General features: G+C 70.6%; 51 protein-coding genes (1 of these 51 running past the window's edge). 34 read left to right on the forward strand and 17 right to left on the reverse strand.

Annotation, left to right across the window (positions count from 1 at the left end; all coding sequences use genetic code 11):
* Positions 1-88: 88 nt before the first annotated feature.
* A complete protein-coding gene (locus tag GB932_RS12725) occupies positions 89-2140 on the forward strand; it encodes an acyltransferase family protein (RefSeq protein ID WP_197517472.1) in 2052 nt (683 codons plus the stop codon).
* 44 nt (positions 2141-2184) lie between these two features.
* On the opposite strand, the gene GB932_RS12730 is transcribed toward GB932_RS12725, so the two are convergent.
* From GB932_RS12730 to GB932_RS12755, 6 genes are all read right to left on the reverse strand, one after another.
* Positions 2185-4227 carry a putative periplasmic lipoprotein gene (locus tag GB932_RS12730; protein WP_156761077.1) on the reverse strand — a complete coding sequence of 681 codons (2043 nt, stop codon included), beginning with the start codon at positions 4225-4227 and terminating at the stop codon, positions 2185-2187.
* Between the two features lie 402 nt (positions 4228-4629).
* Positions 4630-6288, reverse strand: coding sequence for a glucose-6-phosphate isomerase (gene pgi / locus GB932_RS12735; RefSeq protein WP_156761078.1), 1659 nt, complete (start codon positions 6286-6288; stop codon positions 4630-4632).
* 110 nt (positions 6289-6398) lie between these two features.
* Positions 6399-8558 (reverse strand): alpha-galactosidase, encoded by a 2160-nt coding sequence (locus tag GB932_RS12740; protein WP_156761079.1) that lies wholly within the window; start codon positions 8556-8558, stop codon positions 6399-6401.
* 71 nt (positions 8559-8629) lie between these two features.
* Positions 8630-9967: an ABC transporter substrate-binding protein gene (locus GB932_RS12745; protein ID WP_156761080.1), complete on the reverse strand. Its 1338-nt coding sequence runs from the start codon at positions 9965-9967 to the stop codon at positions 8630-8632.
* A gap of 20 nt (positions 9968-9987) precedes the next feature.
* The gene (locus GB932_RS12750) at positions 9988-10908 is read right to left on the reverse strand and encodes a carbohydrate ABC transporter permease (protein ID WP_156761081.1); all 921 of its coding nucleotides are present in this window, start codon (positions 10906-10908) and stop codon (positions 9988-9990) included.
* An 11-nt stretch (positions 10909-10919) separates the two neighbouring features.
* A complete protein-coding gene (locus GB932_RS12755) occupies positions 10920-11855 on the reverse strand; it encodes a carbohydrate ABC transporter permease (protein WP_156761082.1) in 936 nt (311 codons plus the stop codon).
* Positions 11856-12012: 157 nt separating this feature from the next.
* Here GB932_RS12755 and GB932_RS12760 point away from each other — a divergent pair, with 157 nt between their 5' ends.
* From GB932_RS12760 to GB932_RS12775, 4 genes are all read left to right on the forward strand, one after another.
* On the forward strand, positions 12013-13242 hold the full coding sequence (locus tag GB932_RS12760; RefSeq protein WP_156761083.1) for a Gfo/Idh/MocA family protein: 1230 nt from the start codon (positions 12013-12015) through the stop codon (positions 13240-13242).
* 10 nt (positions 13243-13252) lie between these two features.
* Positions 13253-14254, forward strand: a complete 1002-nt coding sequence (locus GB932_RS12765; protein WP_156761084.1) for a LacI family DNA-binding transcriptional regulator — start codon at positions 13253-13255, stop codon at positions 14252-14254.
* 46 nt (positions 14255-14300) lie between these two features.
* On the forward strand, positions 14301-14789 hold the full coding sequence (locus tag GB932_RS12770) for a hypothetical protein (protein WP_156761085.1): 489 nt from the start codon (positions 14301-14303) through the stop codon (positions 14787-14789).
* A 105-nt stretch (positions 14790-14894) separates the two neighbouring features.
* Positions 14895-15338 (forward strand): DUF5684 domain-containing protein, encoded by a 444-nt coding sequence (locus GB932_RS12775; protein WP_231916180.1) that lies wholly within the window; start codon positions 14895-14897, stop codon positions 15336-15338.
* Between the two features lie 13 nt (positions 15339-15351).
* Here the strand turns inward: GB932_RS12775 and GB932_RS12780 are convergent, their stop codons facing one another.
* Positions 15352-15870, reverse strand: a complete 519-nt coding sequence (locus tag GB932_RS12780) for a VOC family protein (RefSeq protein ID WP_156761086.1) — start codon at positions 15868-15870, stop codon at positions 15352-15354.
* Between the two features lie 68 nt (positions 15871-15938).
* Between GB932_RS12780 and GB932_RS12785 the strand changes: the two genes are divergently transcribed.
* Positions 15939-16736, forward strand: a complete 798-nt coding sequence (locus GB932_RS12785; RefSeq protein WP_156761087.1) for a helix-turn-helix domain-containing protein — start codon at positions 15939-15941, stop codon at positions 16734-16736.
* Here GB932_RS12785 and GB932_RS12790 read toward each other — a convergent pair.
* Positions 16726-17163 carry a DUF1761 domain-containing protein gene (locus tag GB932_RS12790; RefSeq protein WP_156761121.1) on the reverse strand — a complete coding sequence of 146 codons (438 nt, stop codon included), beginning with the start codon at positions 17161-17163 and terminating at the stop codon, positions 16726-16728. The genes GB932_RS12785 and GB932_RS12790 overlap by 11 nt on opposite strands.
* A 134-nt stretch (positions 17164-17297) precedes the next feature.
* Between GB932_RS12790 and GB932_RS12795 the strand changes: the two genes are divergently transcribed.
* From GB932_RS12795 to GB932_RS12815, 5 genes are all read left to right on the forward strand, one after another.
* Positions 17298-18050: an ATP-binding cassette domain-containing protein gene (locus GB932_RS12795; protein WP_156761088.1), complete on the forward strand. Its 753-nt coding sequence runs from the start codon at positions 17298-17300 to the stop codon at positions 18048-18050.
* Positions 18047-18718 (forward strand): ABC transporter permease, encoded by a 672-nt coding sequence (locus GB932_RS12800; RefSeq protein WP_156761089.1) that lies wholly within the window; start codon positions 18047-18049, stop codon positions 18716-18718. The genes GB932_RS12795 and GB932_RS12800 overlap by 4 nt, the downstream gene beginning before the upstream one ends.
* Positions 18664-19446 (forward strand): ABC transporter permease, encoded by a 783-nt coding sequence (locus tag GB932_RS12805; protein ID WP_306769959.1) that lies wholly within the window; start codon positions 18664-18666, stop codon positions 19444-19446. The genes GB932_RS12800 and GB932_RS12805 overlap by 55 nt, the downstream gene beginning before the upstream one ends.
* Positions 19443-20369, forward strand: coding sequence for an ABC transporter substrate-binding protein (locus tag GB932_RS12810; RefSeq protein WP_156761090.1), 927 nt, complete (start codon positions 19443-19445; stop codon positions 20367-20369). The genes GB932_RS12805 and GB932_RS12810 overlap by 4 nt, the downstream gene beginning before the upstream one ends.
* Positions 20370-20435: 66 nt before the next feature.
* On the forward strand, positions 20436-21656 hold the full coding sequence (locus GB932_RS12815) for a fatty acid desaturase family protein (protein WP_156761091.1): 1221 nt from the start codon (positions 20436-20438) through the stop codon (positions 21654-21656).
* Positions 21657-21735: 79 nt separating this feature from the next.
* Here the strand turns inward: GB932_RS12815 and GB932_RS12820 are convergent, their stop codons facing one another.
* Together GB932_RS12820 and GB932_RS12825 are read right to left on the reverse strand one after the other, a co-directional pair.
* Positions 21736-22842, reverse strand: coding sequence for a substrate-binding domain-containing protein (locus GB932_RS12820; protein WP_156761092.1), 1107 nt, complete (start codon positions 22840-22842; stop codon positions 21736-21738).
* Positions 22839-24728, reverse strand: a complete 1890-nt coding sequence (locus GB932_RS12825; RefSeq protein WP_156761093.1) for a heparinase II/III family protein — start codon at positions 24726-24728, stop codon at positions 22839-22841. The genes GB932_RS12820 and GB932_RS12825 overlap by 4 nt, the downstream gene beginning before the upstream one ends.
* Positions 24729-24838: 110 nt before the next feature.
* On the opposite strand from GB932_RS12825, the gene GB932_RS12830 reads away from it, so the two are divergent.
* From GB932_RS12830 to GB932_RS12860, 7 genes are read left to right on the forward strand one after another with little or no spacing between them, the layout of a single operon-like run.
* The gene (locus tag GB932_RS12830; protein WP_156761094.1) at positions 24839-25852 is read left to right on the forward strand and encodes a hydroxyacid dehydrogenase; all 1014 of its coding nucleotides are present in this window, start codon (positions 24839-24841) and stop codon (positions 25850-25852) included.
* Entirely contained in the window at positions 25849-27795 is a 1947-nt protein-coding gene (locus GB932_RS12835; RefSeq protein WP_156761095.1) for a DUF2264 domain-containing protein, read from the forward strand. Before GB932_RS12830 ends, GB932_RS12835 begins: the two co-directional genes overlap by 4 nt.
* Before the next feature lie 43 nt (positions 27796-27838).
* Entirely contained in the window at positions 27839-29119 is a 1281-nt protein-coding gene (locus tag GB932_RS12840; protein ID WP_156761096.1) for an extracellular solute-binding protein, read from the forward strand.
* 55 nt (positions 29120-29174) lie between these two features.
* Complete coding sequence (locus GB932_RS12845; RefSeq protein WP_156761097.1) at positions 29175-30095, forward strand: carbohydrate ABC transporter permease; 921 nt, start codon at positions 29175-29177, stop codon at positions 30093-30095.
* Positions 30095-30991: a carbohydrate ABC transporter permease gene (locus GB932_RS12850; RefSeq protein WP_197517473.1), complete on the forward strand. Its 897-nt coding sequence runs from the start codon at positions 30095-30097 to the stop codon at positions 30989-30991. The genes GB932_RS12845 and GB932_RS12850 overlap by 1 nt, the downstream gene beginning before the upstream one ends.
* 4 nt (positions 30992-30995) lie before the next feature.
* Positions 30996-31658, forward strand: a complete 663-nt coding sequence (locus GB932_RS12855) for a ferredoxin-NADPH reductase (protein WP_156761098.1) — start codon at positions 30996-30998, stop codon at positions 31656-31658.
* Between the two features lie 18 nt (positions 31659-31676).
* Positions 31677-32183 (forward strand): flavin reductase family protein, encoded by a 507-nt coding sequence (locus GB932_RS12860; RefSeq protein WP_156761099.1) that lies wholly within the window; start codon positions 31677-31679, stop codon positions 32181-32183.
* Between the two features lie 25 nt (positions 32184-32208).
* Here the strand turns inward: GB932_RS12860 and GB932_RS12865 are convergent, their stop codons facing one another.
* Positions 32209-33801: a cation:proton antiporter domain-containing protein gene (locus tag GB932_RS12865; RefSeq protein ID WP_156761100.1), complete on the reverse strand. Its 1593-nt coding sequence runs from the start codon at positions 33799-33801 to the stop codon at positions 32209-32211.
* A gap of 70 nt (positions 33802-33871) precedes the next feature.
* Between GB932_RS12865 and pepN the strand changes: the two genes are divergently transcribed.
* Positions 33872-36391: an aminopeptidase N gene (gene pepN, locus GB932_RS12870; RefSeq protein WP_156761101.1), complete on the forward strand. Its 2520-nt coding sequence runs from the start codon at positions 33872-33874 to the stop codon at positions 36389-36391.
* A gap of 38 nt (positions 36392-36429) precedes the next feature.
* Here pepN and GB932_RS12875 read toward each other — a convergent pair whose 3' ends face one another.
* Together GB932_RS12875 and GB932_RS12880 are read right to left on the reverse strand one after the other, a co-directional pair.
* On the reverse strand, positions 36430-37440 hold the full coding sequence (locus tag GB932_RS12875; protein ID WP_156761102.1) for an NADP-dependent oxidoreductase: 1011 nt from the start codon (positions 37438-37440) through the stop codon (positions 36430-36432).
* A 38-nt stretch (positions 37441-37478) separates the two neighbouring features.
* Positions 37479-37865: a DUF1304 domain-containing protein gene (locus tag GB932_RS12880; RefSeq protein ID WP_156761103.1), complete on the reverse strand. Its 387-nt coding sequence runs from the start codon at positions 37863-37865 to the stop codon at positions 37479-37481.
* A 63-nt stretch (positions 37866-37928) separates the two neighbouring features.
* Here GB932_RS12880 and GB932_RS12885 point away from each other — a divergent pair, with 63 nt between their 5' ends.
* The 3 genes from GB932_RS12885 to GB932_RS12895 all read left to right on the forward strand — a co-directional run bounded on the left by GB932_RS12885 (position 37929) and on the right by GB932_RS12895 (position 40731).
* The gene (locus GB932_RS12885) at positions 37929-38507 is read left to right on the forward strand and encodes a TetR/AcrR family transcriptional regulator (RefSeq protein WP_156761104.1); all 579 of its coding nucleotides are present in this window, start codon (positions 37929-37931) and stop codon (positions 38505-38507) included.
* Between the two features lie 89 nt (positions 38508-38596).
* A complete protein-coding gene (locus tag GB932_RS12890; RefSeq protein WP_156761105.1) occupies positions 38597-39334 on the forward strand; it encodes an ABC transporter ATP-binding protein in 738 nt (245 codons plus the stop codon).
* Positions 39331-40731 carry a permease gene (locus GB932_RS12895; RefSeq protein WP_231916182.1) on the forward strand — a complete coding sequence of 467 codons (1401 nt, stop codon included), beginning with the start codon at positions 39331-39333 and terminating at the stop codon, positions 40729-40731. Before GB932_RS12890 ends, GB932_RS12895 begins: the two co-directional genes overlap by 4 nt.
* A gap of 3 nt (positions 40732-40734) precedes the next feature.
* Here the strand turns inward: GB932_RS12895 and GB932_RS12900 are convergent, their stop codons facing one another.
* Entirely contained in the window at positions 40735-41334 is a 600-nt protein-coding gene (locus GB932_RS12900) for a TetR/AcrR family transcriptional regulator (protein ID WP_156761106.1), read from the reverse strand.
* Between the two features lie 139 nt (positions 41335-41473).
* Between GB932_RS12900 and ftsE the strand changes: the two genes are divergently transcribed.
* From ftsE to GB932_RS12930, 6 genes are all read left to right on the forward strand, one after another.
* Positions 41474-42517: a cell division ATP-binding protein FtsE gene (ftsE, locus tag GB932_RS12905; RefSeq protein ID WP_156761107.1), complete on the forward strand. Its 1044-nt coding sequence runs from the start codon at positions 41474-41476 to the stop codon at positions 42515-42517.
* The gene (gene ftsX / locus GB932_RS12910) at positions 42514-43425 is read left to right on the forward strand and encodes a permease-like cell division protein FtsX (protein WP_156761108.1); all 912 of its coding nucleotides are present in this window, start codon (positions 42514-42516) and stop codon (positions 43423-43425) included. Before ftsE ends, ftsX begins: the two co-directional genes overlap by 4 nt.
* Positions 43426-43500: 75 nt before the next feature.
* Entirely contained in the window at positions 43501-43977 is a 477-nt protein-coding gene (gene smpB, locus GB932_RS12915) for an SsrA-binding protein SmpB (protein WP_156761109.1), read from the forward strand.
* 64 nt (positions 43978-44041) lie between these two features.
* The gene (locus GB932_RS12920; RefSeq protein ID WP_156761110.1) at positions 44042-44512 is read left to right on the forward strand and encodes a prepilin peptidase; all 471 of its coding nucleotides are present in this window, start codon (positions 44042-44044) and stop codon (positions 44510-44512) included.
* A gap of 36 nt (positions 44513-44548) precedes the next feature.
* The gene (locus GB932_RS12925; protein ID WP_156761111.1) at positions 44549-45598 is read left to right on the forward strand and encodes a YihY/virulence factor BrkB family protein; all 1050 of its coding nucleotides are present in this window, start codon (positions 44549-44551) and stop codon (positions 45596-45598) included.
* A gap of 96 nt (positions 45599-45694) precedes the next feature.
* Positions 45695-46294, forward strand: coding sequence for a CYTH domain-containing protein (locus GB932_RS12930; RefSeq protein ID WP_156761112.1), 600 nt, complete (start codon positions 45695-45697; stop codon positions 46292-46294).
* A 176-nt stretch (positions 46295-46470) separates the two neighbouring features.
* On the opposite strand, the gene lpdA is transcribed toward GB932_RS12930, so the two are convergent.
* Positions 46471-47868: a dihydrolipoyl dehydrogenase gene (gene lpdA / locus GB932_RS12935; protein ID WP_156761113.1), complete on the reverse strand. Its 1398-nt coding sequence runs from the start codon at positions 47866-47868 to the stop codon at positions 46471-46473.
* Between the two features lie 50 nt (positions 47869-47918).
* Positions 47919-48680, reverse strand: coding sequence for a copper resistance CopC family protein (locus tag GB932_RS12940; RefSeq protein WP_197517474.1), 762 nt, complete (start codon positions 48678-48680; stop codon positions 47919-47921).
* A gap of 151 nt (positions 48681-48831) precedes the next feature.
* Here GB932_RS12940 and GB932_RS12945 point away from each other — a divergent pair, with 151 nt between their 5' ends.
* From GB932_RS12945 to GB932_RS12955, 3 genes are all read left to right on the forward strand, one after another.
* Entirely contained in the window at positions 48832-49305 is a 474-nt protein-coding gene (locus GB932_RS12945; protein ID WP_156761125.1) for an FHA domain-containing protein, read from the forward strand.
* Positions 49305-50003: a transcriptional regulator FtsR gene (gene ftsR / locus GB932_RS12950; RefSeq protein ID WP_156761115.1), complete on the forward strand. Its 699-nt coding sequence runs from the start codon at positions 49305-49307 to the stop codon at positions 50001-50003. The genes GB932_RS12945 and ftsR overlap by 1 nt, the downstream gene beginning before the upstream one ends.
* A 124-nt stretch (positions 50004-50127) precedes the next feature.
* A complete protein-coding gene (locus tag GB932_RS12955) occupies positions 50128-50670 on the forward strand; it encodes a MerR family transcriptional regulator (protein WP_156761116.1) in 543 nt (180 codons plus the stop codon).
* A gap of 190 nt (positions 50671-50860) precedes the next feature.
* On the opposite strand, the gene GB932_RS12960 is transcribed toward GB932_RS12955, so the two are convergent.
* The gene (locus tag GB932_RS12960; protein WP_156761117.1) at positions 50861-51676 is read right to left on the reverse strand and encodes a ParA family protein; all 816 of its coding nucleotides are present in this window, start codon (positions 51674-51676) and stop codon (positions 50861-50863) included.
* An 83-nt stretch (positions 51677-51759) separates the two neighbouring features.
* On the opposite strand from GB932_RS12960, the gene GB932_RS12965 reads away from it, so the two are divergent.
* The 3 genes from GB932_RS12965 to def form a co-directional block, all read left to right on the forward strand.
* A complete protein-coding gene (locus tag GB932_RS12965) occupies positions 51760-55167 on the forward strand; it encodes a pyruvate carboxylase (protein ID WP_156761118.1) in 3408 nt (1135 codons plus the stop codon).
* A gap of 62 nt (positions 55168-55229) precedes the next feature.
* Complete coding sequence (locus GB932_RS12970) at positions 55230-57419, forward strand: MinD/ParA family ATP-binding protein (RefSeq protein WP_231916184.1); 2190 nt, start codon at positions 55230-55232, stop codon at positions 57417-57419.
* Positions 57416-57491, forward strand: the 5' end (the start) of a protein-coding gene (def, locus tag GB932_RS12975; protein ID WP_156761119.1) for a peptide deformylase. The gene runs 416 nt beyond the window's last position; 76 of the gene's 492 nt are visible here — the first part of the coding sequence; the start codon lies at positions 57416-57418; the stop codon falls past the right edge of the window. The genes GB932_RS12970 and def overlap by 4 nt, the downstream gene beginning before the upstream one ends.

Below are 57491 nucleotides of genomic sequence, written 5' to 3' on the forward strand. Positions count from 1 at the left end.
GTAGTACGCGAGGAGCGACTGCGTCGACGGGTCCTGCGCCGCGAGCGCCTCCGCGTCGCCCTCTTCCCGAGCCGTTAGGCTGGCGGCCGTGAGCAGGGATTCCCCGAGCCTCCGCCCAACCGCGAGGCGGCTCGACATCCAGGGACTTCGAGCGGTCGCCGTCATCGCCGTCGTCCTCCATCATGTGGACGGGCGCCCGAGCGGTGGCTTCCTCGGCGTCGACGTGTTCTTCGTCATCTCGGGATTCCTCATCACCTCGCTCCTCCTTCGCGAGGTCGACCGCGACGGACGGGTCTCGCTGACCGGGTTCTACCGTCGCCGTATCAAGCGGCTCATGCCTGCGGCGATCATCGTGCTGCTCGTCACGGTGGCAGCTTCCTGGACCCTGTTGGGGTCGGGGCAAGCGCGCTCGGTCAGCGCGGACGCGCTGGCCTCCGTGTTCTTCGTGAGCAACTGGCGATTCGCGGCGAAAGGGGCCGACTACTGGGACGATCTCGGCACGCGGTCGCCGCTGCAGCACTTCTGGTCGCTCGGTGTCGAGGAGCAGTTCTACCTCCTCTGGCCCCTCATCGTGGTCGGGCTCTGCGTTCTCGCGGCGCGGCGCCCGCGGCGCCTTCGACAGGCGGTCATCGCCATCGTCATTCTGCTCTCGGCCGGTTCGATTGCGTGGGGTGCCCTGCAGACTTCGTTCGACTCAGGCTTCGCGTACTTCTCGACGCTCACGCGCGCGTGGGAGCTTGCCGCAGGAGCGCTGCTTGCTGCCACAGCCGGGCCGCTCACGCGCATCCCTTCTTCATGGAGAACGCCACTTCTCTGGGCAGGTATCACCGTTCTCGCGCTTGCGTTGGCACGCACGGATCCTGTCACGATGCCCGTGCCGGGGGCGATCGTCGCTGTCTTGGCGACGTGCGCCATCATCGCGTCAGGGACGGGCGGACAACCGCAGAACGTTTGGCCGCTGACCAATCGCGTCACCACCTACGTCGGCGATATCTCTTACTCGCTATATCTGTGGCACCTGCCTGTGGCGATCTTCCTTCCGGTGGTGTTCCCTGTGCAAGGAGCGATCGGGAAAGTCGCTGCGATCGTGATCTCCGTGGCGTTCGCGTCCGTGAGCTTCCATCTCGTCGAGAATCCGGCACGCCGTGCCGCCTGGTTTACGCGCCGCTTCGTGTCGGCGCGCGGCGCGGTCCCCGTCACGAGCGTCGTAGGGCTCGCGTTGGCGCTCACGCTCACGCTCGGGATCTCACCTCAGGCGGGTACTGCGGCCTCTGCCGCGCCCCGATCTGACGCCGACGTGCGCGCCATGCTCCAGGAGGCACTCGACGCCGACACCTACCCGGCGCTCTCGCCGAAGCTGGGCGACGTGGCGACGCTGGGCGTCCCCGACGAGGATCGGGCTGGATGCAGTGCCACCGTCGTAAGTGATCCGAACTCATGCTATTTTCCCTCAAGCGGCGCGGACAGGACGGCCCTCGTCATCGGGGATTCCACGGCGATCGTGGCGCTCCCGATGATCCGTGCGGCCCTCGGGACGGGCTGGAACCTGCGGGGGCTGACGATGGCGGCGTGCTACCAGACCGACATCACGCGCTGGTACGACGACGCCGCGCACGAGGAGTCGTGTGAGAAGCATCAGGACGACGTGCTCGGCGCAGTCGCCGAGGCGGACGCCGATGCGATCTTTGTCAGCGACCTCTATGCAGGAGTCGAACACATCACTCCCGCGGCCGATCCGATGTCGACTGGCGCGTTCATGTGGGCGACCAAGACGGGTGAGCTCGCCGAGGCGCTCGTCGCCACCGGCGCGGATGTCGTGTTCCTGCAGTCACCGCCACGACGCAGCGAGGGTGACACCGCGGCGAGCTGCGCGACCGCGGGGGTGATCCCCGACGACTGCGTTCACCTCGTCGATGGCGTGTACCGACAGGTCACCGAGGGCGAGCGCGTCGCCGCCGAGAATGCGGGCGCACAGTACGTGACGGTCGAGGAGTGGTTCTGCCTGGACGGACGCTGCCCGATCTTTGTCGGTACGATTCCGACGATGCGAGACGAATTACACATCACCAAGCAGTATGCGTCCCTATTGGCCCCGCTCTTGCGCGCTCGGCTTTCGTTCCTCGACGACACTGAGGAATAGAAGCTCGGCCCGGCGTGCAGCTAGGTGAGTGGAGTTTCTCGCGCTCAGTTGAGGATAGTATTGCCGTTTACTTTCACGGTCGTGTCGCCGTTTGATTGATGGACGCTGACGGACATGTAGTTGTTCGCAACTGTTGCGTAGACTCGGCGTCCCGACGGCCCACCGACGCTGATGGCCGCGCCCGTCCCGCCATCGGGAATCCACACGTAGTTGTTGGCGATGAGGGGGCGCGATCCAGCGCCGCCATTGTTGTTCGTGGCACTCACACGGATTCCCGCAGAGAGCGCCGAATGGCGGCGAACAGTGTTGTCCATGATCCGAATGCGACCGCAACCGTAGGTCTCGATCGCGCCGTTGTATACGGTGTTGCCCTGAATGGTCGACTCGACGCCGCCGCGCATGATGATCCTGCCCTGGTGGATCTTATTGTTCTTGATCGTGCAGATCACGTTGTCGCGGAACGATCCGTCGGTCAGGGCCGCTTCGACGATCGCCATGTCGCTGTTGCCGGAGTTGTTGTAGACCTCGTTGCCCTCGATGACCAGGTTTTCCAGGCGCGTGCTTGTGCGTCCGTTCGCGCTTGGAGTGAAGATAAAGCTAGCACGTGGGCCACTCGAGTATTTCTCAACCGTAGTCGAGGAGGTCTGCACAGAGAGATTGCCGATGAAGGAACACTGTATCGCGCTGAAGAATGTCGTATAGCATCCGTAGTTCGCGTCGATAGCAATATTGTCGGATGCCTTGCAACGCAAGCAGCCCTCGAAATCGATCGACACATCACGAGCATTCTCGACATAGTTGTTGCTCACTACGTAGTCTCGGCAGGATGTGAGGAACACGCCGGTGCTCTTGGCACCTTCGGCGTCAGGCGTGCCGAAGCCAGACGGTGGCAGCTTCGACTTGAAGATGTTGTTCGAGATGATTCCGCGAGCGTTCGCCGTTGACGAGCTCGGATCTATGTAATTGCTCGATTCGGGATTGCTCTCCCCGCCGTGTCCGATGACACCGGCGCGGTACACATCCGCGTAACATCCTTCGACGAGCACATCATCGCAGTGCCAGAGGTCGGCGAAGACGGAGCACCTGAACGCACGACAATTGATAATGCGCCCACGGGCTGGCCCCTTAGGGGATCCGCTGCCGAGCTGGCCGCGGCCGAAGATATACACGAACTCTCCGCCGACAGTGACGATATCGCGGTAGGTGGTGTTGCCGTGATTGTTCTTGAAGATCGCGTACTCGCCCCAATGTGGGTAGGTCGATGCGGCATCAGCGATGATACGTCCACCCGCGCCTTGGAAGGTCTGGCGCCCTTGTGCTGTCGCAAGCGTACCGGTGATGCGGTATTCGCGGTCGATGAGGATCGGCGTAGTTCCCGCGGCGTTGATCGCACGACGGAGCGCACCGGTGTCGTCTGTCGTACCATTTCCGGCTGCTCCGAAGTTCATTGGCGAGATTCCGGCCACGGCGTGCTCGACGGCCATGACACCCTCCGTCGCAGCGTCGATGCGTGCGGCAACGTCGGGGGCGAGCTGCTTCATCGTCGGACGACGAAGTAAGCGGAACTTCGTGATCCACGCATTCCCCGTAGTGGAGCCACCGAGGCGGAGGCTGATACGAACCCTGACAGCGTCTGGGGGAGCGGTAACACCCCACGCGTAGTCTGTCCAGCTCGTGCCCGCGGCGACGTTGCATGCTCTGTAGCCGAGACTCACACCATCTTTGTCCGTCCAGTGGAACCGCATGGTGACGGCCTTGTCGATGTTGTTCTGGACGCGCGCTTGGAAGAGATACTCCTCGCCCACCTTGACCGGAGGGGCAGCCACATTGTAAGTGGGAGTCCATTTGCCGTCGGCCTCGAGCTTCAGGGCGCGACCAGGCCCGCCCGTTGTGTCGACAGTTGTGGCGTTCGATCCGAGCGTCCAGGCTGCCTGCGGGTCACGGAAGTCGGGGTCGACGATGATGTTCGTCGAGTCATGGCGCGTCGGGACAGTCGCCAGAGCGACTTCATTGTCGGCTGTGGCGAGCCGTGAATCGTCGGTGTCAGCTGTGGAGTCCGCTGCTTCGAAATCCGGTGTGGTGCTCAAAAGTGATCCATTCTCGATAGGCCCACCGTATGCGGCCACGGGCAGATCGAGATCGTCCCTGGACTGTACATCTGGCCCGGTTTCCTCGAGTGCATCCCGTTGATTTGCCTCGTGTAACAGGAATCCTTCCACTCTGAGCCGACCCCGGTCAAGGGCCGTCCGCTTGATGCCTACCGATTCTCTGATTTCGCGCGGGCTTTCATCCATCGCTCACAGAAAGCAGTCCAGACGACCTGAGACCAACACTTTGATCGCGTACTCGAAGCCGGGAGGGAGGCACATCGGTATCGCTCCCGTGCCGAATCGAGATGCTCCAGGTCTGCCGCGCCCTGACGCCGAACGCCGGCGCCGTCGCCTCCGTGAGGGGAGGGACGGCGCCGGCGTCGGCGCGAGGGGTTCCGCTCAGCGGCGGTGCGCGGCGTAGTACGCGAGGAGCGACTGCGTCGACGGGTCCTGCGCCGCGAGCGCCTCCGCGTCGCCCTCGATCGCCGGGGCGATCTGCAGAGCGAGCTGCTTGCCGAGCTCGACGCCCCACTGGTCGAACGAGTTGATGCCCCAGATGACGCCCTGCGTGAAGGTGATGTGCTCGTACAGAGCGATGAGCTCGCCGAGCACCTTCGGTGCGAGCGAGTCCGCGAAGATCGACGTCGTCGGCCGGTTGCCCGCGAACGTGCGCGCCGCGACGAGGGATCCCGTCGTGCCCTCGGCCTCGACCTCTGCGGCCGTCTTGCCGAACGCGAGCGCCTTCGTCTGCGCGAGGAAGTTCGCGAGGAACAGGCCGTGCACGTCGCGCCCGCCGTCGGTCAGCGGGTACGCGGGATTCGCGAACGCGATGAAATCGGCGGGGATGAGGCGCGTGCCCTGGTGGATGAGCTGGTAGAAGGCGTGCTGGCCGTTCGTGCCGGGCTCGCCCCAGAACACCTCGCCCGTGTCGGTCGTCACGGGCGAGCCGTCCCACCGCACCGACTTGCCGTTCGACTCCATCGTGAGCTGCTGCAGGTAGGCGGCGAATCGGTGCAGCTGCTGCGCGTAGGGGAGCACGGCGTGCGACTGCGAACCGAGGAAGTTCGTGTACCAGACGTTGAGGAGTCCCATCAGCACGGGCACGTTCCGCTCGAGGGGCGTCGTGCGCACATGCTCGTCGACCGCGTGGAATCCGTCGAGCAGCTCGCGGAAGCGCTCCGGGCCGAGCGTGATGGCGAGCGGGGCGCCGATCGCCGAGTCGACCGAGTAGCGACCGCCCACCCAGTCCCAGAACCCGAACGCGTTGTCGGTGTCGATGCCGAACTCCGCGACCTTGTCGAGCGCCGTCGACAGCGCGATGAAGTGCTTCGAGACGGCGGCCGAGCGCTCCTCGTCGGATTCGAGGCCGAGCCCCGCCCACAGCCAGTCGCGGGCGAGGCGCGCGTTCGTGAGCGTCTCGAGCGTCGTGAACGTCTTCGACGCGACGATGAACAGCGTCGTCTCGGGATCCAGGCCCGCGGTCTTCTGCGCGAGGTCGGTCGGGTCGATGTTCGAGATGAACCGCGCCTCGATGCCGGCATCGGCATATGGCGCGAGCGCCTCGTAGACCATCACGGGGCCGAGGTCGCTGCCGCCGATGCCGATGTTGACGACGTGCGTCACGCGCTTGCCCGTCACACCCGTCCACTCGCCCGAGCGCACGCGGTCTGCGAACGCATCGATGCGGTCGAGCACGCCCTGCACGTCGGCGTCGATGTCCTGCCCGTCGACGACGAGCGGGGATCCGGCGGGCCGGCGCAGCGCCGTGTGCAGCACGGCACGGTCCTCGGTCGTGTTGATGTGCTCGCCGGCGATCATCGCGGAGTAGCGCTCGGCGACGCCGGTCTGCTCGGCGAGCTTCACGAGCGAGGCGAGGATCTCGTCGGTCACGAGGTTCTTCGACAGGTCGACGTGGAGGTCGGCGAGGTCCAGGGTGAGCCGCTCGGCGCGGGCGGGATCGTCCGCGAACCAGGCGCGGAGGTCGGGGGAGAAGCCGTCGCGGTGCGCGGCGAGCTCGGCCCAGGCTGCGGTGGAGGTGGGGTCGACAGGAGCAGTCATGGTGCCAACCTACCGAGACTGGGGATCACGTGCGCGCCGCGCGTCATGTGAGGAGGATCCGCGCGAAGAGGACCCCGGGCGGGGTGTGCGGTCACCCGCCCGGGGCCGGCTCAGATCGCCGCGGCGTGCAGCAGCACGGCCTGCTCGGGCCGCAGGACGGGCAGGGGCACGCCGACCTCGGCGAGGAAGCGCCCCGTCGCCTCGATCCCGACGTCGAACCAGGCGGGGCCGTGGATCTGGACGAACGGGCTCTCGGCGTCGCCCTCCGTCGTGCGCGGGAAGTCCTCGGCCGTCGGCATGAGGGGCGAGAGGCGGTAGGTGCGTTCGGGATCCAGGCCGGGGATCCGCACGCGGCCCGGCATCTCCGCGACGGGCGAGCGCAGCATCACCGCGGCGAGCAGCGCCTCGTCGTCGCCGACGACCCCGTGCAGCGCCAGGGCCGGATCCGGCAGATCGGCGTGCACACGCCGCCCCGAATGCAGGAGCGGGCGGAACCGCTTGTACAGCGCGATGCCGCGTCGCAGGATCTCGCGCTCGCGGTCGGTCGCGTCGCGGACGTCCCACTCGATGCCGAAGTGGCCGAACAGCGCCGTGATGACGCGGAACACGATGTCGTGTGTGCGCCCCGTCGTGTGCGCGTGCGTCGGCCCGACGTGCGAGCCGACGAGCTCGGGCGGCAGCACGGCCCCCGTCCAGCGTTGGATCGTCTGCCGCTCGAGCGCGTCGTTGCAGTCGGACGCCCACACGCGGTCGGTGTGCGCGAGCACCCCCAGATCGACGCGCGCGCCGCCCGACGAGCACGACTCGATCTCGACGTGCGGGTGCGCCTCCTTCAGCGCCGCGAACAGCCGGTAGGCGGCGCGCGTCTGCGCGTGCGTCGACGGGCGCCCGTCATGGCCGTGCTCGGCCAGGTCGCGGTTCTGATCCCACTTCAGGTACGCGATGTCGTTCTCGCGCAGCAGGGCGTCGATGCGGTCGTAGACGTACCGCCACGCCTCCGGGTCGACGAGGTCGATGATGTGCTGGTGTCGCCATTCGAGGGGCAGGCGTCCGCCGGCCGGGGCGGGCCCCACGATCCATTCGGGATGCGCACGCGCCACGTCGGAGTCGAGGTTGATCATCTCGGGCTCGACCCAGAGCCCGAACTCCATCCCGCGCGCGGTGACGGCGTCGATCAGGGGGGTGAGTCCATCCGGCCAGCGCTCCTCATCGACGTACCAGTCGCCGAGCCCCACCTCGTCGTGCGTGCGCCCACGGAACCAGCCGTCGTCGAGCACGAAGCGCTCGACGCCGATGTCGGCCGCCGCCTCGGCGAGTTCGACGAGCGGCTCGAGCCGGTGATCGAAGTACACCGCCTCCCACGTGTTGAGGATGACGGGCCGGGGACGATCGCCGGAGACGCCGACGTGCTGTGGCCGGGCGCGGATCCAGTCGTGGAATCGCGCCGTCACGCCGTCGAGGCCGTCAGCCGAGAACGCCGCGAAGAGCGACGGCGTCTCGTAGGCCTCGCCGGGGGCGAGGACGACCTCGCCGGATCCGAGCAACTCCGCGGCACCCGTCATGTGGCGGCCATCGGCGAGCGCATCGAAGAACTGCTCGTGGTCGCCCGACCACGCGAGGTGCGTCGCCCAGACGCGCCCGCTCCGGTTCGCGAAGCCCGCCCAGCCGGCCGCGACGAGGATCGACGAATCGTGCCCCGTGCGCCCGTGCCTGCCCGATCGCACCCACGTGCCGCGACGGATGTCCTGCCGCTGGGGGTGGTTCTCCCGGCACCAGCGCCCGGTGAGGTCGAGCAGCTCTGCGGCGTCGTTCGGAACGGGCAGCGTGACCGCGAGCTGATCGAGCTGGTAGGGCGCGTCGCCCGTGTTGCGGAGGACGTTTCGGGCCTCGAGCAGCCCCGATGGGTGCATCGTGAGCCGCGAGACGACCTCGACGCCCGCGGCGTCATCGCGCTGGACGATCTCGGCGGATCCTGCGTCGCAGATCGCCGACACGACGCGCAGTGCGGGGGAGAAGTCGCGGCCGGCGCGACCGTCGACGACGCGGCTGCCGCGGAGCCCCGGGCGGCCGAGCCAGCCGGACGAGGCCTGGGGGACGACGCCCGCGGTGACGGGCACGTCGAGGGCGGAGTGAGGGATCGGATCCACGAGGGTCTCGAGCGCGGGCAGATCGTCGCCGAGGTCGGCGCCCCAGTGGACGATCTCGGCCTCGCCCGTGTGGAAGGCGATGACGACACTCACGCCGGCGGCGCGCAGGTGGAGAGGAGGCATGGGTTTCGCTTTCGTGGCGGGGAACGAAGGCGGGCGGCGCGGGGGAGGACCCCGCGCCGCCCGCGGAGGGATCACTCGAAGAGCGCGTTGACCTGGTCGTTGGCGTCGGTGAACGAGCTCGCGGGAGCCCCGCCCGTGAGGACGGCGTCGGAGGCCGGCTTCATGATGCCGACGACCTTCGCGGCGTTCTCCGCGATCGGGAAGAGGAACGTCGTGCCCTCCTCGACGTGCGTCGTGAATGCGGATACGTCGACGCCCTTCTCGGCGAAGGCCTCCGCCGCGAGCTCGCTCGAGCTCGAGATCGCGGGGAACACGACGGCGTGCTCCGCGACGACGTCCTGACACGCGGCCGACGCGAGGTACTCGACCCACGCGAGCGAGCCCTCCGGGTTCTCGGTGCCGGCCCAGATCGAGTCGGCGAGGCCGTTGAACATCGAGGCGCGCTCGCCGGATGGGCCGATCGGCGTCGGCGCGATGCCGAGGTCGATGCCGTCGTAGCCCGCGTACTGGCCGATCATCCACGAGCCGTGCGAGTTGATCGCGGTCTTGGCGGCGCCGAAGTTGTCGGCCGCCGATGCGCCCACCGTCGTCTCGAGGGGCGGCATATAGCCCTTCTCGACGAGCGAGGCCCACCACTCGAACGTCTCGTGGAACTCCGGCTGGTCGTAGTTGTAGTGCTCTCCCCACGGGTTCTCGTCCGTGTGCGTCCAGCCGAGCGTCGCGGTGAGGTACGACCACTCCGTCTGGCCCATGCCCTCTCCGGAGGAGTTCAGCCCCAGGCCGTACACGGCCACGCTGTCCTTGTCGAAGCCGTCCTCGTCGCCGCGCACGCCGTTCTCGTCGACCGTGAGGCGCGCGATCGCATCCTCATAGGATCCGCCGTCATCGGGATTCCAGTCGAGGTTCGCCATATCGTCCTCGGTGAGGCCGGCCTCCTCGGCCATCGCGCTGTTGTAGAAGAGCGCGACGGTGTCCCAGTCCTTCGGGAGGCCGTAGCGGCTGCCGTCCTGGCCGACCCAGAGGTCGGCCAGGCCCTCGTTGTAGATCGAGGTGTCGGCCTCGAGGTCGTCGAGCGACAGCAGCTGATCGGTCGCGACGAAGTCGGGGTACTTGCTGAGGTGATCGGTGAACACGTCCGGCGCCGTGCCGGCGGCCATGCCGTTCGTGATCTTGCTCCAGTAGTCGTCCCAGCCGGTCTGGGTGACCTCGACCGTGACGTCCTCCTGCGAGGCGTTGAACTCCTCCGCGCACTGCTGGTAGGCGGGCAGCTGATTCGCGTCCCAGAGCCAGTAGTCGACGACGCCGTCGCCTCCTGCGCCGCTGCCGCCGCCGCATGCCGTGAGGGCGAGGGCCGATGCGCCGAGGAGCGCCGTCGCTCCGATCGCCCTCGTGCCGAATGCGTTCTTCATGATGGGTGTCCTTTCGGGAATCACTTGGTGCCGTTGAAGCCGATGGAGTTGACGATCCGCTTGCCGAAGATGGCGAAGAGGATGAGGACGGGAAGCGCCGACACGAGCGTCGCGGCCATGAGGCCGGACCAATCGGGCGCGCCCTGGGGGGATTGCGACTTGAAGACGCCGAGGCCGACGGTGAGCACGCGCGTGCTGTCGTCGGAGGCGACGAGGAGCGGCCAGAAGTACTCGTTCCACTGCGTCATGAAGGTGAGCAGGGCGAGCGTCGCGAGCGGGGCGGCGGCATTGGGAAGCACGATCTGGAAGAAGATCCGCCAGTGCCGCGCGCCGTCGAGCATCGCCGCCTCCTCGACCTCGCGCGACATGCTGAGGAAGAACTGCCGCATGAAGAAGATCGCGAACGGCGTCATGAACAGGAACGGCAGCACGAGGCCCGCCATCGTGTTGAGGAGGCCGAGGTTGCGGATGAGGAGGAAGTTCGGCAGCGCCGTGAAGATCGGCGGCACGAGCACGGTCGCGAGGAACAGGCCGAAGACCTTGTCGCGCCCGCGCCACCTGAGGCGCGAGAACGCGTACGCTGCCATGGAGCTGAAGAACACGGCGCCGACGGTCGTCACGGTCGCGAAGACGGCGGAGTTGCGCAGGTAGATCCAGAAGTTGATCGACGCGCCGGATCCGCCTTCGGCGATCGCCTCCGCGGGCGACTGCAGGCCGAAGACCCGCAGGAAGGACCCGATGCTGAAGTCGGCCGGGAGAATGCTCGCGGAGTTCGCCGCGAGTGCGCCGTTCGTCGACAGGGCGGTGCGCAGGACCCAGTAGAAGGGGAGCACGCTGACGGCGACGGCGAGGACGAGCAGGGCCCACGGGATCACCCGGCGCCAGGAGAAGTGCCGCGGGCGGCGGCGCGAGCCGGTCACGAGGGTGCGTGTGTCGGACATCGTGGGGCTCCTTACGCCAGATCCGATTCGTTGCCGCGCAGCACCTTCATCTGGATGAAGGCGACGACGGCGAGGATGAGGAAGAGGACGACGGCGATGGCGGATCCGTACCCGAACTCCTGCTCGGCGAACGCCTTCTGCCAGATGTAGTACTGCAGCACGCGGCTGGCATTGACCGGCCCGCCCTGGGTGGTGACGGCGACCGTGTCGAACACCTGGAACGAGCCGGTGATCGTGAGGATGAGCACGAGCGCGAGCACGGGTCGCAGGAGAGGCAGCGTGATGCGGAAGAACTGCTGAAACGGGTTCGCCCCGTCGAGGTTCGCGGCTTCGTAGACCGTGTTCGGGATCGCCTGCAGGCCGGCGAAGATCAGCAGCGCGACATAACCCATGTGTCGCCACGTGTTGATGATGGCCTGCGTCGGGATCGCCCACTCCTGTGAGCCGAAGAAGGCGACGCGCGGCATCCCGAGCCAGTCGACGACCTGGTTGACGATGCCGAGGTTGTAGTCGAGCATCCAGAACCACAGCAGCGCCGCGATGACGTTCGCCATGAGGTACGGCATGAGCAGCATGCCGCGGATGACGGTCGACTTGGCGACGCGGTGCATGAGGAGGGCGAGGCCGAGCGCGAGCGCCGTCTGTAGCACGATGTTGATGATCACGTACTGCAGCGTGACGACGAGGGCGTTCCAGAAGAGCGGGTCGCCGAACAGTCGTTCGTAGTTCGCCAGGCCGACCCATGCGGGAGAGCCGAGGATGCTGTACTCGGTGAAGCTCAGCCAGAGGCCGCGCAGTGTCGGGAACACGTAGAACGCGATGAGCCCCAGGAACGCGGGGGCGATGAAGGCGAGGGCCACGCGGAGGTCGGTGTGTCCGCGTCTGAGTCGTGCTCCGCCGTCGCGCCGCGCTCGAGCGCGGCCGACGACGATCGTCGTAGTTGCCATCTTCATACTCCGTCGTGATGCGATGGTCAGTGGGTGACGGCGAAGTTACACGAGTCACTATGTCCACACAAGTGGCAGATTCTCCGCCGTGAAATCAGTGAACGGCGCGGGACAACCCGAGGTTGACTCGTGTAACTGGGGCTGGCAGACTCCGCATATGACAACCTCGACCTTCTCCCTCGGCATCGTCGGCGCGGGACAGTTCTCCGGCCAGTTCGCGAAGCTCTTCCGCGCCCACCCCCTCGTGACGAGCGTGCGGGTGACCGATGTCCTCCCGGAACGCGCGCGGGATCTCGTCGAGCGCGAGGGTCTCGACGGCGCAGTCGCGAGCTTCGACGAGATGCTCGCGAGCGATGTCGACGCCGTCGCGATCTTCACGCAGCGGTGGACGCACGGCCCCCTCGTGGTGCGCGCGCTCGAGGCTGGCAAGCACGTCTACTCGGCCGTCCCGATGGCGGTGTCCGAGGAGGAGATCCGAGCGATCATCGATGCGGTGCGCTCGACGGGCCTGACCTACATGATGGGCGAGACGAGCTACTACAACCCCGCGACCGTCTATGCGCGCGAGCGGCGGCGCGCGGGCGCCTTCGGCCGCGTCTTCTATGCCGAGGGTGACTACGTCCACGACATGGATCTCGGCTTCTACGCCGCCTATCAGCACTCCGGCGGCGAGGAGTGGAAGCGCACCGCGAGCTACCCGCCCATGCTCTACCCGACCCACTCCGTCGGGGGCGTGCTCGGCGCGATCGGCGGCCGCGCCACGAGCGTGAGCTGCATCGGCATGCGCGACGACCGGGGCGATGGGGTCTTCGACCGCGACGTGAGCATGTTCGACAACGACTTCTCGAACGCGACGGCGCTGTTCGAGCTCGCGGGCGGCGGCAGCATGCGCATCAACGAGTTCCGCCGCGTCGGCTATCCCTCGCATCTGCGAGAGTCGCGGTTCCGCTACTTCGGCACGGAGGCGAGCTTCGAGCAGCTCGTCCGGGCCGCCGTCTGGCAGGACAAGGAAGGCTACGAGGACGTGAGCGAGCTGCTCGAGACGCGGCCCACGATGTCGCCGGACGATCCGTCACTCGCGGACGTCGATCCCGCGTTGCGGGACGCCTTCATCTCCGGGCTCGCTCCGGTGCACGACGCCGAGCGGCTCCCCGAGGAGCTGCGCCGGCTCCCGAGCGGCCACGAGGGCAGTCATCACTTCCTGGTCGACGACTTCGCCCGGGCCGTCGCGACGGGCGCGCTCCCGCCCGTGCACGCGTGGGAGGCCGCACGCTACACGCTGCCCGGCATCGTCGCCCACCGCTCCGCCCTGCGCGGCGGGGAGCGGCTCGAGATCCCCGATCTGGGGGATGCGCCTGTCGAGGAGTCCCTCCGGTCCGCGCCATAGGATGACGCTCATGACGACTCCCTCGCGCGCGCCGAGCCGCGCGACACGCAGCGACGTCGCGCGGCTCGCGGGCGTGAGCCCCGCGGTCGTCAGCTATGTCGTCAACGGGACGAAGCGCGTGGCTCCGGAGACGGAGGAGCGGGTGCGTTCGGCCGTCGCGCGCCTCGGCTACCGGCCGAACCCGTCGGCCCGCGCACTGCGGCTCGGTTCGACCGAGACCCTCGGCATGATCGTGCCGAGCGCGACGAACCCATACTTCGCGCACCTCGCGCACGAGGTCGAGGTCGCGGCGTCGCGGCGCGGATACGCGCTTCTGACGGCGAATGCGGACGGGTCCCTCGAGACCGAGCGGCGGCACCTCGAGCACCTCTCGGCGCGCCTGGTCGATGGGATCTTCCTGTGCAGTTCGACGCACGACCCCGTTCTGCGGGATGTCGACCTGCAGGGGATCCCGATCGTCCTCCTCAACCACAGCGCGGCCGCACCCTCGCGCGACGCCGTCGGCGTCGATCTCGCGGGCGGCGCGCGCCTCGCCGTCGAGCATCTCGCCGGTCACGGGCACGAGCGGATCGGGCTCATCGTCGGCCGTGCGACGGGAACCGACGAGGACGGGCGCGAGACGGGGTGGCGTCGCAGCCTCGAGGAGCTGGGTCTGGCGCTCGGGCCCATCGGGCGCGGTGAGTTCTCGCCCGACGGCGGATACGCGGCGATGAGACACCTCGTGCGTTCGGACGCCGTGCCGCGGGCGCTGTTCGTCGCCTCGGATCAGATGGCGCGGGGTGTCCTCAAGGTCGCGCACGAGATGGGGATCCGCGTTCCGGAGGATCTCGCGATCGTCTCGTTCGACGGATCCATCGACGCGGCCTACAGCTGGCCGACGCTCACGAGCGTCGCGCAGCCCGTCGCCGCGATGGCGGAGGCGGCCGTCGATGCGCTGCTCAGCGCGTCGGCGGAGCCGAGGAGCCGCATCATGACGACGTCGCTCGTCGTCGGCGGATCCTGCGGCTGCTGAGGTCGCGCCTCGGTGCCGGACCTCCGGCGCCCGCTATCGTGGCGACGTGAGCGACGACGAGGCCACCCTGCGGGATCTCCGACGCGTCGCGCGGCACCTGCGTTGGGGGTACTCACGCCCCGCGCTCGCCGGCGCGGTCGCATGTGTGGCGCTCGTCGGCGCGATGGCGGCTTCGGCCGTGCTTGCGAGCGGCGCGGATGGATTCCTGCAGATCGTCGCGGTGTTCGTGACGTTCGGAGGGGGTGGCGTCTGCGGTGCGGTGGTCGCCACGATGCTCGCGCACCGCACGCGATCGGGAGGCGCCGGGCCCCTCGCGGGCGCGCTCTGGCAGCTCCTCATCTCGGCCGTGCTCGCCGCACTCGTCGTGCTGCCCGCGTTGCTCGGCGTCCTGCGTGGCACGATCGGCCTGATCGTCTTCCTGCCCCTGCTGCCGTTCGTCGCGGTGGTGGCCATGGTGGCGGTGCGGATGGTGTTCGGGGCGGTGCTCGATGCGCTGGCCGCTCGCGCCGGAATCGGCCGCGACGCCGACGGCTGAGTCTCCTCCGGCGCCCGCGCATCCCCGTGGCTTCCTCGAGCGTGCACCAGAGACGGGCCGAACCGCCTCCTGACAGACAGGCTGGACGCTCGCTATGTTGTCCGTATGAACTCACTGGTGCTGGCCCAGCAGACAGGGCTCCTCGCGTCCGCGTCCTCTTATGGAGACTTCGGAGGGACGGGCGCCTTCGGCGGCATCCTCGCCGCCTTCGGCGTGAGCGGCGGCGTCGTCGGCTTCATCGTGTACGTCGCCGTGGCGATCGGCCTCTGGAAGACGTTCAGCAAGGCCGGCCTCCCCGGCATCCTCGGGATCATCCCGATCATCAACATCATCTTTCTGCTGAAGGTCGCGCGCATGAGCTTCTGGTTCGCGCTGCTCTACATCGTCCCGATCGTGAACGTGATCCTGCTGATCGTCGTCGCGATCAAGGTCGGCAGGAACTTCGGCCACGGCGGCGCGTTCTCGTTCTTCATGCTGTGGCTGCTCGCGCCGATCGGCTACCTCATCGTCGGCTTCGGCGGCGACCGCTACCAGCCCGAGACACGCTGAGGTCGGCTGCGCGTCAGGCCGTCGACGCCTGCTGCTCGGCGGCCCACGCGGCGACGCGGCGCGCGCTCTCCTCATCGGAGAGATCCTCGACACGCGTCGTGATCGTCCAGCGCACGCCGAACGGATCCCGCAACGATGCGTATCGGTCGCCCGAGACGAACGTGCTGACGGGTTCGCGCACGGTCGCCCCGGCGCGGACCGCGCGGTCGACCACCGCGTCGACGTCGGCGCAGTACAGGCCGATCGAATAGCAGTCGGCGTCGCCGCCCGGGGCCGGCACCGTGGACCAGTCCGGGCTCGGCTCGCCGAGCTGGAGGCGTCCCGTCCCGAAGTCGAGGTCGGCGTGCGCGACGACGTCGCCGAATCGCGTGACGTCGATCACGCGCGCGCCGAACACGGTGCGGTAGAACTCGAGCGCGTCGCCGGCGCCGGCGATCGCGAGGTACGGGGTGAGAGTGGTCGCGGTGCGGGGGCGGCCGTCGATGGTGTGGGCGCCGGTCGCGCCGTGAGGAGGAGTGCTCTGGTGGGTCATGCGGCCACGGTACGGCGGCGCGCGTCCGTCGCGCTTGGAGATTCGCGACACGTCCGGCGGAGAGCGCGATGACGGACCCGAGCGACCCGCGCGGCATCCTCTATCCGGAGCGGCTGCCGTCGTTCCGCCGGGAGCCGGCGCCCGCCGCGCTCGCCGATCGCGTGCGATGGTTCTGGATCCCACGGTGGAACCTGCCGCCGGGCGCCGTCTCGCGGCAGGACGTGCTGCCGTTTCCTGCCTCGAACATCGTCGTCGAGCCGGGCGGGGTGACGATCGCCGGGCCGACGACGCGCGCGTCGCACCGCGAGCTGCGGGGGAGCGGCTGGGCGGTCGGCGCACTCCTGCGCCCCGCTGGGCTCACGTCCCTCACATCGGATCCATCGGCGATCCGCGACGCAGAGGTGGCGTTCGACGTGCCTGAGCTGGCCGGCGAGGTCGCTCGGACGATGTCCGATTCCGACGACGATGTCGCGCGCGAGGGCGCCGTCCGTGTCTTCTCACGCTGGGCGTCGGCGCACCTCGAGGCGCCCGACGGAGGCGGGCTGCTCGCCAATGCGATGGAGGACGCCATCGCGGGCGACCGCGACATCGTGCGCGTCGACGACCTCGCACGCCGCCTGGGCATCTCGGTGCGCGGAGTGCAGCGCCTCGCGCGTCGATACGTCGGCGTCGCGCCGCTGGCCATCATCCGGCGATACCGGCTGCAGGAGTCCGCCCAGCGCCTGCGCGACGACCCCGCGCTGACGATCGCGCGGATCGCCGCGGAGCTCGGCTACGCCGATCACGCGCACCTCACGGCCGACTTCCGTCGGACCCTCGGCATGACGCCGACCGCCTACCGCCGGTCGGGCGACGTCACGAGATGACGATGCCCGCGGGCGGCCAGACGCCCAGGATGATGCCCATGAGCAGGATCGTCACGAACTCGTGCGAGATGTTCATGATCGTCAGCTGCGCGGGGCGCTTCTCGAACGCATCGTGCGTGATCAGGCGCGCCGCGGTGAAGCCGACCCACAGCAGCGCGGCCGTGACGACGGCCGAGAGCAGGTAGCTGCCCTGATAGAAGTGCCAGGCGATCGTGGTCGCCCCCGCGAGGACCCAGGCCGTCACGAAGCTCACGATCACGGTCAGCATCATCGGGCCGATCGCGTCCTTCGCCTCGCCATCGGTGCGCGTTCCCGTCAGCTCGGCCCAGCGGGCGCCGAACACCTTCGGCGCGTACCAGGTCGATCCGACGACGATCGTCGAGAGCGTCGCGACGATGACGGCCCAGTAGTTGATCTCGGGAATCATGCGTCGACGGTAGCGCGCGCGGCCGATGCGCAGGAAGGGGGCGCGGCCGTCTCGACGAATCGTGCCCCGGCGGTCCCCGATGTCGGTCATTGCCGATAGCGTCGGCGGCAGACGTTTCGTTCGAGGGGGTCCGCATGCAGACGGCAGTCGAGTTCCGGGGTGTGTCGAAGACGTTCCCCGACGGCACGCTCGCGGTCGACTCCCTCGACCTTGTGGTCGCCCGCGGCACGACGACCTGCTTCGTGGGGTCATCGGGCAGCGGCAAGACGACCGCGCTGCGCATGATCAACCGCATGGTCGACCCGACGAGCGGCGCCGTGCTCGTCGGGGGAGACGACGTCGCGACGCGCGAACCGGTCGCGCTGCGGCGATCGATCGGCTACGTCATGCAGCACGCCGGCCTCCTCCCGCACCGCACGGTGCTCGACAACGTCGCGACCGTGCCGGTGCTCGCGGGAGCGAACAGGCGCGAGGCGCGCGAACGCGCCCGCGAGATCATGGGCGCCGTCGGGCTCGACGGCGCCCTCGCCACGCGCTACCCGGCGCAGCTGTCGGGGGGCCAGCAGCAGCGCGTCGGCGTGGCCCGCGCCCTCGCGGCCGACGCCGACCTGCTGCTCATGGACGAGCCGTTCGGCGCCGTCGACCCCGTCGTCCGCGCCGACCTGCAGGAGGAGCTGCGCCGCCTCCGCGACCAGTTCGGCAAGACGATCGTGTTCGTCACACACGACATCGACGAGGCGTTCCTGCTCGGCGACCAGGTCGCGCTGTTCCGTCCCGGCGGCCGGCTCGCCCAGCTCGACTCGCCCCGCCAACTGCTCGACGAGCCCGCCGACGACTTCGTGGCCGCGTTCATCGAGGCCGGACGGCCGAGGAGCATCCTGCGGTGACCTGGCTGTTCGCGAACCTCGATCAGATCCTGCAGTACGCGGGGCAGCACGTCGTTCTCGCGGTCGTGCCGACCGTCATCGGCGCCGTGCTGTCGCTCCCGCTCGGCTGGCTCGCGAATCGCCACCGCATCGGACGCGGAGTGCTGCTCGGCGCCTCCGGGCTGCTCTACGCGATCCCGTCGCTGCCGCTGTTCATCGTGATGCCCGCGCTCATCGGCACGCGGATCCTCGATCCGATCAACGTCGTCGTCGCGCTCAGCTTCTACGCTCTGGCGCTCATGCTGCGCACGAGCGCCGATGCGCTCGCCTCCGTCGACGGCGATCTGCGCCTCGCGGCGACCGCCGTCGGGTATGGGGCGTGGCAGCGCTTCTGGGGCGTCGAACTGCCCGCCGCGGGGCCGGTGCTCCTCGCGGGTCTGCGCGTCGTGTCGGTGAGCACGGTCAGCCTCGTGACCGTCGGATCCCTCATCGGGGTGCAGTCGCTCGGCTACTACTTCGTCGACGGCTACCAGCGCGGCTTCGCGACGGAGATCGCGGTCGGCGTGATCGGCACCGTGCTCATCGCGGTGCTCCTCGACGCGGCGCTCGTGCTGGCCGGCAGGGCGCTCATGCCATGGACGCGACGCGCCGCGCCGCGACGCGCGAGAAGAGCGGCGGTCGCCGCATGAACGTCTTCGCGAGCGCGCTCGCCTGGCTCGGCGACGCCGCGAACTGGGGCGGACCGGCTGGCATCGCCGCGCGCGCGACCGAGCACCTCGCCTATTCAGGTCTCACGCTCGCGATCGCCGTCGCGATCGCGGTGCCCATCGGGGTGTGGGTCGGCCACACGGGGCGCGGGCGGGACGTCGTCGTCCCGCTGACGGGGGCGCTGCGCGCGCTGCCCACGCTCGGCCTCGTCACCCTGCTCGCGCTGCTCATGGGCAGCGGGCTGCTCCCACCCCTCCTCGCCCTCGTGATCCTCGCGATCCCGCCGATCCTCGCGGGCACCTACTCGGGCATCGAGGCGATCGCGCCCGAGACGCGCGGCGCCGCCCGCGCCGTCGGGTTCACGACCGCGCAGACCGTCTGGCAGGTCGAGCTGCCGCTCGCGCTCCCGCTCATCGCGGGCGGCGTGCGATCGGCGGCCCTGCAGGTCATCGCCACGTGGACGGTCGCGGCGTTCCTGCCGCTGGGCGGCCTCGGGCGCTTCCTCATCGACGGGCTCGCGGTGCGCGACTATGCGCAGATGCTCGGCGGCTCGCTCATCGTCATCGCGCTGGCGCTCGTCGCCGACCTCGCCTTCGCGGCCGTCGAACGCGCCCTCACGCCCCGCGGTGTCCGCGGATCCCACTACCGTGGGTCGCGGAGGCGCGCCCGCACGTCCGACACCGAGATACGAAAGGCCCATGCATCATGACGCAGAAGAGGATCCTCACGGCGGTCGCAGGCCTCGCGGCCGCGACGCTCACGCTCACGGCGTGCGGGTCGAGCGACCCGCTCGCGAACGATCCCGGCGACGGGGGCGACGGCGCGGCATCGGGCACGATCGTCGTCGGTTCGGCGGCCTTCCCCGAGTCCGAGATCATCGCCTACATCTACGCGGGCGCGCTCGAGCGCAGCGGCCTCGAGGTCGAGGTGAGCCCCGGCATCGGCGCGCGCGACGTCTACATCGCGGCGCTCGAGGACGGCTCGATCGATCTCGTCCCCGAGTACACGGGAAACCTGCTGCAGCACTTCGACGACACTGCCGACGCACAGGCGAGCGACGAGGTCTACACCGCCCTCCAGGGCGCCGTCCCCGAGGGCTTCGAGGTGCTCGACCAGGCCGAGGCGGCGAACGCCGACTCCTACAACGTCACGCGGGAGTTCAGCGACGAGAACGGCGTCACGAGCCTCGCCGACCTCGCCGCGGTCGACGGCGAGATCACCGTCGCCGCGAACCCCGAGTTCGCCGAGCGCCCCTATGGCATCCCCGGCCTGAAGGACGTCTACGGTGTCGAGGCGACGCTGCTGCCCATCAACGACGGCGGCGGGCCCAACACGCTCAAGGCGCTCCTCGACGGCGAGGCGCAGGTGGCCGACATCTACTCGACGACGCCGTCGATCGCCGAGAACGATCTGGTGACGCTCGACGATCCCGAGAACATGATCCTCGCGCAGAACATCGTGCCGCTCATCTCGTCCGATGCGGCGTCCGACGAGGCGGTGGCGGCCATCGACGCGGTGCAGGGCGCCCTCACGACCGACGACCTCATCGCGCTCAACACGCAGAGCTCGGTCGACAAGCTCGCCTCTCAGGAGATCGCGGAGGGGTGGCTCGACGCGTCCGGCCTGTTCTGATCCGCCTCATCGGACGCGCCCGGACCCTGGGCGCGTCCGATGCCTCCGACATGAGGTGTCGCTCGCATGCCGCGAAGTGCATGGGGGAGGGCCTACCGTAGGAGGAAGCGATCGGCGAACGCCCATGGCTTCCATGCAGACGGAGCTCCGGCCCGTCGCGATCGAAACGGTGCTGACATCTCCTCCAGCCAGACCGCCGCGCCGAGCCGCCTCGGCCCCATCCGTCAGACATACGCCCGCGCGGAGGACTTCCCCCACGTCGCGAAGGCCTATTCGCAGGTCTCGCAGGTCGCCCGCGAGATGGGCCTCCTCCAGCGGGCGCGCTGGTTCTACGCCCTCGTCGGCGCCGCGCTCGTCGTCGCCTTCGGCGGCGCCGTCACGGGCTTCATCCTTCTCGGCGACAGCTGGCTCCAGCTGCTCATCGCGGGCGCGCTCGGCATCATCTTCACGCAGGTCGCGTTCCTCTCACACGAGGCCGCGCACAAGCAGATCCTCTCGACGGGCCCCGCGAACGATCGCCTCGCGGTCATCCTCGCCGGTTCGATGGGCCTCAGCGCCTCGTGGTGGAACCACAAGCACAACCGTCACCACGCGAACCCGAACCGCGTCGACAAGGATCCCGACATCGAGGTCGACACGATCGCGTTCCTCGACGAAGACGCGGGCAAGGCGCGGGGGCTGACCCGCCTCATCAATCGCTATCAGGGTTGGCTGTTCTTCCCGCTCCTCACGCTCGAGGGGCTGAATCTTCACCGCCACAGCATCGTGCACCTGCTCTCGCGCGGACCCGTCAAGGGCCGCTGGACCGAGCTGTCGATCATCGCGGCGCGCTTCGCCCTCTACCTCACGCCGATCTTCATGTTCCTGCCGCTCGGCATGGCCTTCGCCTTCGTCGGCGTGCAGATGGCCGTCTTCGGCGTGTACATGGGGGCCTCGTTCGCGCCGAACCACAAGGGCATGCCCGTGATCGCGCCCGATGCGAAGCTCGACTTCTTCACGAAGCAGGTCCGCACCTCGCGCAACATCCGCGGGGGATGGTGGGCCACGACCCTCATGGGCGGGCTCAACTACCAGGTCGAGCACCACCTGTTCCCGAGCATGGCGCGCCCCCACCTCGCGAAGGCGCGCGAGATCGTGCGCGACTTCTGCGCGAGCCACGAGGTGCCGTACACCGAGACGTCGCTCATCGAGTCGTACGCGATCGTCGTGCAGTACCTCAACCGTGTGGGGCTCGCGGCGCGCGACCCGTTCGACTGCCCCGCCGCGGCGCAGTTCGGCCGCGGCTGACGCGAACGCACAGACCCTGCGCGAGAGCACACGACATGTCGTGTGCTCTCGCGCAGTTCGTGTGCTCTCGCGGCGGCCGTCAGGCGTCGCGGGGCGCGCCCCGGGTCGAGGCCCGCTCGCGCAGCTGTGGGACGATCTGCACGCGCTCGACCGGGCGGCGCGCGCCCTCCGCGAGGCGGGCGGCCATCGTCTCGACGGCGCGACGTCCGACGTGCTCCTTCGCGGGGCGCAGGGCCGTGAGGGGCGGATCCGCGCCCTCGGCGATCTCGTCGTCGTACGCCATGATCGCAAGGTCCTCCGGCAGAGCCCACCCGTGGTCCGCTGCGAACTGCTGCAGCAGGACGGCCTGCGGATCCGAGTGCACCAGGAGGGCGGTGCATTCTCGGGTGCGCACATCGTCGAGGAGCGTTCCGAGCGCATCGCCGCGCGCCGTGCTCGCGAGCCGATCCAGCGACACCGACACGTCGATGGGCGAGTCGACGCCGAGCGCGGACGTCGCGCGGAGCCAGCCGCGGCGCAGCTGCGATGACGTCGGCGACTGCGCCGCGGTCACGATGCCGACGCGCCGATGCCCCCGCGCCGCGAGGTGCCGGAGGGCGAGCTCGCCCCCGAACACATGGTCGGTCGTGACCCACTCGAGCCGCGTGAGCCCCAGCGCAGCGGGCGCCTGCCGTTCGACGAGCACGACAGGCAGCGGCAGCTGGTCGAGCCACTGCAGCATCGCGTGGCCGTCGGGGCCGAGGTTCTCGGGCGCGACGATGAGGCCGTGCACGCCGCCCCCGTCGAGCAGGGAGGCGATCTGGCGGCGCTGGTCGTCGATCGCGTAGCTCGCGCCCCGCAGCACGAGCTGCACACGCTGTTCGGTCGCGGCGGCCCGCGCGCCCACGACGACCTGCGGCCAGTAGTAGTTCAGCGACGGCACGACCATGCCGACGCGGAACCGGGGCGCCGACGAGGTGGCGCGGGTCGGCACGGTCGTGTCGAGCGCGCTGCGGAGGGTCGCCCCGCCGTGCACCCGGGTGACGAGCCCCTCGTCGGCGAGGCGCCCGATGTCGCGGCGGATCGTGAGCTCCGCGACGCCGAGGGCGCGTGCGAGGTCGCTCACCCGCACGGATCCCGTGCGCCGCAGCTCGTCCATGATGTGCTCGCGCCGCGAGAGGCCGAAGGGCCGCGAGGAATCGCTCATGACGCCTCCGCCCGCGCGCGGACCTCGAGCGACGCCGCGCCCGCCGCCGCCTCGAGCACGATGCGGCTCACCTTCTCGCCCCACGAGCGCGCCATCAGCGGATCCGTCACCTCGCGCGTCTCGATCCGGCAGGTCGCGGCGTCGTGCGCGATGCGCAGCCCGCGCCCGCCGTCGGGGGCGGGGACGACGACCTCGTCGCCGTCGGTGCGCGGCACGCCAGCGCAGACGAGCACGACGGCGCCCGCGCCGTCGCCGAGCGCCCACTCGTCGCGCACCCGCACGGATCCGTCGGCGATCTCGGTCCGGCGCACCCACCTCTCGCCGTCCGCGAGCGGGTAGGCGCGGCTGAGGTCGATCGTCCATCCGGTCTCGTCCGCCGTCGCCTGGGCGCGGCTGTCCGCGCCCGGCCGCTGGGTGAGGCCGCGCGGCCAGGGTGCGCTGTGCCAGTCGCTCGAGACGTACCAGAGGTCGTAGCGGCCGTCGGAGAACGTCTGCGCCGTGTAGGTCTCGCGGCCAGGATCGATCACGACGGGCACGCCGTCGACGGCGATCGAGATCGCGCCGAGGTCGTTGTGGTTGTGGGCCTCGTCGTTGTGCCCGGCCTTGGCCACGAGAGTCAGCCCCTCGACGGATCCCGCCCGCTCGCGTGCGATGCCGACGCCGATCGACGGCAGGTCGACACGTGCGGGGAGGGGGGATGCCGCGCCGTCGGCCGCGCGGGCGATGGCCGCGTGCCAGTCGTGGTCGAGCAGCGCGAGCGCCAGCCGCCCGAGCCCGCTCTGGTTCGCGGCTGACCGCGTCGCCGCCTCGATCGGATCCGCGTGCGCCGCGGCGAAGCCCGCGGACGCCTCGGTTCCGCACAGGCGCGCCGCCCGGAAGAGCGAGTGCCACGCGGGGAGCTCCGCCGCCCGCGCATCCGCGTCGGACCAGCTGGCGTACCAGTCGCCGCCGAGGTGCACCCGTTCCGGGAAGCGCACGAGCTCGACGAGCCCAGACAGGGATCCGCCGGCCGCCTCGCGTGAGATCGCGCCGCCCGCGGCGGCGTCGATGAGCCCGAGCGCGTCGAGGGCCCGCGCCGCGCCCTGCCACCAGTATCCGAAGCCCTCGTCGATCGCGCCATCGGCGGGCAGCTGAGCGAGGTAGCGGTCGATGCCGTCGACGCACCTCCCCTCAACGGCGTCTCGCAGCTCGCCGTCGGCGAAGGCATGGGCCGCCACGAGCAGGTTTCCGTAGATCCAGGGCGCCCAGTTGTGCATGCGCTCCTCCGTGCCCTCCCAGTGCCAGGGCTCGGCGAGGAACGGCTCGAGCGCGCGGCGCACGGTCTCGTTTCGCAGCCGGTGCCGGACGCCGGGGAAGGCGCGATCGAGCTGTGGGCCGAGCACGATGTCTGCCCAGGCGGCCTGCGCCGCGGCCTCGCCGGTGCCCAGGTCGACGACGGGGCGCGCGGTGTCGGTCGTGAGCAGCCCGCGCGTGAACGCATCGTCGTGCGCGGGCCAGCACCAGCTCGACTGCTCGCACAGCAGCCACAGTCCGTTCGCCGCCTCCGCCAGATTCTCGTCGCTCGGCGCGACCGCCGCCGCGAGCACGGCGCGCGTGATCCGTTCCGTCCGGGCGAAGAACGGATCCTCGTAGGCGACGCGGCTGCCGCGGCTGCCGTACGCGGCCCAGTCCGTGAGCAGCGTCTGGGGCCAGGGTTCGCGACGGTCCGCGGCGGCCCGTTCGAGAAGCGCGTCGCGGACCGCGGCCGGGACGCCGCCCCACGCGTGGCGGTCGTCCGCGTCGGGGGCGGGTGATGTCGGCGTCGCGTGCGCGCGCCACAGGGCCGTGACGGAGCCGCGAGGGAGGAGGGAGGCGCGGCGGTGCGCCGTCCCGGCATGTTCGATCATGTTCGAGTAGGATCCATTGCGTTCGTGTTGTTTGAGCGTGTGTGCTTCTTCAGCATTACTTGGAGAGGTAAGAACCCGCAAGGGCCGACGAAGACCTCGCTGGAGAGCACATGTCCCACGCACCACGCACCCACCTCGCGATGGGTGAGGACACGTTCCGCCTCCTGTTCGATGAGGCGCGCCTCGAGCGGATCTCGTCGATCGCCGACGCGGGGCAGCCGCTGTTCCTCGGCGACCTCGGAGACCCTGCCCACGCCGCGGCGCTCGCCGAGACCGAGGTGCTCATCACCTCATGGGGGGCGCCCGCCCTCGACGCCGATCTCCTCGCCCGGATGCCCCGCCTCCAGGCCGTCTTCCATGCCGCAGGCACGGTGCGCGAGCTCGCCACGGACGCGCTGTGGGAGAGAGACATCCTCGTCACGACGGCCGCGGACGCGAACGCCATCCCGGTCGCCGAGTACACGCACGCCGCGATCGTGCTCGCGACGAAGCGCGCGTTCTTCCACATGCGCACGGCCCACGACCAGGGCCGCGGATCATTCGGCCACGAGCCCCGCCCCGGGTACGGAAACCTCGGCCGCACGATCGGCATCGTCGGCTTCTCCCGCACGGGGCGCCGCGTCGTCGACAGGCTCCGCGAGCTCGATGGGGCGCGCGTGCTGGTCGCCGATCCGTTCGCCGATCCCGAGCGCGTCGCGGCGGCGGGCGCGGAGCTCGTGTCGCTCGAGGAGATGCTCCCCGTCGTCGACGTGCTCTCGCTGCACGCGCCCTCGCTTCCCTCGACCCGCCACATGATCGGCCGCGTCGAGCTCGCCGCGCTGCGCGATGGCGCCGTGCTCATCAACACGGCGCGCGGCGCGATCCTCGACCACGACGCCCTCCTCGACCAGTGCCGCGGCGGGCGCATCGACGCGGTCCTCGACGTCACCGAGCCCGAGCCGCTCCCGCTCGCATCCCCGCTGCTCGCCCTGCCGAACGTCGCCATCACGCCGCACATCGCCGGATCCCTCGGCGGCGAGACCCGCCGACTGGCGGACGCCGCGCTCGACGAGCTCGAGGCGTTCGCCGCGGACCGGCCGGCGATGCACCGCGTGCACGCGCATGACATGGGGGTGACGGCGTGAGCCTCCTGACGCTTCCCGAGACCGATCGCGACCTCTCGCCGTACACGGGCTGGACGCGCGCGCACTGGCTGCGCGTCGCCGATGCGATCCTCGACGGCGCCCGGCGCCACACGAGTCCGGGCGGCGCCTTCGTCCGCTTTCCCGGGGCGCCCGGCGGCTACGGCGCCGACGTCGACGCCCTCGAGGGCTTCGCCCGCACGTTCATGCTCGCGGCGTTCCGCATCGCGGGGGATCCGGAGGGGACCACCGAGCTCGCCGAGCGGTACGCGAGCGGCTTCGCGGCGGGCGTCGACCCCGCCTCGCCCGAGCGCTGGCTCCGCCCCGACGAGGTCGATCAGGCGAAGGTCGAGTCGGCCGCGCTCGCGCTCGGCCTGCACCTCACGCGCGACCAGATCTGGGCACGCTTCTCGGACGAGACGCGCACGCACGTCGTCGACTACCTCTCGGGCTTCCTCGGCGCGCCGTACCCGCCGAACAACTGGGCGTGGTTCCGGATCCTCACCTCGCAGTTCCTCGCGAGCGTCGGCGCCGCGCACCGCCCCGACGACATCGAGGCCGACCTGGCGCTCCTGGACAGCTTCGAGCGCGGCGGCGGATGGTCGTCGGACGGCCACGAGCGCGCGTACGACCACTACTGCGGATGGGCGCTGCCGTTCTATCCCGTGATCTGGGGCGACATGGTCCGCGGCGACGAGCGGTGGACCGCGCGGCTCGAACGCTCCCGCGCCGCCCTCGACGACTACCTCGACGACGCGCTGCACCTCATCGGGGCGGATGGCGCGCCGCTGTTCCAGGGGCGCAGCCTCACCTATCGCTTCGCGACGGCCGGACCCGCATGGGCCGCCGTGCTCGGCGGATCCTCGCGTCACGACCTCGGGCTCCTGCGCCGTGCCGCGAGCGGTCAGGTCGCGCACTTCGCCCGGCACGGCGCCCCCGGCGACGACGGCGTGCTGCCCATCGGGTGGCACGGCCCCTGGCGCCGCATGGCCCAGCGCTACTCGGGGCCGGGATCCCCGTACTGGGCGGCCAAGGGCCTGCTCGGCATCGCGCTGTCGGAGGACCACCCCGTCTGGTCCGCGACCGAGCTGCCACTCCCCGCCGACGAGGGCGCCTTCACGCGCGTGATCGCGGCTCCGGGCTGGATCGCGTCGGCCGACGACGGCGTGGCGCGCATCGCCAACCACGGCACCGACCACCGCGACGAGGGCGACGGATACGCCGACGGGCCGCTCTACGCGCGGCTCGGCTATTCGACGGCGACGTCGCCGGCCCTCGTGGGCGACACCGTGGCGGATCCGCTCGACAACCACATCGGCCTCCTGCGGGGTGGCGTCGCGAGCCACCGCTCCGGCTTCGCGCGCGGCGAGATCGTCGCGCTCGACGCCTCCACGGCGCTCGCGGCCTCGACCGCACGGGCGCGCTGGCCGCTCGCCTTCGCGGGCGATCCGGATCACGGCGGCGGCGACACGGTCACACGGTCGGTTCCCGGGCCGCTCGTCGACACCGTCTCCGTCGTCCGCGGCGCCTGGGACGTGCGCTTCGTGCGCGTGCGGGCCGGTGAGGAGGACCTCGGCCACGACGGCACCGTGCGCGCCGGCGGCTGGCCCCTCACTGGCGACGTCGCCGACGCAGGCGAGGCGTGGATCCGCACGGCGCGCCTCGCGAGCCGCGTGGTGGCGCTGCACGGATCCGCCCGCGCGGGCGTGACCTGCCTCGGCGATGTGACCCCGCTCGACGGCGCCACGTCCGTCCCGTGGATCGCCACGGACGCGCCGGACGGCGAATGGATCGTCGCCGCGGCGTTCCTCGGCGACCCCGTGCGGGCCGCCGAGCCGCCCGCCGCGTCGCGCGATGCGGGCGACGCCTGGCGCATCACCTGGCCGGATGGCGGCGCGACCGTCGTCGATCCGGCGTCCGCGGTCCCCACGGCACGCGACCTCTGACCCTTCCCTCACGACACCCACCATCACGACGAAAGGCCACGCGATGAAGCGTTCGACACAGATCGGCGTCGCTGCGACAGCGGGCGCCGCGCTCCTCCTCACCGGCTGCTCCGGATCCGCCGACGGCGGCTCCTCCGGGGATCCGGACACCCTCACGATCTCGGGATGGAGCGTCGCGACGACGCCCGAGTTCCAACTCCTCGCCGACGGATTCGAGGCCGTCCACGAGGGCGTCTCAGTCGAGGTCGTCGACTACGACCCGACCGAGTACAACACCCTCGTGACGGCCGACCTCGCTGCCGGCAGCGCGCCCGACATCATCACCCAGAAGGAGGTCAAGTACGTCACGACCTTCCAGGAGGGCGGCCAGCTCGTCGACGTCTCGGACGTCGAGGTGCCGGACGGCATCGGCGGCGCCGAGGCCTACCAGGTGGACGGCGCCGCGTATGCGACGCCGTACCGCCAGGACTCGTGGGTCCTCTTCTACAACAAGGATCTCTTCGACTCCGCCGGCGTCGACCAGCCCGACGGCAGCTGGACGTGGGACGACTACGCCGCCGCGGCCGAGGAGCTCGCGGGCGCGACCGACGCCAAGGGCGCCTACCAGCACAGCTGGCAGTCGGTCGTGCAGGGCTTCGCGAACGCCCAGTCCGGCGCCGACATCCTCGACGGCGACTACGGCCACCTCGCGCCGTATTACGAGCGTGCGCTCGAACTGCAGGACACCGGCGCCCAGGAGGCGTTCAACACGGTCTCGGCCAACCAGCTGACCTACCAGGGCGAGTTCGGCAACCAGCGCGCCGCCATGATGTCCATGGGGACCTGGTACGTCGCCACCCTCGTCTCGCAGCAGGCATCGGGTGAGGCCGACGACTTCGAGTGGGGGATCGCGCCGATCCCGCAGCTCGACGCCTCGACGACGGGAACCGATGCCACTCCCGTGACCTTCGGCGACCCGACCGGATTCGGCATCAACTCCGGCATCAGCGACGAGAAGCAGGAGCTCGCGAAGGAGTTCCTCGCGTATGCCGCGAGCTCGGAGGCCGCCGTCGCGCTCGCCGAGATCGGCATCACGCCCGCCTTCCTCGACGACGCCGTCGTCGACGCGTACTTCAGCGCCGACGGTGCGCCCGAGGACGAGCTGTCGGCGTTCGCCGTGCAGACGCACGAGACGCTGCCGGAGAACCCCACGTCGAGCCGCACCGCGGCGATCCAGAACATCCTGGGCGACCTGCACTCCGCGATCCTCTCCGGATCGCAGGGCGTCGACGAGGCGATCGCCGAGGCCGAGGAGCGGGTCGAGAACGAGGTCGGCCAGGACTGACCCGGTTCGCGCGCCGGCCGGCACCGGCCGGCGCGCCCCGCGTCGAAGGAGAGCCATGACGACGACAACCCCCGCCCGCACCGCGACACCGCGCCGGCGCGCCTCGCGCATGCGCGTGCGCAACACCCTGCTCGGCTGGAGCTTCATCCTCCCGAACTTCGCCGGCTTCGCGCTGCTCACGCTCGTGCCCGTGGTCGTGATGTTCTACATGTCGCTGACCGACTGGAACATCTTCGGCACGTCGACCTTCATCGGATTCGACAACTTCCAGCGCCTGCTCGGCGACGGCGCCTTCGTGAAGTCGTTCGTCAACACGATCTACTACACGGTGATGCACGTCCCGCTCACGATCGTCGTATCGCTCGGCCTGGCGCTGCTGCTCAACAACAAGCTGCGCGGGGTCGCCTTCTTCCGCACGGCGGCGTTCTTCCCCTACATCACATCGATCGTCGCGATCGCCCTCGTCTGGAACCTGCTGTTCAGCCCCGACTACGGTCCGATCAACGAGGCGCTGCGCTTCGTCGGGCTCGCCGAGCCGCCCGGTTGGCTCACCTCGCCCGAATGGGCGATGCCGGCCGTCGTGATCATCAGCACGTGGCGCGACATGGGGTACTACATGGTGCTGTTCCTCGCCGGGCTGCAGACCGTGCCGCGGGAGCTGCACGAGGCCGCGCGCGTCGACGGCGCGAACGTCGTGCACCGGTTCTTCAACGTGACGCTGCCGTGCCTGCGCCCGACGATGTTCTTCGTCACCGTGATCCTCACGATCAACTCGCTGAAGATCTTCGACCTGATCCTCGTCCTCACACAGGGCGGGCCCGGCCAGTCGACGACCGTCCTCAGCCAGTTCATCTACCGCAAGGGCTTCGAGGAGAACGAGTTCGGATACGCCTCGTCCGCGTCGGTCGTGCTGTTCGCCCTCTGCCTCGTCGTCACCATCGCCCAGTACCTGTGGAACAAGAAGAGGAGCGTCTGATGAGCGAGACGATGACCCTCGTCGCCCCGGGCCCGACGCGCCGCCCGCGCCGAGCGGGCGAGTCGGGCGAGGCCGCGCAGCGCGTGAGGCGCGGCGTCCTCTACGTGATCCTGATCGCCGCCGCCGCGGCGCTGCTCACGCCGTTCTTCTGGATGGTCATGAGCTCGCTCAAGGACGCCAACTCGGTGTTCTCGGTGCCGGTCCGGTGGCTCCCCGAGGTCTTCGTGTGGGAGAACTACACCTCGATCTGGACCCGCAGCGACATCCTCACGTGGATCCGGAACACGCTGATCCTCTCGGTCTCGGTGACAGCCCTTCAGGTGCTCACCGGGTCGTTCGCGGCCTACGGCTTCTCCCGGATCCGCTTCCCGGGGCGCAACGCGCTGTTCCTGCTGTACGTCGCGACGATCGCCGTGCCGTGGCAGTCGTACATGATCCCGCAGTTCATCATGCTGACGAACGCCGGCCTCGCGAACACCCTCTGGTCGATCATCTTCCTGCAGACGTTCGGCGCATTCGGCGTGTTCCTCATGAAGCAGTTCTACGAGACGGTGCCCGAGGACCTCTCGGAGGCGGCGCGCCTCGACGGGCTCAGCGAGTATGGGATCTGGTGGCGCATCATGATGCCGCTGTCGATCCCCGCGATCGCGAGCCTGTCGCTGCTGACCTTCGTGAACACGTGGAACGACTACCTCGGGCCGCTGATCTACCTGCGCGATCCGAGCCTGTGGACCCTGCAGCTCGGGCTGCAGAACTTCGTCTCGAGCCTCTACGACGTCGACTACGGCGTGCTGTTCTCGGGCCTCGTCATCTCCGTCGTGCCGATCGCGATCATCTTCCTTTTCGGCCAGCGGTTCTTCGTCGAGGGCATCGCGACGAGCGGCATGAAGGGCTGAGCCGATGCGCCGGATCCCGCACTCGATGTACGACTCGCTGTTCTCCGTCGCACAGCTCGTCCTCGTCACGAACGCGCTGCTCGCCGTCACCTGCGCGCCGCTCGTGCTCCTGCTCGTCACGACGGATCCATCGCTGTCGTGGCCGCTTCTCGCGGTCGCGGCGGCGGCCACGGGGCCGGGCGTCGCGGGATCCTTCGCGGCGTTCCGCGCGCACCGCGAGGGCGAGCGGGGCGTCGTGCGGCCCTTCTTCCGCGGCCTCGCGCGGGTGTGGGGGCGCGCGCTCGGTGTGAGCGCCCTCGTGACGGCGGTCGTCGTGGTCGCGATCGTCGATCTGTTCGTGCTCGTCCCGACGGGGCCCGGCGCGGTCGCCGGGCCCGTACTCGTCGTGCTCGTCGTGATCGCGATCGGCACGGGCATGGTCCAGCTCGCGGCCCTCGTGGAGGCGCCGACGGCGCGCTTCACGGACCTGCTGCGCGCGTCGGCGGCCACGGCCGTGCGCCGGTGGCCGTTCACGCTCGTGTCGCTGGCGGCCGCGGGAGCGCAGGCGGGCGTGTTCGTGATGGCGCCCGCCCTCGCGATCGGGCTCACGGCGTCGGCGTGCCTCTACGTGGTGTGGGCGGGCGCGCGCCACAGCCTGCAGCCGGTGCTGCGTCCGGCGGCCGCGTGAGGCGGTAGCGTCGAGAGCATGCAGGAGAATGCACTCGGACTCGTCGACGGATTCAAGGCCGTCTTCCGCGACCACCCGCTCGCCGTGACGCTCATCACGGCCGTCACGCCCGACGGCCCCGTCGGCCTCACGGCCTCGAGCGTGTCGTCGGTCGCGATCGATCCGCCCGCCCTGTCGTTCTCGGTCACGCGCGCGACGGGCACGGCGGGCGCGCTGCTCGGCGCGGCGGCGCTGCAGGTGCACTTCCTCACGCCCGACCACCTCGACACGGCGGAGCAGTTCGCCCGCTCGGGCGGGGAGCGGTTCGTCGACGGGCAGGGGTGGAGCATCGACGTCGATGGCGCGCCGCGGCTCGCGGGAGCGCGCGCCCGACTCTCCGGCCGCATCATCGACACCGTCGCGGTCGGCGGATCCGTCCTCGTCGTCGCCGAGGTGACGGGCGTCGAGGCGGGGGAGGCGGGCGACCCGCTGCTCTACGTCGATCGGCGGTTCCACCGCTTCGATCCCGAGCACGCGGCGCTCTGACGCGGGCGGCCCAGATCCCGCCGGTCTACGCGGCCGGATCCTCCAGCGCCTCGATCGTCTGATCGGCGAGGGCCGTGCCGGCGCTCCCATACAGGTGGAAGACGGCATCGGCGCCGTGCGCCACGAGATCCTCCCGGTCGTGGTCGCTGCGCACGACGGCGGCGACCGTGCCGGAGAAGCCGCTCGCGCGGAGCATCTCGAGCGCGTCGAGGTTCGAGGTGTGGAACGGCATCGCGAGGATCGCGATCTCGACCTGATCCGATCGCGTCACGCGCGCCCAGAAATCGGAGTCGGTCGCATCGGCCTGCATGACGTCGAGGCCCGCCTCCCGCAGGCTCGCCACGCGCGTCGCGTCGTGCTCGACGCCGACCGCGGCGATCCCGTGCTCGTCGCGCAGCCGCGTGAACGCCGCGCGCCCCACGCGGCCCATGCCGAGGACGAGCGCCGTGGCGTGGCCGATGTCGATCGGCCGGTCCTCCGGGTGCATGCGCGCCGTGCTCTGCGCGGGCATGCGCGCCGACAGCGCCTCCGAGAACCGCACGCCCCGCGCGTTGAGCAGCGCCGACAGGACGAAGCTGACGGCGACCGCGAGCGCGAGGACCGTCACCCAGTCGTCCGTGATCAGGCCGAGGGAGGCGCCCGTGACGGCGACGATGAGGCCGAATTCGGAGTAGTTCGCCATCACGAGCGCTGTGAGCCACGACGTCCTGTGGCGCATGCCCATGCCCCAGAGGAGACCCACGTACAGGAGGGTCTGCAGCGGCAGCAGCAGGAGCAGGAGCCCCGCCATGCCGAAGAGCTCGAGCGTCGGCGTGCCGCCGAGGCCGATGTCGAGGAAGAACGCGATGAGCAGGAGCTCCTTCACGCTCAGCAGCCGGTGCGACAGCTCGCTCGCGCCCGGGTGGCTTGCGAGCAGCGCGCCGATGATGAGCGCGCCGAGATCGCCCTTGAGGCCGACGGCCTCGAACAGCGCGTATCCCGGCACGAGCGCAAGCACGATGCCGTAGAGAACCTGCATATCCGGCGAGTCGATGAGATCCCAGATGCGCCGGAACAGCCATGCGGCGGGGAGGAGGGCGACGAGGGCGAGCGCCCACGGTGACGGCATCTCGCCCGTCGCGATGGTGAGGAACACGACGGCGGCGATGTCCTGCAGGACGAGCACGCCGACCGCGATCCGGCCGTAGGTCGCGGTGACATCGGAGCGGTCGTCGAGCACCTTCACGACGAAGACGGTCGAGGAGAACGACAGTCCGAACCCCAGAAGCGCCCACGTGCCGAGGTGGGTGCCGTCGAGCAGGCCGATCCCGAAGGTCGCGAGCACGGCGAGGAATCCGACTCCGAGGGCCGTCGAGACGAGCATGTGCGTGCCGTTCGTCAGCCAGATCTCCTTGCGCACGAGCGTGCGCACGTCGAGCTTGAGGCCGATCCCGAACAGCAGGAGCGTCACGCCGAGGCTCGAGGCCTCCTCGACGAGCGGGAGGTCGTCGATGCCGCTCGCGGCGAGCGCGAAGCCGGCGGCGAGGAAGCCGACGAGGGGAGGCAGCCGCAGGAGGACGGCGGCGAGGCCCAGTCCGAACGCGACGGCGAGGTAGATGGCCGCCGTCGTCGTGAACATACACGGATTCTAGGGCGTGCCGCGCGGGCGCCGACGCGATCAGGGGCGGCGCCGTCCATACGATGGGGGGATGAGTGCACACCTCGCTGCCAACCTCTCCCGTGAGGAGACGGCCTCCCGTTCCGCCGAGATCCGGCTGACCGGCGTCAGGGTCGACCTCGACGTCTCGGGCGCCCGCGATCCGGGCACCACCGGATTCCTCACGACGACGACCCTGGTCTTCGACGCGACGACGGACATGACGTGGATCGACTTCCTCGGCGAGGGCGTGGACCGCGTCGTCGTCAACGGCGTCGACCACCCCGTCGTCTGGGACGGCGCGCGGATCACGATCTCCGGGCTGTCGGAGACGAACGAGGTGCGCGTCGAGGCGACGGGCGCGTACAGCCGCTCGGGCGAGGGGCTGCACCGGTTCGTCGACCCGGTCGACGGAGAGACCTACCTGTACACGCAGTACGAGCCCGCCGACTCCCGGCGCGTCATGGCCTGCTTCGAGCAGCCCGACATGAAGGCCCCGTACACCTTCGTCGTGACGGCGCCGTCCGGCTGGCACGTGCTGTCCAACCAGCGCGCCGTGCTCACGACGGGCGGCGGGCAGGCGCAGACCGTCGAGTTCGCCCCGACGCTGCCGATCTCGTCGTACATCACCTCCGTCGCGGCGGGCCCGTACCACCGCGTCGCGGACGAGTGGACCCGCGACGGCCAGCGGGTCGAGCTCGGCGCCTTCTGCCGCGCCTCGCTCGCCGAGCATCTCGACTCCCCGGAGATCTTCGAGATCACGAAGCAGGGTCTCGACTTCTACACGGACGCCTTCGCGTTCTCCTATCCGTGGGGCAAGTACGACCAGATCTTCGTGCCCGAGTACAACCTCGGCGCCATGGAGAACCCCGGCCTCGTGACGTTCACGGAGAGCTACGTCTTCCGCGGCGCCTCGACCGATGCGCAGCACGAGGGCCGCGCGAACACGATCCTGCACGAGATGGCGCACATGTGGTTCGGCGATCTCGTCACGATGACGTGGTGGGACGACCTCTGGCTGAAGGAGTCGTTCGCCGACTACATGGGGTCGCACGCATCGGTCGCGGCGACGCGCTTCACGGACGCATGGGCGTCGTTTGCGAACCGGCGCAAGGCCTGGGCCTATGAGCAGGATCAGCTGCCCACGACGCACCCGATCGTCGCCGACATCCCGGACCTCGAGGCCGCGAAGCTGAACTTCGACGGCATCACGTACGCGAAGGGCGCGTCGGTGCTCAAGCAGCTCGTCGCGTTCGTCGGCGAGGAGGCCTTCTTCGCGGGGGCGCGCGCCTACTTCCGCGATCACGCATACGGCAGCACGACGCTCGAGGATCTGCTGCGCGCCCTCGAGGTCGCGTCCGGGCGCGACATGCGGGCGTGGTCGGCGGCGTGGCTCGAGACGACGGGGATGTCGACGCTGAGCCTCGAGCGCACCGATGACGGCGCCGTGCTGACGCAGACCGATCCGCGGCCGCATCGACTGCGCATCGGCCTGTTCGGCTGGGTCGACGGGGCGCTCGTGCGGCGAGACAGCGTCGAGCTCGACATCGCCGACGAGACGACCCCCGTCGAACTGACGCTCCCGGACGGCGAGGAGCCCGCCCTCGCGCTCGTCAACGACGGCGACCTCACGTATGCGAAGGCCCGCCTCGACGCGGGATCCCTGCGCGCCGCCGAGCGCGGGCTGTCGACGATCGACGAGGCGCTCGCCCGCGGCCTCGTGTGGTCGGCGCTCTGGAACGCGACGCGCGACGGGGAGCTCCCCGCCCTGCGCTATCTCGAGATCGTGCGCCGGCACGCGCCCGCCGAGGAGAACGTCGGCCTCCTCGCAGGGACCCTCGCCAACGCCGCGCACGCGGTCGAGCACTTCGTCGCGGACGATGTCAGAGGCGACGCCCGCGCGATGTGGCTCGAGACCACCTGGGAGGGTCTCGCCGGCGCCGAGGCGGGAAGCGACGCGCAGCTCGCGTGGGCGCGCGCCGTCGGGCGCGCGGCGGCGGGCGCGTCAGGCCGCGCCGACGACATCTCCCGGATCCTCGCGGGGGAGCAGGCGGCGCCCGAGGGGCTCCCGCTCGACGCCGATCTGCGCTGGATCTGGACTCAGGCGCTCGCCGCGACGGGCCATGCCGACGAGGACGCGATCCGAGCCGAGCTCGCCCGCGACGACACGATGTCTGGCCGCACGGCGTCGATCGAGGCGTTCGCGGCGCGGCCGGATGCCGCGGTGCGCGCGGCCGCGTGGGCGGCGGCCTGGACCGACGAGACGCTGTCGAACGATCACCTCGGCGCGACGATCGCGGGCTTCCGGGCGGGCGGCCGCCGTGACCTGATCGCGCGCTTCGACGAGGAGTACTTCGCGTCGATCGGCGATGCCTGGGCGAGCCGGTCGATCGAGATCGCGCGCCGCCTCGTGCGCGGTCTGTTCCCGCACACCGACACGCTCGACCTCGTCGACGCGTGGCTCGAGCGGTACGAGGGCGCGCCGGGATCCCTGCGGCGCATCGTGATCGAGCAGCGCGATCACCTCGCGCGCGATCTGTCCGTGCGCGCGGCGCAGCCCTCGTTCGAATGATCCGCCGGTGCGGGGCCCGCGGGCCCCGCACCGACCGATCAGATCCGGACGAGCATCTTCCCGGTGTTGGCGCCGCGCATCATGTCGAGGAACGCGTCGACGGCGCCGTCGATGCCGTCGACGATCGTCTCGTCGTACGCGATGCGCCCCTCGGCGAGCCAGGCGCCCATGCGCTCCTGGAACTCGGGCGAGGCCGCGAGGTGGTTGCCCACGGTGAAGCCCTCGAGGCGCAGGCCCCGCGTGACGATGTTGGACAGATTGTCGGGGCCGGGGACGGGCGCCCCCGTGTTGTAGGTGGCGATCGCGCCGCACAGCGCGGCCCTGCCGCCGTCGTTGAAGGCGTCGAGGGCGGCCTCGAGGTGATCCCCGCCGACATTGTCGAAGTACACGTCGATGCCATCGGGGGCGGCCGAGGCGAGCTGCTCGCGCACGGGTGCCGACCGGTAGTCGAACGCCGCGTCGTAGCCGTACTTCGAGGTGAGCAGCGCGACCTTCTCGGGCGAGCCCGCGGAGCCGATCACGCGCTTCGCGCCGAGCAGGCGGGCGATCTGCCCCGCCGCCGTGCCGACGGCGCCCGCGGCGCCGGAGATGAAGACCGTGTCGCCCTCTCGCATCTCGGCGACGCGCGTGAGGCCCACATAGGCTGTGAGCGCTGTCATGCCGAGCACGTGCAGGCGCAGCGACAGCGGCACACCCGGCAGGTCGGGGACGACGCGGAACTGAGTCGCGTCGGCCTGTGCGATGTCGCGCCAGCCGAGCTGATGCACCACGACGCTGCCGACGGGCACGTCGTCGGACGCCGAGGCGACGACGCGTCCGACGGCGCCACCCGTCATCGTCTCGCCGAGGGCGTAGGGCGCGACGTAGCTGCGCGCGTCGTTCATGCGGCCCCGCATATAGGGATCCACGGAGACGAACGCGTTCTCGACCCGGACCTCGCCGGGGGCGGGATCGTCGTATGAGACCCGGGTGGTGCGGAAGTCGTCGTGCGTCGGCCACCCGTTCGGGCGGGCGACGAGCTGGATCTGGGTGCTGACGGCGGATGCCATGAGGCGGTCGTTCTCCTTCGTTTCGGGTGTCGGGACGGTCAGAGCGCGAGGCCGACGGCGAGCGCGATGATCGAGAGCACCGGGGCGACGCCCTGCTTCAGGGCGGCCGCCGACTTGTCGGGGCTCGAGACGATCAGCACGAGGCTCGCGGCGGCCATCGACCCCGCGCCCGCGAACACGAGCGTCGCCCCGACGGCCGTGCTGCCGACGGCGAAGAGGGCGACGCCGAGCGCCGCGGCGATCGCGAGGAACAGGTTGTAGAAGCCCTGGTTGAACGCGAGCTCCTTCTGCGCCTCGGCGGCCTCGCGCGTCAGGCCGAACGTCGCGAGGGCGCGCGGGCTCGTCCACGCGATCGACTCGAGGAAGAAGATGTAGACGTGCACCAGCGCCGCGAGTGCGGCGAGCACGAGACCTGCGATGATCATGTGCGCTCCTTTTCTAGAATGATTGTTACAATATAGCCCTGCGGCGACGACGGGAGGACAGGCATGGGGCGGATTCGGAGCTTCGACCGCGCCGACGCGGCGCGGGCCGCGCGCGAGGTGTTCTGGCACCACGGATACGAGGGCGCCGCCGTTCCCGCGCTCGAGGAGGCGACGGGCCTCGGCCGCTCGAGCCTCTACCATGCGTTCGGATCCAAGCGCGGGCTGTTCGACGCGGCCGTCGACAGCTACCTCGACGAGGTCGTGCGGCCGCGGCTCCGCCCCCTGCAGGGCGACCCGGTGTCTCCCGCCGCCGCTCGCGAGTACCTCGCGGGGCTGAAGGACGCGCTCGGGCGCGCGAGCACGCTGCCGGCGACGAGCGGCTGCCTCCTCATCAACGCGGCCGCCGCCCCGATCGGAGATGACCACGCGGTCGCGGAGACGATCGCTGCCTACCGCGCCGAGCTGCGCGATGCGCTCGCCGCGGGCGTCGCCGCGCGGCACCCGCGGCGCGGCGCGGCGGAGCGGGCCCGGCTCGCAGAGGCCCTGGCGGGCCTCGTCGTCGCCGCGCTCGCGACCGTGCGCGTCGACGCGGCCGCCGCCGCCTCGGCGCTCGACACGGCGATCGAGCTGCTCGAGGGATGACGTGCGCCGCCCGCGAATACATCCCGAGGATGACGCGGGCGGTCCCGATGGCTGACGACACGGGACGCGGGATCCGGTGACATGGGAGCATGCACACTCCAGCACCCCATAATCCTCAGGATCCGTCCGCTCCGCTGCTGAGCGGGCACGGCCTCGTCAAGGCCTACGGCCCGACGTACGCGCTCGCGGGCGTCGACATCGACGTGCGCGCGGGCGAGGCCGTCGCGATCATGGGCGCCTCCGGATCCGGCAAGACGACGCTCCTGCACGTGCTCGCGGGCATCATCGTGCCGGATGCGGGCGCCGTGACCCTGCAGACCCGGTCGGGCGCGCGCTCCGTGCACGCCCTGCGCGAGGCCGAGCGCTCCGCGCTGCGCCGCGAGGAGCTCGGCTTCGTCTTCCAGCAGGGCCTGCTCGTGCCCGAGCTCACGGCCGTCGAGAACGTCGCGCTCCCGCTCATGCTCGCGGGCCATCCGCGGGAGGCCGCGCAGGTGCACGCGGCGCAGTGGCTCGCCGCCCTCGGACTCGCGGGAATGGATGATCGCCGCATCGGGCAGCTCTCGGGCGGGCAGGCGCAGCGCGTCGCGATCGCGCGTGCCCAGGCCACGGGCGCCCGTGTCGTCTTCGCGGACGAGCCGACGGGTGCGCTCGACTCGGCGACATCGGGCGAGGTCATGACGGCACTGCTCGACTCGACGCTCCGACAGGGGCACGCGCTCGTGGTCGTGACGCATGATCCGCAGGTCGCGGCGCGCTGCACCCGCACCATCCGGCTCCGCGACGGGCGGATCGTCGCCGGAGACTCCGCGACGGCGGTCGCGCGATGACGGCCGCGACGATCGGGCGTGCCGCGCCTCCCGCACCCCTCGGCCGCGGTTCGGGCCGCGCGCCCGTCCTGCGCCTCACCTGGCACCTCTCGCGGCCGAGCGTGCAGAGCGCGGCGGCGCTCGCGCTCCCCGCCGTCGCGTTCGCCGTCACCACCGCGCTCCTGCTCACGGTGCTCGGCGGCGTCCTGATGTTCTGGACCTGGCCCGACGACGACGCCGGCATGGTCTCGACGTATCAGCTGCTCAGCGTCGTCGCGCTCGCGATCCTCGCCGTTCCCCTCATGTCCCTGGGCGGGGCGGCCGCGCGCCTGTCCGCCCGCCGTCGCGACGATCGCCTCGCGACCCTGCGCCTGCTCGGCGCGACACCGGCCCTCGTGACGATCATGACGATCCTCGAGTCGACCGCGGTCGCCGTCGCGGGGGCGATCGCCGGATCGCTGCTGTACCTCGCGATGATGCCGCTCGTGGGCCTGATCCCGTTCCTCGGCCGGCCCATCGGCGCCGCGTCGCTGTGGGTGGGAGCGGGACCCCTGGCGTCCGTCGTCGGCGCCGTCGCCCTCGTCGCGGCCCTCAGCGCGGCGGTTGGGCTGCGCCGCGTGAACATCTCGCCCCTCGGCGTGCGCACGAAACAGCAGGCGCCGCGCGTGCACTGGCTGCGCGCGGTCGTCACGGTCGTCGTCATCGCCGCCGCGTACGCGGTGCTCAGCGCGCTGAGCCTGCTGCCCGGCTACGCGGCGGTCGTGATCGCCGTCGGCGGCTGCTTCGCCGCGGGCGTCGGCGTGCTCGGCCTCATCGGGCCGTGGGCGATCGGCGTGCACGCCCGGATCCGCGCCAAGCGGGCGCGCACGCCCGATCAGCTCATCGCGGCCCGCGCTGTGCTCGAGTCGCCCAAGGCGGCGTGGCGACAGGTCGGGGGGATGGCGATGACGACGTTCGTCGCCGTCATCGGCGGATCCGGCATGGCGTTCGCCGCGGCGGGCGCCGCCGAAGGGCCCGAGGCGCACCTGATGTCCGATGTGCGCACGGGGATCCTCATCACTCTCATCGTGTCGTTCCTCATGGTCGCCTGCTCGGTCGGGGTCAACCAGGCCGCCGCGATCCTCGACCGCCGCGGCCTCTACGTGGCGCTGGACCGGATCGGCATGCCGCGCCGGACGATGGAGGCGGCGCGGACGCGCGCCACGATGGGGCCGCTGCTGTTCACGGTGATCGTCTCGGCGATCGCGGGCGGCGCGCTCGTGTTCCCCCTGCTCGGGATGTCGATCATCCTCGCGCCCGTGTCGATCCTCGTGATGCTCTCGTGCTTCGCCCTCGGGATCCTGCTCGTGCGGCTGGCGCTGTGGGCGACGCGGCCCATCCTCACGCGCGTCCTGCACGAGCCGGACCGCGCGGAGTAGGGATCAGGCGCTCGGGGCCGGCCACCACCGCGGCATGTTGGCGAAGATCCGCTGCGCGAAGGCCTCGGCGTCGTCGCCGTCGACGCTCGCCCAGAGCTCGATCGCGCTCACGATGCCGCCCGCGACATATGCCGCTCCCACATCGGTGTTCTCGGGGAGGTCGACCCCGCTGTCTCGGATCACGGAGATCGCGGAGGCGGCCTTCCGCAGGAAGTGGCTCCGGAGGCGCTTTCGGAAGCCGAGCGAGACGGGCGAATCGAGGAGCGAGCGGATCGCCTGGCGATCGCGGGCGATCGCGCGGAGGAGGGAGACGGTCGCGTCGAGATACGCGCGGCTGATGGCATCGGGCCGATCGCCGGGGCGGGGCGATGCGGTCGCGGCCTCGTCGATCATCGAGGCGTATACGTCCGCGGCGAGCTCGCCGACGCTGTCGTAGTGCCCGTAGAAGGTCGTGCGGTGCACGCCCGCCTCCCGGCACAGCTCCGCGACGCCGATGCTCGACAGGTCCTCGCGCGCGAGCACGCGGACGAGGGCTTCGCCGAGCCGCTGGCGGCTGCGCACGGCCCGCGGATCGTCAGACGAGGGTTCGGGGGTGGTCGTCATGCGGTCAGTCTGCCGCAGATCGCGCCAGCCGTGCACCCGCGCCGCCCAGACGCTCTGCGCGAACTGTCAGGCTCCGTGCCGTGCGGTGCCCCGTGTCGTTTCCCGCTGCGACGCGCCCGGCACGTACTCTCGTGGGGTCATGATCCGGTTCGAGAACGTCACCAAGCGGTACCGCGGCACGAAGGTGCCCGCGCTCGACGGCGTCGACTTCGAGGTCGCCCGCGGCGAGTTCGTGTTCCTGGTCGGCGCGTCCGGCTCGGGGAAGTCGTCGTGCCTGCGCCTCATCACCCGCGAGGGCACGCCGAGCGAGGGGCGCGTGCTCGTGCTCGGCCGCGACACGAGCACGCTGAGCGACCGCCGCACTCCCTACTTCCGCCGCAACATCGGCACGGTGTTCCAGGACTTCCGGCTGCTGCCGTCGAAGACCGTCACGCAGAACATCGCCTTCGCGCTCAAGGTCATCGGCCGCTCGCGCGCGTTCATCAGATCGGCGGTGCCGGAGGCGCTCGAGCGGGTCGGCCTCGAGGGCATGGGCAGGCGCCTGCCGCATGAGCTGTCGGGCGGAGAGCAGCAGCGGATCGCGATCGCCCGCGCGATCGTGAACCGGCCCCAGATCGTCCTCGCGGACGAACCCACGGGAAACCTCGACCCCACGACGTCCGTGGAGATCATGCGCGTCCTCGAGTCGATCCACGCGGCGGGCACGACGGTCGTCATGGCGACGCACGAGGCGGCGTTCGTCGACAAGATGCAGCGGCGCGTGATCGAGCTGCGCGAGGGACGCCTCCTGCGCGACGAGATGCGCGGATCCTACGGCGACACCTCGGCCGTCGGTACGCTGCGGCCCGAGACGGAGCGCGGCGCGTCCGCGATCGCCGCGCTCACGGCCGCGCTCGAGGTGCAGCGCGAGGTGAGCGGATCCGGTCTGGTCGCGGCGCCGAGCGCGGACGAGGAGGCTCCTGTCGAGCGGCCAGTCGAGGATCCCGCGGCCGGCGCGGACGACGCACCGATCGATGGATCCGCGGAGAACGCGACCTCGGAGGTGCCCGCGCCCGACGAGAGCGCTGCGACGGATCCGTCCGCGCCGGGCGGTTCGCCGACCGAGCCGGAGATCGACGCCCTCGGGATGGCCGATCGCCTGGGGCTCGCGCACCGCGACGACGAAGTGGGGCCCACCTCGTGAACGTGTCCCTCATCCTGTCCGAGGCGCTGCAGGGCCTGCGGCGCAATGCGTCGATGGTGATCTCCGTCATCCTCGTCACCTTCGTCTCTCTCACCTTCGTCGGCGCTGCGATCCTCATGCAGGCCCAGATCGCGAAGACCAACTCCTACTTCCAGGACCGCGCGCAGGTCGACGTGTACCTGTGCTCGTCGATCTCCGACGTCGACACCTGCGTCGACGGATCCGCGACCGAGGAACAGGTCGCGGACGTCCAGGAGCGGCTCGAGGGATCCACGCTCGCCCCGCTCATCCAGGACTTCTCCTACGAATCGCAGGAGGAGGCCCACGAGGCGCTCGTCGAGAGCTTCGACGAGGATCTGGCGGGCCTCGTGACGGTCGACCAGACGAGCGCGATCTTCCACGTCAACCTGCTGAACCCGGATCAGGCGAACGTGATCCGCGAGGCGCTGGGCGGCGTGCAGGGCGTCGAGGAGATCGCCGACCAGCTCGAGTACCTCGATCCGCTCTTCGCGACGCTGACGATCGCGACGTACATCGCGGTCGGGATCGCCGTGCTCATGCTCGTCTCGGCGGTCCTGCTCATCGCGACGACCATCCGGCTGTCCGCGTACGCGCGGCGGCGTGAGGTCGGCATCATGCGGCTCGTCGGCGCGTCGAATGCGACGATCCAGACGCCGTTCGTGCTCGAGGGGATCCTCGCGGCGTTCCTCGGCGCGGCCCTCGCGAGCGCCGCCGTGCTCGTCGGGGTGCGTGTCGGCGTGCAGGACTACCTCGCGCGCGAGGCGGGCGCTATCCCGTGGATCACCCTCGCCGACGCCTGGTACGTCGTGCCCGTCATCATCGTGCTCGGCGTGCTGCTCGCCGCGCTCTCCGCGGGCGCCGCGATCCGCCGCTGGCTCCGCGCCTGACGCGGACTCCTCCGCGTGGCATAGGATGGAAGGCTGTTCGATCTTGATTCCGCCGATGTCAGAGGAGGTGGGCGCATGGCTCGTGAGAAGGGCGAGAAGGTCGTCGCGGTGAATCGCCGCGCGCGGCACGAGTACGAGTTCGAGAAGACCTACGAGGCGGGCATCGTGCTCTCCGGCACCGAGGTCAAGTCGCTGCGCGAAGGACACGCGAATCTCACCGACGGATATGCGTTCGTCGACCGCGGCGAGGCCTGGCTCGACCAGGTGAACATCCCGCAGTACTCGCAGGGGACGTGGACGAACCACTCCGCGAAGCGTCAGCGCAAGCTGCTGCTGCACAAGGACGAGATCACGAAGATCGGCCAGAAGGTGGCGCAGGGCGGATACACGCTGGTGCCGCTCAAACTGTACTTCGTCGACGGCCGCGCGAAGGTCGAGATCGCGGTCGCGAAGGGCAAGACGCAGTACGACAAGCGCCAGACGCTGCGCGAGCGGCAGGACAAGCGTGAGGCCGAACGCGCCATGCGCAGCCGCAACCGCCTGGGGGAGTGACCGCGCGGACCGAGCCGTCCACAGGCATATACGCCGCCCCGGGCGTCGTGCCTAGTCTGGGCGCGTGCACGCATCCGACGCCCTGACGATCGCCGCGCAGGCGGGGTTCGTCGGCGTGGGCGCATGGCTGACGCACATCGACATCCGGGAGCATCGCCTGCCCAATCGCGTGCTGCTGCCCGCGACGATCGTCGCGATCCTGCTGTGTGCGCTCGCATCAGCCGCCGAGGGATCCGCGGGGATCCTCGTGCGCGCGCTCGCGGGCGGACTCATCCTGGGCGCCGTCTACCTCGTGCTGCGGGCCGCGAGCCGCGGCGGCCTCGGCGGGGGAGACGTCAAGCTGGCGGTGCCCGTCGGCATCGTCCTCGCGTGGGACGGGTGGGCGGCGTTCGCCGCGGGCGGGGCGCTCGCCTTCGCGGTCGGCGGCGTGTGGGCGCTCGGCATGATCGTGATGCGGCGGGGCACGATGGCGACGCACATGGCATTCGGCCCGTGCATGATCCTCGGCGCGGTGTGCGGGCTCGCCCTCACATGACGCGGCTCGCGCCGGATCCTCGCTAGCGTGGACGCCATGGGGGCACTGCTGCGAGGGATCGACCGGATCGTGGAGGGTGCGCTGCGCCTGCGGATCGTGCGCGCGTTCCTCCTGTTCAGCGACCACAGGGGCGGCCTCCTCGCGGCGGCGATCACCTTCCGCATGCTCTTCGCGGTGTTCGCGGCGGTGCTGCTCGGGTTCTCCGCGGCGTCGATCTGGCTGTCGTCACGCGACGACCTCTGGGACGCGCTCATCGAGACGGTCGACGGCGTCGTGCCGGGCCTGCTGAAGGTCGACGGGGCGGGGATGATCGACGTCGGAGCCGCCACCGATCTCGGGGCGAGCACCGTCGTCACGGGCGTCGTCTCGGTGCTCGCGCTCGTCTGGGCGCTCGTGAGCGCCGTCGGGAACATCCGCATGTCGATCCGCATGATCGCGGGCACGCGCCACGACGAGTCGAACGCACTGATCGCGCGGGCATTCGACCTGCTCTTCGCCCTCTCGATCGGCGTGCTCATCATCGTGTCGGCCGTCGTCACCTTCCTGGGCTCGGCCTTCGTCGACACGGTCCTCGCCTGGATAGGCGTGACCAGCGGCGGGATCGCCGAGGTGCTGACGCGCGGAGGCACGCTGCTCGTGACCTTCGCGCTCGACGCCGTCATCATCGCGTGGCTGTTCTGGCTGCAGTCGGGGCTCAGGCCGCGTCTGCGCACGATGCTGCCCGGCGCGCTGGTGGGAGGCGCGGGGCTCGTGATCCTGCAGCAGGCGTCGGGCCTGTTCGTCGGGGGAGCCGACAGCAACCCGCTGCTGGCGTCCTCTGCCTCGCTCATCGCGCTGCTGCTGTGGTTCAACCTCTCGGCGCAGGTCGTGCTCATCGCCTCGGCGCACATCGTCGTCACCGCAGAGGAGCACGCCAACCGCGTCGCCGAGCGATACGGGGCCGAGAACCTGCTGCAGCGGCGGGTGCGTGCCGCGGAGCGCGATGTGCGCGTCGCCGCCGACGCGCTCGACGCCGCGCGCGCCGACGAGCGTGCGGCGCGGGAGAAGGCGGCCGAGCGCGAGCGGAAGCGCGCCGCGCGCGGCTGAGGGGCTGTGCGACCGAGGTCCGGCCGTCGCCGAACGCGCGCGTGCGACCGCATCGCGACGTGCGATCGACCCGTGTGCGCCGCGTACGCTGGGTCCATGGCCGCGCAGCGCTCCGTGGAGATCGAGAAGAAGTTCGACGTCGATGCGGGCACGCCCGTTCCGGATTGGACGCTGGTGCCCGGCGTCGCCGACGTGAGCGCGGGGGAGGAGCGACACCTCGACGCGGGCTACGTCGACACCGCCGATCTCGCTCTCGCCCGCGCGGGCGTCGCCGTCCGACGCCGGACGGGAGGGCCGGACGCAGGGTGGCACATCAAGGGCCCGCTCGTCGACGGAGGCCGCGTCGAGCTCGGCTGGCCGCTGAGCGACGACGTTCCCGCCGAGCTCGCGGCCGAGATCGCGCAGTGGACGACGGATCCGCTCGAGCCGCTCGCGCGCATCGTCAACGACCGCACGGCCTACGCCCTGCTCGATGCAGAGGGAGGCGTCGTCGCCGAGTTCGTCGACGACCGCGTGCGTGCGACCGACCTGCGCGAGGGCACCGAGCGCGCCTGGTGCGAGTGGGAGATCGAGCTCGGCCCCGCGGCCCCCGAAGACCGCGACGCGTTCTTCGCCGAGGTCGCGCGCGTGGCGACGGCGGCGGGTGCCCGCGACGCCGGCTCCGCCTCGAAGCTCGCCCGCGCTCTCGGGCGGTAGCCCCGGCCGACCCCTCCAACACAACGCAGTCGATCTGCGCCGCCCGTGTCCGGGAACTCGGCGTGTCGGGCGGGCGCGCGCCGAATCGACTGCGTTGTGCTGCGCTGTCCTCGCCCCCACGTACGCGATAAGGCCCGGATCCATCGGATCCGGGCCTTGTCGCGCAGCAGAGTCGGTCACATGTTGATCATGTGGCCGGCGAGGCCGTGGAAGCCCTCCTGCAGCGCCTCCGACAGGGTCGGGTGCGTGTGGACGTTGCGGGCCGCCTCGAGCGCCGTGAGGTCCCACTTCTGCGCGAGCGTGAGCTCGGGGAGCAGCTCCGAGACGTCGGGTCCGATGAGGTGGCCGCCCAGCAGTTCGAGGTGCTCGGCGTCGGCGATGAGCTTGATGAAGCCGACGGGCTCGCCGAGGCCGTTCGCCTTGCCGTTCGCGCTGAACGGGAACTTGGCGACCTTGACGTCGTAGCCCTCGGCCTTCGCCTGCTCCTCCGTGAGGCCGAAGCTGGCGACCTGCGGCGAGCAGAACGTCGCGCGCGGCATCATCCGGTAGTCGCCGAGCGTCTGCGTCTCGGCGCCGCCGATCGTCTCGGCCGCGACGACCGCCTGCGCCTCGGCGACGTGCGCGAGCTGCAGCTTGGCGGTGACGTCGCCGATCGCGTACACGCCGTCGACGTTCGTGCGCATGTGGTCGTCGATGTCGATCGCGCCGCGATCCGTGAGCGCCACGCCCGTGTTCTCGAGCCCGTAGCCCTCGGTGCGCGGGGCGAAGCCGACCGACATGAGGACCTTGTCGGCGTCGAGCTCGCCCGTCGTGCCGTCGGACTTCTTGTACGTGACGTGCACGCCCTGACCGTTGTCGTCGGCCGAGGTGACGCCTGTGGAGGTGAGGATGTCGATGCCGAGCTTCTTGTACGCCTTCGCGAGCTCCTTCGACACGTCGGCGTCCTCGTTCGGCAGCACGCGGTCGGCGAACTCGACGATCGTGACCTTCACGCCGTAGTTCGACAGCACGTATGCGAACTCCATGCCGATCGCGCCGGCGCCGACGATCACGATCGAGTTCGGCAGCTCCCGCGTGAGGATCTGCTCCTCGAAGGAGACGATGTTGTCGCTGAGCGTGACGCCCGGAAGCGAACGCACGGTGGATCCCGTCGAGATGATGACGTTGTCGGCGGTGACGCGCTCGGTCGTGCCGTCGCTCTTCGAGACGTCGATCGTCTTCGCGTCGACGAAGGAGCCGCGCCCCTCGTATTCGGTGACCTTGTTCTTCTTCATCAGGAAGTGGATCCCCTTGACGTGGGTCTCCGCGACCTTGCGACTGCGGTCGAAGGCCTTCCCGAAGTCGAAGGACACCTCGCCCGACATGCCGAAGAAGTCGGCCTTGTGGGTGAAGGTGTGGGCGACCTCCGCGTTCTTGAGGAGCGACTTCGACGGGATGCAGCCCACGTTCAGGCACACACCGCCCCAGTACTTCTCTTCGATGATCGCGGTGCTGAGGCCGAGCTGGGCGCTGCGAACGGCCGCGACGTAACCGCCGGGGCCGGCGCCGAGGATGACGACGTCGTAGTGAGGCATGGTCTCAGCCTAATGGCCCTGGGAACGGGGTGGGATCCGCGATGATCGCCTCAGGGACGCCTCGCGCGGACGATCATGACGACGATGAACGCGATGAGCGCGAGCACGACGACGCCGCCGACGATCGCGATGACGACGGGCGCGCCGATCCCCGCGTCGTCGGACGGCGCGGTGGCATCGGGGGAGCCGGTCTCGGCCGGCTCGTCGGGGGCCTCGCTCGGCGCGGCCGAGGGCGTCTCCTCGGGCGCCTGCGTGGGGTCCGGATCCGTGGGCTCCTCCGTCGCCTCCGCCGGATCCTCCGCGGCGTCCTCCGTCGTGAAGGTGAACATCTGGCTGTCCGCGTGGCCGTCTCCGTAGACGACCTGCCAGACGACGGTGTAGGTGCCGGCCGGCGCGCCCGCGACGTCGAGGGCCTGCGTCACGGTCGGCCCGTCGACGACGGCGTCGCCCGTCGCGTAGTCGGTGCAGTCCCGTGTGTCAGCGCGGCCGGGATCCGCGATGAGGAGCCCCGCGTCCTCGCACGACGAGTCGTACACCTGGATCTGAGTGTTCGACTCCCCGTCCTTCTGCTGATCCGCGGGAAGGGGTGCAGTGAGGTCCTCGCTGAACGTGAGCGACACCTCGGGTGGCAGCACCTCGATCACGCTCTGCTGATCCGGTGAATCGCCCTCGGGCGTCGTCGAGATGAGGTTCGAGTGCGCCGCGGCCGGTGCGGCGGCGGACAGCGGTGCGAGCAGCGCGGCGGCGAGGGCCGCGCCGGCGAGCGTGCGCGTGGCGCGGGAACGGGGAGGGCGGGAGTCGCGAAGTGTCACGCACGACACGCTACGCCCGGTCCCGAGAGGATCCCCTGAACCGACTCACTCGACGCCGGGATCGCGAAGATTTCCGCGCGTCGCTCGGCCCTCATCGGCTAGGCTTGCGGGAACGGAAGGAGCGCGCGTGTCTGAACAGCAGTACGAGCCGATGTCGACGGCCACAAGGCACATCCCGAGCGCGTCCGGTCACGATGGGGCCGGCGATCACACCCAGACATTCGGGCACGATTCCGACCTGTCGTTCGTGCCCTTTCACGGCGAGCTGTCGCAGGCCGAGCTCGACGCCGTCGCCGCACTTCCGGCCGGCGCGGCTCTCCTCCTCGTGCGCTCCGGCCCCGCCGCGGGCGCCCGGTATCTGCTCGACAGCGATGCGACCACGGTCGGGCGTCACCCCGAGGCCGACATCTTCCTCGACGACGTGACCGTGTCGCGCCGTCACGCCGAGATCGCCCGCAGTCGCGGCGTCTTCGAACTCGTCGACCAGCGATCGCTCAACGGCACCTACGTGAGCGGCGAGCGCGTCGATCGCGCGCAGCTGCGCAACGGCGACGAGGTCCGCATCGGCAAGTTCCGGCTGAACTTCTTCAGCTCTCCGCGCGATCTCCCGGCGGCGACAGCCTGATGGGTGCGGCGGCCGCGGGGGGCGGAGCCGCCGCGAAGGCGTCGCAGTCGCTGCTCTCGATCGGGCAGGTCCTGTCGAAGCTCTCGGGTGAGTTCCCGGCGCTCACCTCGAGCAAGCTGCGTTTCCTCGAGGTGCAGGGCATCGTGTCGCCGCAGCGCACGGCGTCGGGCTACCGCAAGTTCTCGCACGACGACATCGAGCGCCTCCGCCTCGCGCTGACGCTCCAGCGCGATCACTACCTCCCGCTGAGCGTCATCCGCACCTACCTCGACGACATCGATGCCGGGCGATCGCCCGATCTGCCGCAGGCGCCCGCATCGATCCATCCGCAGCAGCGTGCCTATTCGCGCGCCGACCTGCTCGAGGCGGCAGAGGCCCCCGCCCAGATCCTCAACGACGCGTTCAGCCTCGGCCTGATCGCGCCCGCCGAGCGGTACGACAGCCGCCATGTCGCGCTCCTGCGCGGGCTCGTCGCGCTCGAGCGACACGGCATCGACCCGCGTCACGTGAGGGCGATGCGCCAGGGCGCCGAGCGCGAGGTCGCCCTGATCGAGGCGTCGCTGTCGCCCATGCTGCGTCGCACGGATCACGTGTCGCGGGCGCGAGCGAACGAGCTCGCTCCACAGCTCGCGGAGCGCCTCGACGAGGTGCGCGGCATCTTCGTGCAGCAGGCCCTCGAGAGGATCCTGCCGGGGTAGCCGGCCGCGTGGATCACGATTGATAACGCTTGATCGACACGCCGCCTCTTCGCGAGCGGATGTCGTTGATGGGGGCCGCCGGCACCCGTACTGTGGGGGAGACCCCTTCGCAGAGAGGACGATGATGAGCGCGGGACACCCCCACGACAGCGGCTTCGCCGTCGACCTTCTCTTCACCGACGGGCTCCCGCAGCTCGATCCCGACATGGGCTACCGCGGCGCGATCGCGGCCAAGGCCGCGGGCATCACGTACCGCCAGCTCGACTACTGGGCCCGCACCGAGCTCGTCGTCCCGACGATCCGCGGCGCGCACGGATCCGGCACGCAGCGGCTCTACGGCTTCCGCGACATCCTCGTCCTCAAGCTCGTCAAGCGGCTCCTCGACACGGGCATCTCGCTGCAGCAGATCCGCGTCGCCGTCGAGCAGCTCCGCGCCTCCGGCATCCGCGACCTCGCAGGCACGACCCTCATGAGCGACGGCGCATCGGTCTACCTCTGCACCTCGAACGACGAGGTCATCGATCTCGTCAGCCGCGGTCAGGGCGTCTTCGGCATCGCCGTCGGCAAGGTGCTCCGCGAAGTCGAATCGACGCTCGTCCAGTTCGACCCGGCCGTACCGGATCCCGTCGACGAGCTCGCCGCCCACCGCGCCAAGAAGACCGCGTAGCGGCGAGCGGGCTTCGACCTTCTGGTTCTCAGGGCTCGCTCGTTTCTGGGGCGCGGCCGCGCGGGACCGGGTCGCTTCGCTTCCGAGAACAGGTTGCGTCCGCGCCAGATCGCAGCGCGCAGCGGCGCAGACGATTGAATCGAAGCCCATCGACACCCGGGCGGCGCAAGCCGCGCAGGGCAGAGCCAACTCAGTGCGCCTGCGGGCCCGCCTCCGGGACCTCGATGTGGCCCGCCTCGACGATGCGGTCGAGCAGCTTGTCGAAGTCGGCGGCGAGCTCCTGCGCGGACTCGCCGGGCCAGACGTGCAGCGGCTTCGCGGCGCCCTGCGCCTGCTGCAGGGAGGTGCGCTCGGGCAGCTGCGGCTCGAGGACGAGCGGGCCGAACATGTCGCGCAGCTCCTTGATGCGGAACTGGTGCTCGACGGACTGAGGGCGCACGCGGTTGACGATGATGCCGAGGGGCTGCAGGCGCGACGAGAGGCCGCGGCGGATCTCCTCGATCGCACGCAGGGCACGGTCGGCGGCGGCGACGGAGAACAGGCCGGGCTCGGTGACGACGCTCACGCGGTCGCTCGCCGCCCACGCCGTGCGGGTGAGGGCGTTGAGCGAGGGGGCGCAGTCGATCAGCACGAGGTCGTATTCGTCCTCGATGAGGGCGAGGGCCTCCTCCATCTTCCAGACGTCGCGCACAGACGGGTGGGGGCCGTCGTAGTTGATGGCCGACGGGCTGCCGAGCATGATGTCGATCTTGCCGGGGTGCACCTTCGTCCACCCGCTCGACGCGATCGCCTGCCGGACCGTCTTCTCCTTCGGATTCTCGAGGACGTCGGCCACGTTGAGGCGGCCGGCCGTCTGCACATCGAGACCGGTCGACACATCGGACTGCGGGTCGAGGTCGACGACGAGCGTGCGGATGCCACGGGCGAACGCGGCGGATGCGAGGCCCAGGGTCACCGTCGTCTTGCCGACGCCGCCCTTGAGAGAACTGACGCTGAGTACGTGCACATGCCTACGCTACCGTCCCCTAAGCTGTGAGCCGTCCCCATCTGCCGCATCATCGGCGGAAAATCTGCCCCGAGGGAGGCCCCGTGTTCTCGAAGGTCCTTGTCGCCAACCGCGGAGAGATCGCCATACGGGCCTTCCGCGCAGCCTACGAGCTCGGGGCCCGCACGGTCGCGGTTTTCCCGATCGAGGATCGGAACTCGCTGCACCGGCTGAAAGCCGACGAGGCATATCAGATCGGCGAGGAGGGTCACCCCGTCCGCGCGTACCTCGATGTGGACGAGATCGTGCGTGTCGCGGTGGAGTCGGGGTCGGACGCCATCTATCCCGGGTACGGCTTCCTCTCCGAGAACCCGGATCTTGCGGCGAAGGCCGCGGAGCACGGCATCACCTTCATCGGCCCGCCCTCGCACGTGCTCGAGATGGCGGGCAACAAGGTCACGGCGAAGGAGCATGCCGTCGCGGCCGGCGTCCCCGTGCTGCGCTCGACGCCCGCCACCGACGACGTGGCGGCGCTCGTCGCGCAGGCCGATGAGATCGGCTTCCCCCTCTTCGCGAAGGCGGTCGCCGGCGGCGGCGGGCGCGGGATGCGCCGCGTCGACGCGAAGGACGACCTGGCGTCGGCGCTCGAGGAGGCCATGCGCGAGGCGGGCAGCGCCTTCGGCGACGCCCGCATGTTCCTCGAGCAGGCGGTCCTGCGCCCGCGCCACATCGAGGTGCAGATCCTCGCCGACGGCGACGGGAACACGGTGCACCTCTTCGAGCGCGACTGCTCGGTGCAGCGCCGCCACCAGAAGGTCGTCGAGCTCGCGCCCGCCCCGAACCTGGATCCCGAGGTCGCGCGGTCGCTGCATCGCCACGCCGTCGCGTTCGCTGAGTCGATCGGCTACATCAACGCGGGAACCGTCGAGTTCCTGCTGGAGACGGCCGGGCCCCGCGCGGGAGAGATCGTGTTCATCGAGATGAACCCGCGCATCCAGGTCGAGCACACGGTGACCGAGGAGGTCACGGACGTCGATCTCGTCCAGGCGCAGATGCGCGTCGCCTCGGGCGAGACGCTCGAGACGCTGGGCCTCACGCAGGACGACATCGTGCTGCACGGCGCCGCACTGCAGACGCGCATCACGACCGAGGATCCCTCGAGCGGCTTCCGCCCCGACACCGGGAAGATCACGACGTACCGCTCTCCGGGCGGGGCGGGGATCCGCATCGACGGCGGCACGACCGCCGCGGGCTCGCAGGTGTCGCCTCACTTCGACTCGATGCTCGCGAAGCTCACGGTGCGCGGGCGGGACTTCCCGGCCGCCGTCGCGCGGGCGCGCCGCGCCCTCGCGGAGTTCCGGATCCGCGGCGTCGCGACGAACATCCCTTTCCTGCGGGCCGTCCTCGATGATCCGGCGTTCGTCGCGGGGGACCTGTCGACGTCGTTCATCGACGAACGGCCCGAGCTGCTCAGGGGGCGCGTGTCGAAGGACCGCGGCACGAAGCTGCTGCGCTGGATGGCCGACACGACGGTCAACAAGCCGCACGGCGAGCGCCCTGCGCTCGTGGATCCGCGGGCGAAGCTTCCGACGATCGACCTCGACGCGCCCGCCCCCGCAGGCAGTCGGCAGCGGCTGCGCGAGCTCGGGCCGGAGGGCTTCGCGGCGGCGCTGCGCGCGCAGAAGCCCCTCGCCGTCACAGAGACGACCTTCCGCGATGCGCACCAGTCGCTTCTCGCGACGCGGGTGCGCACGCGGGACCTCCTGGGTGTCGCACCGCACGTCGCGCGCCTCGAGCCGCAGCTGCTGTCGGTCGAGGCGTGGGGCGGCGCCACCTACGACGTCGCGCTGCGGTTCCTCGCCGAGGATCCGTGGGAGCGCCTCGAGCGCCTGCGTGAGGCGCTGCCGAACGTCGCGATCCAGATGCTGCTCCGAGGGCGCAACACGGTCGGATACACGCCGTATCCGACCGAGGTCACCGACGCGTTCGTGCGCGAGGCAGCCGAGACGGGCGTCGACATCTTCCGCATCTTCGACGCCCTCAACGACGTCGAGCAGATGCGTCCGGCGATCGATGCCGTCCGCGAGACGGGCACCGCCGTGGCCGAGGCGGCGCTCTGCTACACGGGCGATCTGCTGAACCCAGGCGAGGACCTCTACACGCTCGACTACTATCTGCGGCTCGCGGAGCGGATGGTCGGTGCCGGCGCGCACATCCTCGCGATCAAGGACATGGCGGGCCTGCTGCGCCCCGCGGCCGCCGCGCGCCTCGTGACGGCCCTGCGCCGCGAGTTCGCCCTGCCGGTGCACGTCCACACGCACGACACGGCGGGCGGTCAGCTCGGGACGCTGCTGTCGGCGAGCGCGGCGGGGGCCGACGCGGTCGATGCCGCCTCGGCGACGATGGCGGGCACGACGAGCCAGCCCTCGCTGTCGTCGCTCGTCGCCGCGCTCGCCCACACCTCGCGCGATACGGGGCTCGACCTGCAGAGCGTCGCCGACCTCGAACCGTACTGGGAGGCCGTGCGCCGGATGTACGCGCCGTTCGAATCGGGCCTCGCCGGCCCCACGGGGCGCGTCTACACCCACGAGATCCCGGGCGGTCAGCTGTCGAACCTGCGCCAGCAGGCGATCGCCCTCGGCCTCGCCGACGACTTCGAGCTCATCGAGGACATGTACGCGGCCGCCGACCGCATGCTGGGACGGATCCCGAAGGTCACGCCGTCGTCGAAGGTCGTCGGCGATCTCGCGCTGCATCTCGCCGCCGTCAAGGCGGATCCGGCGGACTTCGAGCGCAGCCCCGAGAAGTACGACGTGCCTGATTCGGTCGTCGCCTTCATGGCAGGCGAGCTGGGCGAGCTGCCGGGCGGATGGCCGGAGCCGTTCCGCTCGAAGGTGCTCGCGGGCCGCGACATCACCCCCCGCGTGACGCCCCTGGAGGAGGAGGATCGCGACGTGCTGAACGGCGACTCGGGCGCGCGCCGCGCGCGCCTCAACTCCCTCCTGTTCCCCCAGCCGACGGCGGTGTTCGACGAGAACCGCCGCGCATACGGCGACATCTCGGTGCTCGACACGGCCGACTACCTGTACGGGCTCGAAGCGGGGCGGGAGCATGTCGTCGAGCTCGAGAAGGGCGTCGAGCTGTATCTCGGGCTCGAGTCGATCGGCGAGGCCGACGACAAGGGCATGCGCTCGGTGATGACGACGCTCAACGGCCAGCTGCGGCCCGTCGAGGTGCGCGACCGCTCGATCGAGGTCGACGTGCACGAGGCGGAGAAGGCGGATCGCGGCGATGCCGGTCATGTCGCGGCGCCGTTCTCGGGCGTCGTCACACTCAAGGTCGCTCCCGGCGACGCCATCGAGGCCGGTCAGCCCGTGGCGTCGATCGAGGCGATGAAGATGGAGGCGGCCGTCAGCGCGACCGCGACCGGCGTCGTCGAGCGGGTCGCGATCGCCGCGACGCAGCAGGTCGATGCCGGTGACCTGTTGGTCGTCATCAGGCCGTCCGAGTAATCTCTTCGCGGCGGGAGACACCCGCTGCGGGTGGACCCGCCCCTGTTCCTCAGGAGTTTCCCTTGGCAGCAGATCGCACGTCGTCGCCTGACGATCAGCACGAGCACGGAGTTCTCGACGATGTGGGCATCGACACGACGGCCATCACGCTCGGCAGCACCGCCCAGGTGCAGGTGATGCTTCCGGCCGGCTATCGCGATGACGACGCCGACGACGAGGTGACCGCCGATGAGCTGTCGGTCGAGGAGCTCGCGCGCCAGGACGAGGAGGTCGTCGTCGCCGAGCTCGAGGACGACGAGTCTGACTCGGGCGACATCGCCGCGGAGGCGGCGGGCGATCCCGACGCGGGGCTCGACGACGAGGATCCGGGCGACCCGGAAGCCTCCGACGCGGAGCTCGCAGGCGAGGAGGCTTCGCGAGTCGCGGCGGCGGAGGACGCTGGCACGCGCGAGACGGATCCGGCGGATGACGCCGAGGACCGCGACCCGGTCGAGGCGGACGGCGGCGCGGATGCGGGCGGCGCCGAGGGCGAGGATCCCGCGGAGTCGGCCCCGGAAGCCGAGGACGCCGACGTCGAGCGGATCGATCCCGACGGCGTCGACGGGGGGAGCCCTGCTGTCGAGGACATCGACGCGGAGGATCCTCACGTCGAGGCACCGGATGACGGGGGAGAGGCCTCCGAGGACGCCGACATCGAGGGGGCGGAGATCGACGGCTCCGACGCGGAGTACGCTGACGCCGATCTCGAGGCGGGCGGCACCGATGGCCAGGGCTCGGATGCGGAGAGCGACGACGACGCTGATGCCGTCGACGGCGCCGATCTCGAGGATCCTGATCTCGAGGCCGCCCCTGCCGCGGACGCCGACCTGGAGGGCGCCGATGCCGACACCGAGCTGACGGGCGACCGATCGGCGCATGAGGCCGCCGATGAGGCGGCCCCGGGCGGCCCCGCCGGGATCGATCCGGCGGATGCCGACACCCCAGCCGACGAGACGGATGCGGTCGCCGACTCCCCGAACACGACGCGCGGCGCACTTGACGACGCGCCCGCCCAGGCCGACGACGACACCCCCTCGGGGGAGAGGACGGACGACTCCGTGAACGACGAGAACGACGAGCGCGCCAGCGCCTCCCCGCAGGCGCCGATCACGGTGCGCGAACCACGCCCCGTCCCCGCCGCGGTGTCCGAGGGCACGGCGAGCAAGGTCGAGGAGGCCGCGCGCGTCGGGCGACCGTCCTTCCTCAAGCCCCCGGCCCGATCGACGACGCCCGCGACCGCCGCGCTGCGCGCCGATCAGATGACGGCCGACGCCGACCGCGAGTCGAGCGACGTCCTGACAGACGAGCGCCTGCTCGACACGGGGGCGATCCGCCGCCCCGAGCCTGAGGATCCGTGGCGCCGCATCATCTACTCGGCCACGCGAGGCGCCATCAACCTCGGCGACGGCAAGCGCACCCGCGCCCGGAAGGCGCTCATGGCGCGCATCGCCGCGCCGCTGGCCGGCCGCGCGCGCTTCGTGCCCGTGCTCAGCCGCAAGGGCGGCGTCGGCAAGACCACCGTCACCGCACTGCTCGGCATGGCGCTCGCCGACGCGCGCAGCGACCGCGTCGTCGCCGTCGACGCGAACCCCGACCGCGGCACGCTCGCCGAGCGCATCGCGACGCCCTCGGGACGCACCGTGCGCGACCTCGTGCGCGGGCGCGACGGCATCCGCGGATACGGCGACATCTCCGCGCACGTCGTGCGCGACGACACCCGACTCGACGTGCTCGCGTCCGACCCCGACCCCCACATCGCCGACGCGTTCAGCGACGCCGACTACCGTGAAGTCGCCGAGATCGCGCAGCACTACTACTCGATCGTCCTCACCGACACCGGCACCGGCATCGTGCACTCCGTCATGGAGGCGACGCTCGACCTCGCCGACCAGCTCGTCGTCGTCTCCGGGACGAGCGTCGACGAGGCGCGGCTCGCGTCGGAGACCCTCACGTGGCTCGAGACCAACGGCCGCGCCGAGACGGCCCGCAAGGCCGTCGTCGTCATCAACCAGGACTCGCCCGCCACGCCCCTCGTCCGGCTCGATGAGCTCGAATCGCACTTCCGCTCGCGCGTCGGCGCCGTCGTGCGCCTCCCATACGACCCGCGCCTCGCCACAGGCAGCGCCATCCCCTTCCACGAGCTCGGTCGGCGCACGCGCGACGCCGCGCGACAGATCGCCGCGCTCGTCGTCGAAGGGATCCGCATCGCATGACCGTCCGTGAGATCCGCCTCTACGGGGATCCCGTCCTGCGTACGCCGTGCGCCGAGATCACAGACATCGACG

It is taken from the genome of Microbacterium karelineae (genome assembly GCF_009745985.1).
In the GTDB taxonomy this organism is placed as follows: Bacteria; Actinomycetota; Actinomycetes; order Actinomycetales; family Microbacteriaceae; genus Microbacterium; species Microbacterium karelineae.

What these genes read in the sequence shown, in the direction of transcription:
- GB932_RS12815 (WP_156761091.1), top strand. Translation starts at nt 20,436, where the DNA reads ATGCCGCGAAGTGCATGGGGGAGGGCCTACCGTAGGAGGAAGCGATCG.
- GB932_RS12805 (WP_306769959.1), top strand. Translation starts at nt 18,664, where the DNA reads ATGGACGCGACGCGCCGCGCCGCGACGCGCGAGAAGAGCGGCGGTCGC.
- GB932_RS12855 (WP_156761098.1), top strand. Translation starts at nt 30,996, where the DNA reads ATGCGCCGGATCCCGCACTCGATGTACGACTCGCTGTTCTCCGTCGCA.
- GB932_RS12885 (WP_156761104.1), top strand. Translation starts at nt 37,929, where the DNA reads ATGGGGCGGATTCGGAGCTTCGACCGCGCCGACGCGGCGCGGGCCGCG.
- GB932_RS12865 (WP_156761100.1), bottom strand. Translation starts at nt 33,801, where the DNA reads ATGTTCACGACGACGGCGGCCATCTACCTCGCCGTCGCGTTCGGACTG.
- GB932_RS12755 (WP_156761082.1), bottom strand. Translation starts at nt 11,855, where the DNA reads ATGGCAACTACGACGATCGTCGTCGGCCGCGCTCGAGCGCGGCGCGAC.
- GB932_RS12775 (WP_231916180.1), top strand. Translation starts at nt 14,895, where the DNA reads ATGAACTCACTGGTGCTGGCCCAGCAGACAGGGCTCCTCGCGTCCGCG.
- GB932_RS12825 (WP_156761093.1), bottom strand. Translation starts at nt 24,728, where the DNA reads ATGATCGAACATGCCGGGACGGCGCACCGCCGCGCCTCCCTCCTCCCT.
- GB932_RS12860 (WP_156761099.1), top strand. Translation starts at nt 31,677, where the DNA reads ATGCAGGAGAATGCACTCGGACTCGTCGACGGATTCAAGGCCGTCTTC.
- GB932_RS12875 (WP_156761102.1), bottom strand. Translation starts at nt 37,440, where the DNA reads ATGGCATCCGCCGTCAGCACCCAGATCCAGCTCGTCGCCCGCCCGAAC.
- GB932_RS12790 (WP_156761121.1), bottom strand. Translation starts at nt 17,163, where the DNA reads ATGATTCCCGAGATCAACTACTGGGCCGTCATCGTCGCGACGCTCTCG.
- GB932_RS12925 (WP_156761111.1), top strand. Translation starts at nt 44,549, where the DNA reads ATGGGGGCACTGCTGCGAGGGATCGACCGGATCGTGGAGGGTGCGCTG.
- pepN (WP_156761101.1), top strand. Translation starts at nt 33,872, where the DNA reads ATGAGTGCACACCTCGCTGCCAACCTCTCCCGTGAGGAGACGGCCTCC.
- GB932_RS12750 (WP_156761081.1), bottom strand. Translation starts at nt 10,908, where the DNA reads ATGTCCGACACACGCACCCTCGTGACCGGCTCGCGCCGCCGCCCGCGG.
- GB932_RS12740 (WP_156761079.1), bottom strand. Translation starts at nt 8,558, where the DNA reads ATGCCTCCTCTCCACCTGCGCGCCGCCGGCGTGAGTGTCGTCATCGCC.
- ftsR (WP_156761115.1), top strand. Translation starts at nt 49,305, where the DNA reads ATGGGTGCGGCGGCCGCGGGGGGCGGAGCCGCCGCGAAGGCGTCGCAG.
- GB932_RS12785 (WP_156761087.1), top strand. Translation starts at nt 15,939, where the DNA reads ATGACGGACCCGAGCGACCCGCGCGGCATCCTCTATCCGGAGCGGCTG.
- ftsE (WP_156761107.1), top strand. Translation starts at nt 41,474, where the DNA reads ATGATCCGGTTCGAGAACGTCACCAAGCGGTACCGCGGCACGAAGGTG.
- GB932_RS12845 (WP_156761097.1), top strand. Translation starts at nt 29,175, where the DNA reads ATGACGACGACAACCCCCGCCCGCACCGCGACACCGCGCCGGCGCGCC.
- GB932_RS12900 (WP_156761106.1), bottom strand. Translation starts at nt 41,334, where the DNA reads ATGACGACCACCCCCGAACCCTCGTCTGACGATCCGCGGGCCGTGCGC.
- GB932_RS12955 (WP_156761116.1), top strand. Translation starts at nt 50,128, where the DNA reads ATGAGCGCGGGACACCCCCACGACAGCGGCTTCGCCGTCGACCTTCTC.
- GB932_RS12895 (WP_231916182.1), top strand. Translation starts at nt 39,331, where the DNA reads ATGACGGCCGCGACGATCGGGCGTGCCGCGCCTCCCGCACCCCTCGGC.
- GB932_RS12840 (WP_156761096.1), top strand. Translation starts at nt 27,839, where the DNA reads ATGAAGCGTTCGACACAGATCGGCGTCGCTGCGACAGCGGGCGCCGCG.
- GB932_RS12765 (WP_156761084.1), top strand. Translation starts at nt 13,253, where the DNA reads ATGACGACTCCCTCGCGCGCGCCGAGCCGCGCGACACGCAGCGACGTC.
- GB932_RS12795 (WP_156761088.1), top strand. Translation starts at nt 17,298, where the DNA reads ATGCAGACGGCAGTCGAGTTCCGGGGTGTGTCGAAGACGTTCCCCGAC.
- lpdA (WP_156761113.1), bottom strand. Translation starts at nt 47,868, where the DNA reads ATGCCTCACTACGACGTCGTCATCCTCGGCGCCGGCCCCGGCGGTTAC.
- smpB (WP_156761109.1), top strand. Translation starts at nt 43,501, where the DNA reads ATGGCTCGTGAGAAGGGCGAGAAGGTCGTCGCGGTGAATCGCCGCGCG.
- GB932_RS12745 (WP_156761080.1), bottom strand. Translation starts at nt 9,967, where the DNA reads ATGAAGAACGCATTCGGCACGAGGGCGATCGGAGCGACGGCGCTCCTC.
- GB932_RS12760 (WP_156761083.1), top strand. Translation starts at nt 12,013, where the DNA reads ATGACAACCTCGACCTTCTCCCTCGGCATCGTCGGCGCGGGACAGTTC.
- GB932_RS12780 (WP_156761086.1), bottom strand. Translation starts at nt 15,870, where the DNA reads ATGACCCACCAGAGCACTCCTCCTCACGGCGCGACCGGCGCCCACACC.
- GB932_RS12930 (WP_156761112.1), top strand. Translation starts at nt 45,695, where the DNA reads ATGGCCGCGCAGCGCTCCGTGGAGATCGAGAAGAAGTTCGACGTCGAT.
- pgi (WP_156761078.1), bottom strand. Translation starts at nt 6,288, where the DNA reads ATGACTGCTCCTGTCGACCCCACCTCCACCGCAGCCTGGGCCGAGCTC.
- GB932_RS12945 (WP_156761125.1), top strand. Translation starts at nt 48,832, where the DNA reads ATGTCGACGGCCACAAGGCACATCCCGAGCGCGTCCGGTCACGATGGG.
- GB932_RS12810 (WP_156761090.1), top strand. Translation starts at nt 19,443, where the DNA reads ATGACGCAGAAGAGGATCCTCACGGCGGTCGCAGGCCTCGCGGCCGCG.
- GB932_RS12830 (WP_156761094.1), top strand. Translation starts at nt 24,839, where the DNA reads ATGTCCCACGCACCACGCACCCACCTCGCGATGGGTGAGGACACGTTC.
- GB932_RS12850 (WP_197517473.1), top strand. Translation starts at nt 30,095, where the DNA reads ATGAGCGAGACGATGACCCTCGTCGCCCCGGGCCCGACGCGCCGCCCG.
- GB932_RS12820 (WP_156761092.1), bottom strand. Translation starts at nt 22,842, where the DNA reads ATGAGCGATTCCTCGCGGCCCTTCGGCCTCTCGCGGCGCGAGCACATC.
- GB932_RS12880 (WP_156761103.1), bottom strand. Translation starts at nt 37,865, where the DNA reads ATGATCATCGCAGGTCTCGTGCTCGCCGCACTCGCGGCGCTGGTGCAC.
- GB932_RS12890 (WP_156761105.1), top strand. Translation starts at nt 38,597, where the DNA reads ATGCACACTCCAGCACCCCATAATCCTCAGGATCCGTCCGCTCCGCTG.